The organism is Sphingobacterium pedocola (assembly GCF_015209965.1).
In the GTDB taxonomy this organism is placed as follows: Bacteria; Bacteroidota; Bacteroidia; order Sphingobacteriales; family Sphingobacteriaceae; genus Sphingobacterium; species Sphingobacterium pedocola.
In genome coordinates, this window is record NZ_MU158689.1 from 1 (window position 1) to 57,671 (window position 57,671).

Below are 57,671 nucleotides of genomic sequence, written 5' to 3' on the forward strand. Positions count from 1 at the left end.
CACAGGTTTTGAAACTGATCCTAAAACAGTGCTTTTGCAGTATGTTCAGGTATATTTTTTATTTGCCACAGTAGCTAGCGCATCCATCTATTATTGGCAAATGGCTACTGCGTAAGCAGGCATCAGGGCCGAGTGCGGGGATTAGGGGCTGATGCAACTCTAGCGACATTTGTCGGGTATGTAAGGAAAGTGCTTTGTATTGTTTTTAAACTACAGTACAAGTTAAAAGGACGACCTAGGTCGATGTAGCGTTAAGAGAGCTTTTGGATTTGCGTTAAGAACAGATCTACGAAGTGAAACGTCTAAGAGCTGTTTAGTAAATCCAAAAGCTTTTAGCGTAACATTGACCAAGTCTTGACTCTTTGCTCCTTTCTCGTCAAGGAGAAAGGAGAAGTCTTGCCACGGCCAGTGGAGAGGTAATGAAAGGGGAAGTTTCAAAAAAAGCAACATAGATATACAACTCATTTTTATTGCATATAAACAAAAGTTTATTTAAGTTTGGCTTCCCGTTAGCCGGACGGAAATTAACATAGATTTTTACTTTTAGTACTTTACACACCTTAAATTCATCATTAAGATAACGCTTTTTGCAATTAATGAAACAAACCAAGTCGTTTGCCAATACACCACCTTTGCCGGTTTTGCTGTGGTTTTTGCTGTGGTTACTACCTCTTTCGGTCGAGGCTTCGCCCTATCGTTATGCACAGGTATTAACAGGAGTCGACAAATCCCACCTGATGATCTCTGCTGCCGTCAAAGACCAGTCTGGTTTGATCTGGTTGCTGTCCGGCGGTCAGCTCTACCGGTACGACGGCGTCAATGTCGTACCCTTTGCCAAGCTTTATGAGCGATCGGTGCCCTATGCTGAAGTGCAATCCATGGCCGCAGATCCGTGGGGCCGACTCTGGCTCCATACTCGGAACGGCCTGCTCGTGTTCGATACACGCAGCTGGTCATTTGTTGAAGACGCTTCTTACGTTAAAGGACTAAAAGGCCTTGGGATTGTAGGGCTGTTCAATCGGGGAGACGCATTTTTTGTAGCCACCGAAACGGGGATGGTTTGGCAAGTTTATCAAAAGCACAGAACCTTCCTGTTTTATTTTGACCCCCAAGGCGGCAGAGGAAGAAAGACGGTGGGCCGTCTCTTTGTTGCCGATCAAGATCAGGTGTGGCTGGCGTTCAACGGCAAGCTCTACAGCATGGATTTACATCGCTACAAACGACGCCTTCAAGCCCTTCCGCCCGAGGTGTTTGACCATGTCGAAGATCTACTCCCTATTAAAGGAGGGCTGCTGATCCGCAACTACAGATACGGCTATTATATTTGCGACGGAAAGCATATCAGGCGCGCTGATTTACACGGCGGTGCCACCGATGATTTCACGAACTGGAGCCATTGGTCTTTTATCGAGAAAGATCGTGTGAAAATATTCTGTAAAAATGGGCGCTATTTCGAATACAGCAGAGATACCGCATTCGAGCTATTAACCGAGGGGCGGCATCGTTTAGAAGAAGATGTGCTTTACAAAAATGTAAACGGTTGGCAAAAAGCCGGAGACGAATGGCTGCTAGCGACAGATGACGGCCTGTATAGCGTATTCCGGGCCAAGATCATTTTTGACTATATAAAAAGCGGTAGCTCGAGGGGTATGATCCGGCAGCACAATAAGTACTATTTTGGAGGATACGGCCATTTAGACCTCATGACACTTCAGGGCGATCGGCGCGCCTATACCGAAGCACCGGAAAATAATTATTATGCCTTTCTCGAGCGGAATGCCGATACCACCTGTATCGCGTTAGAAGGCGGATTCCTCGGCTTCCTTGTCCGCGGCAAGGTCGCAAAGGCACCCCTTGTTGTACCGACAGGTTGGCGAAAGGAATTCTCTCCGATGGCGTTTTGTATAGTAGCGCGGGATGCCGACAACCTCTTGGTTGGTACCTCCAATGGCATCTGGAATTATGCTGTGGCATCGGGTACAGTGTCTCCCCTTTCGGATCCCACGATCGGATTCTTTAGCAAAGGTATGAAGATCCTGTCGATAGGACAGAAAGACAACGCCTTATCATTTACCACTGAAAACGGATACTACCTATGGCGAACAGGGCAGCTGCAAAAAGTTTACCCTGTAGACGATTCTAAACTGCATATATACGCACACCTACATCAGGGTGAGGATACCTATCTTGGCACCAAGGGGCGTGGTCTTATTATAGTCGACAAATACGATCGGGCGAAGCCCGTCGACCAGAAAAGTGGTTTAGCGAGCCAAACCGTGTACCAGATGAGCTGGGTAGATGGGGCGCTCTTTATGGGTACGCACGAAGGTCTATCGGTACGCACCCAGCGCGGGAAAGTGTACAGTTATTACCATAGCGATGGGCTCCCATTCGAAGAATTCAACCATCAGGCAATGTATTACGATAAGGATGCCGATCGGCTTTTTATGGGGGGTACAGGCGGATACATCGCATTTGACCCCTCGTCCCTATTAACCTCGGTCAATCAGCTTTATGTGCCCGCGCCGGTGCTGGTGGGTATTCATATCGGTAAGCGTTCCAACCGATATTCGCAAAGCTATGCGGCCCAGGAGCTCAGGGATACCATCCAGATTTCTGCAGATGCAGTCTGGTTTTCGATGGACTTTGCCAATTTGGACCAATACCGACGGGCCTACACCATCTACTACCAGGTCCAACCGCTGATGGATAGCTATCAGGAAATGCCACCGTCTGGACAGATCAACCTAACGGGGATGCCGACAGGAGAGTACCAGGTATCGGTGATGCTGCGATCAGGCAACCAAGAAATAGAAACCGTGCGCAATTGGGTGCTGCACAAACAACCTGTCTTCGTAGAAACGCAGGCCTTTTACGCTTTGCTGCTCCTGTTTATCGGTGGGATCACCAGTTTTGGACTCTATGCGCGTACGCGCAAGGTTAAATGGGAGAAGAGCCTACGCAGACAGATATCGCGTGATCTGCATGATGAGGTTGGAGGCTTACTAACGGGCATTTCCATGCAAGCCGACCTCCTTCGGATCGAGCGCTACGCGCAGAAAGGCAAATCGATCGAATCCATCAGTAATTACAGCCGGGAGGCCATACAGATGATGGACGACATCATATGGGCCATCGACACACGCAACAACAAAAAAGGAAGTCTCGGCGACCGGATGAAGTACCTGGCCGGACAGATGATCGAGCCGTTGGGATTACCCCTTACCTTTGATATGGATCACCAGCACGAGCGGCCCATGCCGCAGAGCGTCAGGCAGAATCTTTACCTCATCTACAAAGAAGCCCTGCATAATATTTGTAAACATGGTGGCGCATGTAGCGTATACATCAAGTTACAGGTACTGCCGCACCGTATTACCATGCAAATACACAATACATCTAACGAACGTGCAGCGATCGACCCGGTAGTCGGCCGGCAGGGACACGGGCTGCGCAATATGAAGACACGCGTGCAGCAGATTGGCGGCGATATGATATCCGAAGCCAGTCCAGCGGGTTTTCAGGTCAACGTAACCGTTCCGATTAAAAATAGATTATTATCAAACTTTTTTAAAGCGTACAAAATATAACTTATGGATACCACATTTTTGTTTGGCCTTTATACCTGTATAGCCGGGACGCTACTCTGCATTTCCGGTATAGTCGTACGCCTGTTCGATAAGCAGGCGCGCCGGGAACGCGCCGAGCAGCTGCTCTGCTTTGCTGTCGCTATTATGGTTTGGCATATCTTTATCTATGCGATGATCGTTTCCGGGAAAATTGTGCATATGCCCCATTTTTACAACAAAGGTATACCCTTTTATTACCTTGTGGCACCCTGTGCCTACTTTTATACCTTATTGAAGTTGTATCCCGGCACCAAGATCTCGCGCTACTGGTATCTGCACCTGCTGCCCGCCGTAGGGGGGCTCATTGATATCCTCCCTTACGCCTTCGCCAGCCTCGAAGAAAAAAATGCACTGTTGCAGCACGTCGTCACCGATATGCAGATGGGGTTTAAACACAGCTACGGGTACATTGATCAGAAGTGGCATTACGTCATCAAGTTTGTACTGGCCTTTATCTATGTCATGGCCCAATGGCGACTGATCTACCTCTTCGAGGCCAATGAAAGTCGTGTACCAGCCGAGCGTGTGCGACTCGTCGTACATTTCTCGATCGCATATTCCTTGCATTATGTGTTACAGGGAAGTATGGTCTTAAATGTTCTTTTTAATCAATTGCAGGGATCCTTTATCTTACGTGATATCAGTCAGATCGTGTGGGTCAGTCTGTTCTTCATGCTCTTTAGTCTATGGTTCTTCAGCAGTGGCGTATACCGACCCTTTATCGCGAATAGGCGGATACGTAAACTCGCAGATAGGCAGATAGGCAAATAAGCAGATTCGCAGATACGCAGATGCTTAATACTCAATACCCAATACCCAATACCCAATACCCAATACCCAATACCCAATACTTAATACCCAATACCCAATACTCAATACCCAATACTTAATACCCAATACCCAATACTAAAAAATGAAGCACCGCATAGCCATTATTGAAGACCGTCAGCCCGTGTTAGACTCACTGGCCAATTTTTTCAGCAGTTCCGACCATTTTGAGCTGGTATTTACCGCCAATTCCATGGAAGATCTCGTAGACGTGTGGCAACAGCAGCAGCTTGATATTGTCCTTTGCGATATAGGTCTTCCCGGAAAATCCGGAATTGAAATCACCTGGTATATTAAGAAGCGCGCTAGCAGCGTACAGGTCATTATGTTTACAGTCTTTGAAGACCGTGACAACCTGTTTCAGGCCTTATGTGCCGGTGCTTCCGGTTACCTGCTCAAGAGCACACCCCTATTCGAGTTGGAAGACCGTATGTTGGAGGTGATGCGGGGAGGCTCCGTCATGAGTCCACAGGTCGCCCGTCTCGTATTCGAGCACTTTCATCCCGCACTTGATAAGGCAGAAAGTACCCGTACCGAGCAGCTTACTCCCCGGGAGATCGAAATTGTTACCTTGCTGCAGCGCGGCGCCTCTACCAAGCAGGTCGCCCAGGATCTATTTATCTCGGTCGATACGGTGAAGTATCACGTGCGTAATATCTACGCCAAGCTGCAGGTCAATAGCCGTGCCGAGCTGATTCTGAAGTACAAATAATATTTTTTCCACCTTTTGTAGTGAATCGGCTACAAAATAGAAAATTTGACGTGGACTGCAACACTAATATCTGTAACTTTCGGGCTGAAAGACAGTGTATTAGTGTATAATCGAATGAAGCGTATTCAAATCGTCAGAGGAAAAATAAGTACCGACACCATGGCTGCGTGTAGCACATATGATTTTATCATATCGTTCCGTGAACAGGGCACGCTCCGCCGTGGCGAAGGCCAGATCAGTTTGCACAGGGGGCAGGAGGTAGACCGCTTAGCGGAAGATGCCCAAGTGTACCATGTTTTTTTCGATGCCGTGCACATTAGCGACCCCTTAGAACTGGCCTTTCTTCATCAAGAAGCCGGCCGTTTATCCTTTGCAGTCAGCCAACTTGAGAGTGCGTATCTCGCGCAGCTTATATTTACGCTGTTGCACCATATCGGTCCCGAGGAAAATCCAGTCAACACCCTTTTGGTGCACAACGTCATCGAGCAGATCGTATTAACGCTGATGGTGCGAACCGATAAACCGCAAGGCATCACGGTCGGTCGGCCATTGCAATCGGCCCACGAGACAGCACACCGTTACCTGTCGTTCATTAAGAATCACGTGCGCGAGCACAAAAACGTATCCTACTACTGCCTAAAGTTGGGGGTTCCGGCCAAAGCGCTTGCACAGGCCACCAAAATCACCTATGGCTGCACACCCAAGGAGCTCATCCACCGCGAGCTCATGCGTATAGCGACCGAGTACCTGGTGCTTACGACTATGTCGGTCAAGCAAATTGCGTATACACTCGGATTCGAAGAAAATAATAATTTTAGTGCCTTGTTCAAGCGGCATACCGGCATCACACCGCGTGCTTTCCGGGAGCGTGCCACGGCATCAGCTGTACCGGCCCCCGAGGAGCACGTCGCCAGCTAAGCCGCCTGCCTGTTTACTTCGTTCCGAAGCGTTTAATTTCCACCTTCTTCATTTTAACCTTCAGTTCAAACGACGGGATCCGCGTGTTTTCCCCGATCTGTACAGTGGCCAGTTGCAGATTCTCCGTCAGGTAAACGTTTTCCGGTAGCGAAGTTTCTTCCAACAGGAAAGAGTAATTGCCCGCCGGGAGCAGAAAGGTGAATTCGCCCGCTTCGTCGGTAAGGGCTTCTGTTAGTACGCCTTCTTCATTCTTGGCCAGTACCCGGTAGCCACGGAGACTTTGGTTCACTTCAAGGCTCAGGTTGGCATCAATCTGTAAATCAATGGCACCGGTAACCTTACTCAGCTGTTGTAACGGAACCGTCACCTGCAGATTGCCTTCCGCTAACACCACTTTTTGTGATGCCGCCTGATAATTATCGCGTGGTGGGAAAAATAACGTATAGTTGCCGTAGGGCACCTTGCGAAATTGCGCGTGTCCCTTTTTGTTGGTAATAAATACGATATTATCGACCAGCAAGGTATAATCCGCAGCTATTTCATCCCCTTTATCAAAGATGCCATTGCCGTTGTTATCATAGAAGCAAAATATATCGAGATCACCCGAGCGGGGGCGTTTTTTCGTTAAGTCACGACTTTTAAGATTCTGTCGGATGCCCAGTTGCAAATTGGCAAAATCATAGGAGAAGCCACTCACCGCCTTCGTATAGTTGTATTGCAGGAGTGATGTCAGCATCGTATTCTTACCCAGTTTGTAGCTCAAGTTTGAATTTCCGGCGTAGGTATGTCCATAATCCGATGAAATCGATGCCGACACATTTACGTTCCAGGTAAGCTTGTCCTGTAGTGCCTTACCATTAAATGCCGTGCCCATTCCATAGCGCGGTCGAAATGGAATATTAAACAACAGGCTGTTGTAGAGTTCGTAAACCTGGAAGGCGCCGTGTTGATACGAACCGTATAGGTTCAACCGTTTGTACGTGTACGTGAGATTAGACCGGAATGCGAATTGGTTCGGTATCCTGTCGGAGATCTGGATCAGCCCCATCTGGAACTGCGTAAATAAGCTATGTTTAAAGTTCGGCGATCGCAGCGTGGCCGTTGTCGCAAGCTCCCAGCCGCGTTTTGTGATGCGTGCATTTTCCGAACCCAAGAAAACGCTGCCCTTTTCCGTCGAGTAGCTCGGCTGTAAGCTCACATTCACGAAAGCCGACAGCGGCGCAGATACAAATATATCCGCTTTTGAAATCTCATTTTCAAAAGGAGCCATGCGGCTGCTTATATATTGGGGGGCGAATTTGTTAAAAATATAGCTGGCGCCCAGCTGATAGTTCTTATAGCGTCGGCTCACACGTTGCTGCACCTGTATCGATCCGCGGCGATTGCCCGTATAGTACGGGGTACTGTAGAAATTATCGCTGCTATAGCTCCACTTATCCTGCTGGCCGACCAGCCGTATTCCCAGTGCGCCAGAAGGCTGTATGCTGTCTGTTGTACCATGTTCATGACCATAATAAGTCTGTACGCCAGCACCCACGAAGCCATCCAGCCGAATCTTTTCCTGCAGGCGTTCCGGCAGCAGGCCAAACTGGTTTGTAAACAAGAGACTTTGCGTGCTATCGTAGCGGGATAAGTCGTAGTATAGCAATCCATCGTAGCTTTTGAGCTCATCTATATCCCGTCCCAGTGTGAGCTGGCCATAGGCGGTATAACCCGGGCTCCCAAGGTTGTAAGCACCCAATAGATCCGCAGACTTTTCGACGACGCCCACCGTAGCAGTAGCGCGGGAGAGCGAGTCCAAGGTATACACCTTGATACCGCGGCCAAATATGGAGACCTCCGTATTTTCCTGAATATTGCCGAGCGTAGTACCCCAGCCGTTCCCTTCGTATGCGAGGTACGTATTATTGATATTAGGTAAAAACTGCCGGCCGCCGGCCTGGTTCATATGCACTTCATAACGCAATATCCCATCCGCAGCCGCATATTCACCCCGCGACCGAAGGTAGTACATCTGCTGTTCCATCAAAAGGTTGCTCACCATGCCTTCGATGTAGTTTCGGGAGTATACATTACCCACCAGGTTCTGATCAAAGATCCGTTGGAAGTTCCGGGAAGAGGTCAGGTTTCCCGTCAAGATGGAGAGGTTTCCAAATACCTCACTCGACTCGTAGAGGCCTGCTACGTTAACCGTATACTGGGGCAGTTCCAACATGTAGCGTTCCACGGGAATGCGGAATTGGATCACCGAATCCGCACTTGCCTTCAGCAGCATCGATACCACGTTAAATTCGCGATTGCCGGTGCGGTTGGGTGAGGTAAAGACGAGTCGTACCGGCTCATCAGTTGTACCGTTATTGATGACCGCAATTTGCAGGGCGATCGAATCGCCCGTAGATTTGAAATATGTTGTGGCAGATTGGTCCTGTAGTACGACCGAGCGCCGCTCCGCGACCAAGAGCCCGATCCGGCGGTTGCCCGTCACGGTACCTTGTTGATCCGCCACCTTTATGCCGATCGACTGGCCTTTTAACCGGCCAATCGCAGACACCCGAAATTTGAGCGAGAGGAAGCGTCTTTTGCCCGCAGGCAGGTCAATGGCGATACGGTCGCCTTGCAGCGCCTGCATTCCCGAGGGTACAGTAAGCAGCAAGTGGCCTTTAAATTCCGCCAAGCTGTCCAATTGCCCCAGTTGAATATCCAGACTCACCACACCTTCCTGTACCGTTAGCGAATCGGCCACCTGCATCCGTAATCCGGCATGCTGTGCCCTCAGGGTGTACGGGAGCAGTCCGAGCAGAATCCCAAACAGCAACGCTACAAAAAAAGATTTAGAAAGAGTTTGCACAGGGTGTTATTTGGGCATGAGGAGGTAACGCAGCGAAATATGATAAGCGCCAGATTTTACTTGTTTTAACTGCTCACGCGTAAATTTCGCGCGATAGTTTAAGTTGAAAAATTGCGCTGATTTATCGCCTGCACCGTCACCCTCCAAGACAACTTGGTCTATGTTTGATAATTTGACCGATGGTAAGCTACGTACAATCTTCGTTTTCGATCCCGGGCTCAAGCTTACCGTCAAAATAGCTAAGTTCAGCGGATCGCCGTGTTCCGACGTCAATTCATTGCCCAGCGCTTTCACCTGCAATTCGTAGCCCGTCAATGCGTTGACCTTTACGGCATCCTGGTACGTGGCCGTTACGCCTTCCTCGTAATCGCGAAGCGTGTTAAACACAAGCGATGCGTTGCTCGCTTCCGCGCCGATGCTGAGGCTGTAATTCGGTTCCACATCGATTAGGTTACCATCCGTCAGGTTATTGCCGATCTGTAAGGTATAGTCCACGCGGTGCGCGCCCAATACATTACCATTACGGTCGTACAAGGTATAGAGTACCGGTATCCCGTACTGTATGGGCGAGTAGATATCGGTGTTCTTGTATTGGTCCAGGTATTTCCCGCCCTCGATCTTCATCGAAAAGCTCAATGTCGACTGGCGGTGGGTATTATTCGCTTCCTGCAAGAAAATTGGTTCCTTGGCATGTTTAATCAGCATGGCCTCATTAGCCGGGGGCAAGATCACGTAATTGCGTGTCGCCCCTGTATTCGCTAGGGTGAGCTGCTGATTATCGTCCTGCGTAAAGCGGAAGCTGATTTTTTCGACCGGAAACGATTTTCCACTTACGTTAGTAGCGTATCGCGGCACAATAGGGCTGAGCAAGCGTACCGATACCGACCATTGCGGGAAGTTGATCGACGTGCCCTGATATTGAATGTGCATGTTATTGAAGTAGTCGCCCGTCTCACGGCCTAGGTAGGAGGTAACCTCCGTATAATTCTGGCTGTACACCGCAAAGGTGAGCTGGGCCACGGCAGATTTGCCGGCAGCTAACAGACCCATCAATAAAAGAATGCTACAGCGTAGTATGTTCATGTTTAAATTCTAGTTCAGCCACTTTTATGCGGTCATGTTCGCCATAATTCGCGATGACTGAGGCAATATAGTCACCCGGTTCCAGGTCCGCTGGGATTTCAATATAGTGCTTACGTTTATCCAGCGGCAGGCAGTAGAATCCCTGCTGCTCCAGCTTCGTCTTTTTACCATTTTCCTGGTTAATAAATTCCACGATAAAGTTTCCGTCCACCCAGATGTTTCCTGGCACTTCGTATGTTATTTCGACAAAGTTGCCGACACTATCCTGTTGGTGGTAACGTAAGTTGGTTACCTCTATGTCGGCGTTGTTCCGCGCTGTAAAGCGGTGGTAGATCTTTATTCCCGAGCGCAGCGCAATGCGGATATTCGCACCATCCTTATCCAGTCCCTGTTTCGGGTTCAGCTGTGTCACGAAGAGCATCGCTGTATGCACCGGTACCGAGTCGTTGAATTGGATGTGCGGCGGCACCTGCATGTTCAGATTCAGTTGCTTCGTTTCGCCAGGACCCAAAGAAAAGAAGGGTTCCGAAACCGAAAGCCAGCTGCTGCAGCTTGTGGGCAGTGTGCCCGGAGGGTGCAAGAGGTTGTCCCCATACAGCGAATATTTCCAGTCCTCCAGGGAGACAGCCAGTTCCAGGGTATAATCTTTACTGGGGTTGGTCACGTCCACGGTCTGGCTTTGACCTACACCGGCATCCGCCACAAAATAAACCCGCGGTGGGCCTACCGTTAAACTGGTTTGCGCCCATGCTGTCAAGCAACAGGAAAGAAAAGCAAGCGAAGAAAGGAGAAATTTCATTGGAACCTTAGATATTAGATAATGTAAAAAAAAGCAAGTATTGAAAAATACCTGCTTTTTTTACCAGATGTATTACAGGTATTAAAATTACGGAGCAGTGATGGTATAAACCACGTTAACCGTGTAGCGAGCCGCGTTACCGTTTGCACCAAGGTAGTTTTGTACATCTGCAGAAGATAATGAACCTGCTGCATACGTCACATCGATAAACTCACCTACAGTAGATGCTGTGCTGTTATTGTTACCTACTACATAGCCCATATCTTGAGCGCTTTGGCCTAGATCACGGATCACTTTAGCCGCGCCGCCGCCAACTTTAACCGTTACTTTCGTTCCGTCCATCGTTGCAACACCTGCACCAGCTGTTCTCGCTAAGTGATCTAAAGATGCTGAAGCATTGATTTTGAATCCAGAACCGATTGAAGTTGCTTTTAAGTGATTTGTAATTGTTTTAGATACCCCATTGGTATAATCCGCAGCAGTCTTGTAGACTAAGTTTACCGCATCTGCTTCCTCTAAATGACCCAGTGTTCCTGAATTACCGTAGTTAGCAAGTTCTACAGATAACGTCGGGTGTAAAATGACGTTCAACTTTACGTTTGTTGGATTTTCGGTTACCGGTGTTGTTGTAGAAGGTTGACCTTGTTGTGCTTGAGCACCGATTGCAGTTGCAAATACTGTTGCGATTAAGAGCGCGATTTTTTTCATTGTAGTATGTTGTTAAGATTAAGTTGTTATTAACTATTTGTGTTCTCTAACAGAACGGCACAAAAGTACATGCGTAAATTGCATTTAGAAGTATAAAAATGGGACAAAAAAGTATAAAAATAGGATAAAACAAGACAAGTCCGAGCCAATTGACTGACTCGAAAAAAAAATGGTAATGTTAGAATCGATGTTTAAACGCGCTGGGAGGCGTTTCTTTGAATCGATCTTACCACTTTGCTAACTAAATTTGTGTTCTTAACTTAACTACAATCCAAATGTAGATTTTTCGCTACATAATTCCAAATAGTTTGTCAAAATTTTTTCATAATTTTTGTTATGTGCATATTCTTGTTACAAAAGATGTAGATTTCGCCTGCCCGTAACGCCTTTCTCCGAGGGACTTTCCGTGGTTTATTACCTAACTTGCTGTTTTCCTGCGTGTCCAGTTGCCTGGCATTAAAAATTTAAGCCAGGTCTTCCACGTGTAACGAAGGTGTAGCTATTTCCAGGATAGGAGGGATCCTGTTAGCGTGCCTCAATGCTGTACACTACTGTATTGGATAACTCCGTTACCTCCGCTCCCTGTACAAAACGCGACATTACGTTATTGCCTGGTCCTTGGTAGCGTACATCAAACACTTCAGTCATCGATGCCGAGCGATTGGAAATAATTGTTTCATTCGTAGCTCCCGCAAACTGCGGCGTGAATTCCGTTAGCGGTTGTGCGGCGACAGACTGCGCACTTATCCGTATGGCCGGCATATCGACCTGTTCTTCATTTCCAGCGATCAGCTGATGGTAGCGTGGGGCACCGAGACGTACCTTTACCACATACCCCGTGGTGCTAAATACATTTAGATGTTCCTTTTGCAGTACCTCTACGCCGTTCTGGTAGTCATCTAATGTCTTATAGGTCAGTGTTGTAGTCTGCTGTGTCGGGTTTACCGTTAAGTTTTGTACGCGGTGCAAAACCACATGTACCCGAGCCGACTGTTGCGCAGTCACTGTTAGACAGGATCCCGCAATACATAAAACCGAAAAATAACGAAACAAGTTTTTCATAGCGCACACAATTAGGTTATAGCATCTAAATTCCCCCTTTTTGTCACGTTAACCTATGCGATTACCGTGCCACAGCTAAATATAGGCAATCAAAAACTAAAAAAAGTGCTTTAGCAAAAAAATAATAATTCCTTCGCATACGGTTAAAATGAAAAACTACCCGAATGGGTGGGAAAGGGAAGCTCAGAATGCGCTACTTTTGCACCAACTTAATCTACACACTACAAGGAGATGTTTGCAGTTGGTCCCACCAGCCGTCATCTGCGCCACATTTGGTCCCATATCGTTTGCCCTGGCTTCACGATACCGGGTTACCCGCGTCCCAGGTATGTCCCATCGCGCATTCCCTACAGATCTTTTTGCAGGGCATCCGGGGTATTACCGTTTTGTCCAATCAATTACAGCACACCTTCCTGTTAAGAAGCGTCAATCAGGTCATCTGGATCAGGGCGTGTTTTCTGCTCTTGTGCATCTGGTTTTGTTGGAGTCTAGAGCCGGTAACAAATGTCAAAACTACCCATCGGGGTGGGGTTTATCCGGTGTTCACCGCTTAACTTTGTTAGCAGTTAATCTACTCGTGAAAATCAAATCAGGTTCTTCCGTCGTCCTCCAGCAAGGTGTGATGTCGGGTGGTGTTGATGTGCAAGGCGAGACCTTCGGCCGGGAAGGTAGCGTCATCGATTCGTTCGAGGTAGACAAATTATCATTAACGGATGACATTGTATGTTTAGTATTTTTAGTCGCAAGCGACGTCACACCGATCTCAGTTGGATCAGAGTCGATATGCATTCCCATCTGTTGCCCGGTCTCGACGATGGAAGTAGTTCTCCAGGTGAGAGCCTGTCCATGATGGATGCATTGCTCCGTTTGGGGATCGACCAGTTTTACGCGACCCCACATGTGTTTAAGCGGCTCTATCCCAATGATCAAGCCAGCATTGCGCAGGCTTTTCAAGAATTGCAGCCAAGCCTTCAAGGTCATGGCGTTCGTCTGGCCTGTGCCGCCGAGTACATGGTCGATGCCGATTTCGAAGCCCTGTTGGTCAGTGCCGGAAATCCCCTCATCTGTCTTCCCGGCAGTCATGTGCTCATTGAAATGTCTTACCTTGAAGAAAGCCTGCGAATCGAGCAGAATATCCATCGGCTGCACGAATTAGGCTATACACCTATTTTGGCCCACCCCGAGCGGTATGTCTTTTACCAGCAATCGCCGGAGCGTATCAAGCGGTTCAAAGATCTGGGCTGCTTGTTGCAGCTTAATATCCTTTCCCTCTACGGCTATTACGGGCAGCGGGAGCAAAAAGTTGCCGAGTACCTATTAAATAAAGGAATGATTGATCTCGTAGGTACCGATGTACGGCAGCAGCGCCACGTCAGCGCACTGGCCCATTACGTCAAGAAGGAGGATGTGTCCGGTTATTTTAAGCACAGTCCGCTTCAGAACGAAGCCCTTTTTAGTATAGCCTAGCCTCATGAATAGTTTTTCCTACACCTTAACCAATAACCTATCAGGCAGCCTGATATACTGCCGTGCTCCTTTTCCCCAGGTCCGTGGTGAAGACTTGATAACCCTTCGCCACGGTAAGGAGTTGAACATGACTTTAAAAGCACCTTGAAAGATGAAGTACGAAAGCCAGTATATATCGCCGTATAGGCGCCCTTCATATGGCATGGGGTGGCTTGTTGCATTCCTTTTGGCTATCCTGTCCATTGGTACGGCGGCGGCAGCACCTGTCGCCAATCCTGCAGTACAGCTTACCAAGTCGACCAACCGCGCCACTAGCTATAATAAGCCCGGCCAAGTCATTGAATATACCATTAGCATAACCAATACGGGCACCGTCCCACTTTATAACGTACAACTTACCGACAGCAAGGCCGATGTCGCTATCGTAGGCAACATCGCAACCTTTCCCGTAGGCGATAGGCGTACCTTTATATCCGTATACACCCTTACCCAGGAAGATATAGACCACGGAGCGGTATACGGGCAGGCCACTGCGCAGGCCCGTGATGCTGGAGGCACGCTGTTGAGCGTGCTGTCTATCGACCCCGGCCCGCTTGATCCCGCCCAGCCCGGTACACCGCCGGTCGATCCTCGTTGTCCGACCTGTACCGTCGTACCACTGGTACAGCAGCGGCAGTTGGATCTGGTGAAGACCAGCGACCGCAGTAAGGCCTATGCCACGGTGGGCGACAAGATACCGTACACGATCCGGCTCACCAATAGCGGCAATGTTACCCTGCATGATGTCGTCCTATCCGACCCGGGGGCTGATCAGCCTGCTGTCGGTACCGTCCCTACACTGGCGGTTGGCGCATCGCGGCAGTTTACCGCGACCCATACCGTTACCCAGGCAGATCTGGATCGTGGCGCCGTTTACAACCAGGCGACGGCGCAGGGGCAAGACCAAAAAGGCACGGGCGTCACCGCGCTGTCGCGGGATGGCAGTCCCCTGGCCCCCAGCGATCCGCTACGCGATCCCGCATGCCTCGATTGCACCGTAACGCGTATGCAGCGCAGCCCTGGGCTTGCCGTTGTCCATACCACCGATCGCAGCAACGCCGTTCAGCAGGCTGGCCAGGTGATAGCTTATACCATATCGGTAACCAATACCGGCAACATTACCTTATACGATGTTCGGGGATCCGGCTTGCGCACCAGTGAGGGGTCGCTGCTTGGCCTGGCCCAATTGGCCGTTGGCGAGCGTAAAACCATTTCGGCGACCTATACCGTTACGCAGGCTGATATCGACCGAGGTGTCACCTACCAACAGACCCTTATCCGGGCGAAGGATGCCAAGGGCATTGAAATCAGCGGGCGTTCCGTGGATGTCGACCCCGTAGGTCCGTCTCATCCGTACTACGATCCCGGCTGTACCGGCTGTACCGTTGTAGCAAGCCTGCAGCGCCCTGCGCTGCAGCTGCGGTTAACCACCGATCGCAGCGCCACATACCGTGCCGTAGGCGAAGTGGTTCAGTACAGCCTGGTGCTGCGCAATACCGGCAATGTCAGCCTGTACCAGGTCGGTGTTACCGGTCAGCAGACCGATGTCGTCGCCATTGGCAGCACCCCCACACTTGCTGTGGGCCAAGAGATATCCTTTACCACCTGGCACACCCTTACGCAGGCCGATGTCGATCGGGGTGCCGTATACGTACTGGCGCGTGCATTGGCCAAAGACCTGCAGGGACGCGATCTACAGGCCACTTCCAAAGACGATCCTGCCGCACCGCCCCCCGGTATTCCGGTCGATCCCATTTGCGTCGATTGCACCATTGTTCCCGTCATCCAGCAGGCCGCGATGCGGGTGGTCAAGCGTACCGATCGAGACCAGGTCTATACCCATGCCGGCGAGGTCGTGGAGTACAGCATCACCGTTACCAATACCGGTACCGTGACGCTATTCGATATTAATTTATTAGATGCCAATGCCGATCAGGCACAGGTGGGTACCATACCGCAGCTTGGCGTCGGTCAGGTGCGCACGTTTCGGGCTGCCCATACCATTACGCAGGGCGACATGGACGCAGGTATCATATACAACCAGGCGATGGCACAGGGCAAAGATACCAAAGGGCAAACGGTGCGGGCCAGTTCGACCGATCCCGACCCGGGCAGTGATCCCGACCCCTTTTGTACGGGCTGTACCATTATCACCACCGTACAGCGCGGCGCCGTCGAGCTGCTGTTGCGGGGCGATCGCAGCAAAGTCTTTACGCAAGTAGGAGAGAAGGTTAGCTACACCCTTACCGTTCAAAATACCGGTAACGTTACCCTCACCGATGTAAGGCTCGATCTGGGTACAGCAGATGGCGTATCTGCTACGGCCTTTCCGCAGCTTTCGGTGGGCCTCACCGAGACCGTTACGTTTAGCCAGGTCATCACACAAGAAGATATCGACCGTGGTGCCGTGTACAAGCGTGTTTCCGCCACGGCAAAGGATGCCAAAGGCATAGCCATGAGCGCCACTTCCAGTGACCCTAATCCGCTTGGTCCCCTCGATCCACATGTCGATCCCGCCTGTCCGGCCTGTACCGTCGTCCCCGTTCAGCAACGGGCCCTCCTTGATTTTCGGATGTCGGGCAACCGCAGCAGCAGCTACGATGCCGTGGGCGACGAACTGCATTTTAGCGTTACCCTTACCAACAGCGGTAACGTTACCCTTACCGACGTCGTATTGCAGGATGCTGTGGGGCAACAAGCCGTTCCGCTGGCCGTGCCGACCCTGTTAGCGGGCGATACCTACACCGCTAGCCTTACCCATCTCCTTTCGCAGGCCGATCTCGATCGGGGCGCTGTGTACAAGCAACTTCGGGCCACCGCCTTAGATCCAAAAGCAAAAGCCATACAGGCGCTGTCCAGAGATAGCGATCCGCTATTGCCCAACGATCCGCTGATCGATCCCAACTGTTTAGCCTGTGTCGTCGTTCCCGTCTCGCAGATCCGGCAGCTCGAAGTGTTCAAGACACCCGACCGGAGCCAGTATTATAGCAAAGAAGGCGAGCAGATTACCTATACCATCACCGTTAAGAATACGGGCAACGTCAGCCTACATCAAGTCAATGTGCGGGATACCAATGCCGATCAGCCTGCCGTCGGCGCCTTTGCCAACCTCGCCGTCGGGCAGACGGAAACCCTTCAAGCCATACATAGCATCACCCAAGCCGATGTAAACCGGGGGGTGGTGTACAATATTGCCGCCGTCACCGCTTTGGATCCGCAAAGCCGGAGCGTGCAGGCCAGTTCCACCGATCCCGCACCGCTCGATCCGGCCGATCCCAATACACCCATTGCCGATGCCAGCTGTCCGGCCTGTACCATCACCCCCATTGGGCGCATGGTGCAGTTAGATGTCCGTAAGACAGCCAACCGCAGTAAGATTTATCGCCAAGAAGGGGATGTCATCGAGTATACCCTCACCGTTACCAATACCGGTAAGGTCACCCTGTCCAACCTTATCCTCAGCGATCCCAATGCCGACCAGACCACTGTCGGTACGGTAGCGACGTTAGCCGTGGGACAGACCCGTACCTTTATGCCTACCCATACCGTTACGCAGGCCGATCTCGATCGCGGCGTGGTGTACAACCAGGCCCACGTTACGGGCTTGGAACCCAAGGGTACGCAGATAGCCGCTTCGTCAGTCGATGGCGCACCGCTGGACAGCAGCGATCCGTTATACGATCCCGCCTGCCCAGACTGTACCATCAGCCCCATGCTGCAGCAGGCCCGTGTCCACGTCGTCCAGACAGCCGACCGTACACCGGTGTACAAGCAGGTAGGCGATGTAATTCCATATGCCATCACCGTGACCAATAACGGTAACGTTACGCTACACGATGTCCAGTTGCGGGATGTAGCTACCGGTCAAGAGATCGGTACACCAATAGCACAATTAGCCGTGGGCCAAAGCGAGGTACGCAACAGTACCCATACCGTTACCCAGGCTGATCTCGACCGGGGTGCTGTTTATAAGCAGGCTGTAGCCCAAGGGTATACCCCTCAAGACGCGCTTGCAGAAGGCCTTTCTCGTGATGGCGATCCGCTCAGCGCGCTGCATCCCTTGCTCGATCCAGGCTGTCTCGACTGTACCGTATCCCCGTTGCAGCAGCTTCCCGGCATGTCGCTGCGCAAAACGGTTGATCGTGCCATCGACTACCATCAAGTCGGTCAGCCCATCACCTATACCCTTACCCTTACCAATACTGGCAACGTTACACTCCATAACCTACAGCTCAGCGATCCCAATGCCGACCAGCAAGCCGTAGCCGATATCACGACCCTTGCCGTTGGCGAAGCGCGTACGTTTACCGCTGTGCATACGATTACCCAGGCAGATATTGACCGCGGTGTGGTATACAACCAGGCGCAGGCTATTGGCCAGGATGCTAACCAGCAAGCACTGCGGCAGCTATCATACGATGGCGATCCCCTTGACGCTAGCCATCCGCTGTTCGATCCAGCTTGCCCGTATTGCACGGTGACCCCTATTCAGCAAGTCGACCAGCTGCAGCTTATCAAGGTAAGCGACCGCAGTAAACGATACAGCCAAGTAGGTCATGTCATTCCCTACACCATTACCGTTACCAATAGCGGCAACCGCGCGGTGGACTATATCCTCGTTACCGATGCCAACGCCGATCAGACCCATGTAGGTTCCGTCGCCCAGTTGGCGGTGGGGCAGAGCCAGTCGTTCACGGCCATGCATACCGTTACCCAGGCCGATCTCGATCGGGGTGCCGTGTACAACCAAGCCGTGGCACGCGGCCGGAATCCGGATGCCCAGCAGATCGAAGGCTATTCCAAAGACGCCAATCCCCTGGATCCTTCCGATCCCCTTTTCGATACCAACTGTCCCGACTGTACCGTTACCCCTATGGAGCAACTGGCACAGCTCACGCTGCTCAAACGGGCCGATCGTACCCGTATCTATAAGGTGGTAGGCGATGTCATTGAGTACCGCATCACCATTGCCAATACCGGCACCGTCAGTCTGCGCGATGTCGTCCTTACGGATGATAACGCCGATCAGCCCGCTGTAGGTACAGTAGCCAGCCTTGCCGTAGGGCAGACGCGTACCTTTTTTGCCCGTCACACCATTGATCAGGCCGATGTAGACCGCGGTGCGGTATACAATATTGCCGAAGGGCGCGGTATCGATCCCCGCGGCAGGGAAGTGGAGGCCGTTTCCAGCGATGCCGATCCGTTAGATCCCAGCGATCCCGATACACCCGATCCCGATCCCGACTGTCCATCGTGTACCGTTACCCCCATTCAACAGGATGGAGCCATGGACCTCCTTAAGACGGCCGATCTGACCCAAAAATACCGGTACGTCGGCGAGAAAATACGTTACGAGATCCGCATCCGCAATATCGGTAATGTCACGCTTCAAGGGGTGGTCATTACCGACGACAACGCCGATGTACCCCGTGTTGGGCAGATCGATGCGTTCGAAGTAGGCGCCTCGCATACCTTTTATGCCGAGCATACTATTACACGCGAAGATATGATGCGGGGTTATGTGGCCAATTTGGCCAAGGCTGTGGGTAGCGATCCCATAGGTCGCCCCGTATATGCCGAGTCCAGTAGTGGTAATCCGGTAGATCCGGACGGGCCACGAGATCCTGACTGTCCGTCATGTACCATTACTCCCTTACCCTGGAAAACGATTGAGGCCGTCGACGACGCCTTTGCGACCATCAACGGTGGCGCAGGTGGCACCACAGCTAGCGTACTGCAAAACGATTTGCTCCAAGGTGTTGCCGTTGTCGCTTCGGATGTTGACCTGCAGTGGAGCGACGCCGCACCGGCAAGGTTTATCCTACATGCGGATGGTACGATCACCGTTCCTGCCAATACGCCAATGGGCGATTATACCATCCAGTACACCGTCTGCGAAAGGCAGAATCCCGACAATTGTGCTACAGCTACAGCGTGTTTGACCGTCGAAGCGGCCATTAGAGCCGAAGACGATTATTTTTCCATAACAGGACAGCGCGAGGGTACCAGTACGGCCAGCGTATTGGACAACGATAGCTATGACGGTCGTGCAATCGATCTACAGCATGTTACGCTACATCCGGGTGATGCCAGTGATCCTGCACTCCGAATGGAAGCAGATGGAACCTTATTTGTAGCGGCCGGTACCAAGACCGGTACGTATACCTATAGCTACCGCATCTGCGAAGTGCTTAATCCCCTTAATTGCGACGAAGCCATCGCCACGATCGTACTCGATGCGTCGGAACTGTTCATACCGAATATCGTAACCCCGAATGATGACGGGAAAAACGATTATTTCGAGGTTATTGGGCACGAAGCTTACGACCGGATGACGTTGGTGGTTACCAACCGATGGGGTAATGATGTATACCGCAATGAAAACTACGACAACCGCTGGGGAGGTTCGGCATTGAGCAATGGTACCTATTTCTATATACTCGAACTTATTAAAGACGGGCAGATACAACGGTATACCGGTTGGGTAATCATTAAAAAATACTAAAAACGGAAATGGTAAGTTATAAATTAAGGACATTATATCTGGTTATCATCATACTGCTCGCCTGTTTGCAGCAGCTGTTTGCACAGCAGAATATTCAGTTTACACAGTATGTATTCAACTCCATCAGTGTTAATCCCGCCTATGCGGGATACAAAGAGGAGTGGTTTGGGCAGCTTGCGCTTCGCAGCCAATGGATGGGTATGAATGGTGGGGTCAAAACAGGCTCCCTCTCGCTCGATGGGGTACTCGATGAACGTAGCCGCCGGCACGGTGTGGGCATACAGCTGGTCGCCGACGCCATTGGCGCGCAGTCGGCCAACAGTCTCTACGCCAATTATGCCTTGCGCGTGCAGCTCGATCGCGCCGACCGCCACCGCCTCAGCTTTGGCATCGCGGGCGGAATTACGCAATACAGCCTCGATGGGGATAAGCTGCGGTACCGTGATGAAGGCGACGGCGCTATTGCCGACGGATTGCAGGCTACCTGGCATCCCGATATCCGGCTGGGTGTATTGTACAGTAGTCAGAAATGGTATGCCGGTGCAGCAGTTCAGGATCTGTTTGCCGGTTCGGATGCACGGGATGTTCTGGAGTTTAGCGGTAATACCGTCCAGAGTCTGTATCGAAGGCTACATGCCTATTACATCGCGGGCATCCTGTTCCAGCTGGATCCCGGTTTGAAGCTGCGTCCCAGTATCCTGGTTAAGGATGATTTCAAGGGACCCACCTCGATCGATCTCAACGCGCTCTTCATCTTTCAGGACCGGTTTTGGGTCGGTGGCGGGTGGCGTAGCCGGGCAAAGCTGCTGCGCAGGGAATACCAGATGGCTTCGGCCGATAAACTTAGTGGACAGAGCGCGCTGACCGGTATTGCACAGTTTCAGGTGAGTTCACGATTGCGGATCGGCTATTCGTACGACCATATGCTGGGCACGATGAGTAGCCTACAGCAGGGAACCCACGAAATCACGATGGGCATTACATTCCAGCACAAACATGACCGAATCCGTAACCCCCGTTATTTTTAGCGATCTATACCGCATGAAGCATATCGATTACACCTCCGCTATCCGTACGTTCCTGTTTGCCTGCACGTTGCTGTTTAATCAGTTCAGCATCCAGGCGCAGGAGTTGCCCAGCCGGCGATCCCGCGCGCAGTTGCGCTATGACAAGATGGAGTATGCCCAGGCCGCCATCCTGTTGGAGCCGCTTGTCGATGTACGAAAGCCCAAGACGGCCGACATGGAACTGCTGGCCAAAAGCCAGTTGCAGATCAACCGCTACGACCGGGCACTCAACTGGTATACGCGTGTTGCCCAGCAGCCGGATGCCGGCCGTACCGCCCGGCACGAGTTTGCCCGGGTGCTTAAGCTTCAGGGCCGGCATGAAGAGGCTAAGATCCAGTATCGGGATATCCTGCAGTACTGGGGGCCCGACGCAGCCGTCTCGAAAGCCATAGCCGGCGTAGATTCGGCCATGGTATGGATGAAGCAGCCTACCGGCCATCAGCTGGTCAACCTCCGCGCGCTGAACAGTGCATCGTCCGATTTTGGATTGCAGGCCAACGATTATGGGTTTATCTTCGTGAGTGAAGAAGATCTTTCGCAGTCGCGCCGTGCCGGTATGACCGACAAGCCGTACCTGCGGCTCTTTTCTGCACAAGAGACTTCAAACGGGGACTGGTCGGCCCCCCACCTCATGCACGGGCCCTTTAACCGGGGCGACTATCACATCGGACCGGTGTCGGTACAACCAGATGGCGAGGCCCTGTACGTAACGCGCACTTACGGTGGCAATGCGTCACAACGACGCCGGTCTGCTGGCAACACCTGGCTCACGCAGCACCTCGAACTGAAGATCTACGATCGGGCAGACGGGGCATGGCTGGAGCGCGATTTTCCATACAATAAGGTCGATAGCTATTCGGTGGGCCATGCTGCATTTAGCCGCGACGGGCAGCTGCTGTATTTTGTGTCCGATATGCCCGGCGGCCATGGGGGTGCCGATATCTGGTGTTGTGAGCGCCGGGCCGACGGCAGCTGGGGATTGCCCTATAATGCCGGCGCGCAGATCAATAGCCCGGGAGATGAGCTGTTTCCCTACGTATATGGTAATGATAGCCTCTTTTTCGCCAGCGACGGGCATGTTGGTATGGGCGGATTAGACCTATTCCGGGCCGTAGGTCAGCGGGCCAGCTTCAGCAAGCCTGTAAATCTTGGTTTCCCCCTCAATTCATCAGCGGATGATTTTGGCTTTATGCTGGAGGCAGATGATGCAACAGGTAGCAAGGGTTTTCTTTCGTCCAACCGGATTGGTGGAATGGGATCCGATGATATCTATCAGTTTAGTTACCGTAAGCCGCAGGTCCATATCTGGCTGGACGTATCGGCGCAGGATAAAAAAAGCGGGGCGGCCCTGCCGGGTACGGCTGTCGTGCTTCTCGATAAGCAGGATCGGGTCCACGCCCAGACGACGACCGACGCGCAAGGCAGGGTGAAGTTCACCCTGGAGAAAAATACCGCTTACGTTGTAAAGGGAGAGCAGAAAGGGTACCATCTGGATACCGCACCTGTTGCGGCTGTAGATCCCGCCCGCGACACGACGTTGTACCTGCACTTAATGTTGCAGCCCATTTCGACGGTAGGCGAGCGGTTTGTGCTCGAAGACATCTACTATGATTTTGATAAGTATGCGATCCGGCCCGACGCGGCGTTGGTGCTCGATCAATTGGTGTCCACCCTGCGGAGTAATCCCAGTCTGTCCATTGAACTTTCGAGCCATACCGATAGCCGGGGTACGGCAGCGTACAATGCACTGCTCTCGCAACGACGGGCACAGGCGGCTGTAGATTACCTCGTGCAAAGTGGTATCGCGCGAGGGCGGATGCGGGCCAAAGGCTATGGTGAGACCAAACCGGTGAACCACTGTGTCGATGGTATGGCCTGTAGCGAAGAGGCCCATCAGGCTAACCGGCGTACCGAGATCGAAGTGTTAACGTATTAAAAAATACCCCGAAAGGGGTATTGCTGAAGAGGTCGATTCGTGTTACCTTGGCCGTCAACTTTGTGCGAAAATAATGATATATATCACCATTTTTGAACGTATGAATGTCGTACATTTGCAACTTGTTACCTATGAATAACATGCCTTTAAGATTGTTGAACCGTGTATTGATCTACTGCAGTATAATATGGAGTGTGAGTTGCTCTACGCCGTCTGGGGATCTGGATCTACAGGCCGTGCAAACTGCCCTTGAGACACCGATCGATTATGGCAAGGATACAGCTGCGCTGGAGCAGCAGGTTGGCACATTATGCCGGCAAGCTGAAGAAGAAAACGATGCGCTCTTGCTGTGGGCCTACTACCTCCGTATGGCGGATGGGTATTCCATTGCGCATGACGGCGTGAATGATCGGAGCGACGCATTTTTTCAAGAAGCACAGGCCCTTGCAGCAGAAATCAACCGGCCCGCGCTGTTATTGGTTACCAATATCCGCAATGGGTACTATCTGTTTACGTACCGTAAGATCTCAGAAGCCATTCCCTATTTCATGTATGCGTCGACGCTGTTAGATGAGTCCGATCTGAGGCAGGTGCCGCAGCTCGTGAGGCATATGGATTACCTCGCCCGGTTTTTCAGCTACATTGGCGATCATAAGAGGGCCGTTGCCGCTGTGGAGCGGGGGTTACAATTTACGTCCGCATCCAGTCGGCAGGAAGCCGAGATGTACAATGCGATGGCCGTTTATCTGAAACGGGATAATAAACCAGAGGAGGCTGTGGGTTATTTTTCCAAGGCCCTTGAAGTGGCCCGGCAGGCAAAAGATACCGTATGGGTCGGAATCGTGCTGGGCAACCTGGCCGATATGAAATACCAGAATGGCGAAGTCGAAGAAGCAATTACCGATCTTAAACAGAATATCGCCTATTCGATACAATACGGCGAACACCTGGATGCCATGCGTGCGCTGATCAATCTTTCGGAGATGTATGTCAATGAAAATCGGTATGTGCAGGCCAAGGATGCAGTACAGCAAGCTATTCCCTACATAGAAGAAAAGCCCTATTTTTTGGTTTATAAGCTCAAGGTATCTAAGTTGTTGGCTAAGATAGCCCAGTACGAAGGCGATTGGGAAGTGGAGTTGGCGCAGCTCAACCGTGTCGTTAGGCTGCAGGAGGCGATTGCAAAGCGGGAAGATGCCGAACATCTGCAGCGGAGCTACTGGCGCTGGAAGCAGGAGCGTGATCAAAATGCCCTGGCTGCTGTGGCCGATCTGAAGAGGCGAAATCAGATTTATTTGCGTGTGGGCCTTTTCATCCTTTTCTTGATGACCGTTATCGGTGGACTTCTTATCGGGCGGTATCGCCAGCGGCTGCGAACGAGAACCCTCCTTTTAGAAAAGAAGCGTATGGAAGAAACGTTAGAAAGGCAGCAAATGGGGGAAGAGATTGCAGTGCTTCGCAGTTCGTTAGATGAATTTACCAATACCCTCCGCATCAATGATCTTGTTATACAGAAGTTAAAAGAGGAAAACAGTACGGAAAAAGACAATAACTTCTCCGAATCATTGGAGAATCTGCTCGATTCGCATCTGATGACAGACACGCGCTGGCTCAAATTCAAAGCCATCTTTGATCGGGTGCATCACGGGTATCTGGCCGAGCTAAAGCGGCAGCATCCGCAGCTAACGGAAAACGACCTGCGGATCATCGCCTTGCAGAAGTTAGAGCTCAGTAACCGGAGCATGGGGGATATCCTGGGGATATCCGTCGACGGGGTCAAAAAAGCAAAACAACGGCTGAAGAAGAAACTAGACGTCGATATTTATCAAGATGCCGATGTGCTGGAGCGGAAATAATTTTTGGGTAGTGTCTTTTGTAAGATACTTATAAACAGTGATTTGATGCATTGTCCCCCTTTTGTCCCCTGTCTAGATGTGATAACATTAACTCATTTTTGCGATGTTTGTAAAGGAATCGCTACAATAGTGCGAAACCGATATACAGTAAAAATAAAAATAGCAGTAAATGCAAACTAAGCGAAGTAAAATAAGTAATGAATACGTAAATTGATGAATACCGTTTTTATCCTAGGCAGTGGCATCCTCTCTTTTGCTGCATTTTCCTTTATCCAACAGCTCATGCTCAGTAAACGTTTGCAGCAATTTGCAAGTCTGCGTATGCGTGTGATAAAGAAGGGTGACGACAAAGAAGGTAATACCACCACGGGAACCTTTTTGTTTCAGATGGAAGCGACGGATAGAAGGCTTCGTGAGGTCGTCATCGCAGGCATCCATTTACCGGGGACAAACCTTCAGGTGCATATAGCAAATCAGCTTTCCTTTGAAGTGCAAGATATATACGAACCTCTTCCTGTGCGTTCCGTGGGATTTCGTTGCGACAGCGACAAGCTTGTAGGCATGCGTGCTCGGCAGCGGGTTGTGGAAGTAGAAGGGTATATGCGCTTGGAAAAGAATCAGCGCGTACCGTTTACGTATAAAGTACATATGGAGATGCGGGGCGCGAAGCAATTTGAGGGGAAAGAAGCGATGGCCTGAGCCTACACCTGCGGCGTGCAATTAACTGTACAGATTTAAGAAGGATCTGTGTATTCTGCAGTGTGTGTATGTAATTTAGTAAATTTTTCTTCTTTTTTGGAAAAAAAGTGTTTTTACGTTTTTTTTGTTGTAAAAATACGCAGTTTATCATCATAAAGTTAATATTATATTAATACTGGTGGTTTATTGATTGTTTATCGTTAATATAAATTGTAATTGTTTATACATTTTTGAGTTAAAAATGAAATTGTCAGAATAAAATGAAAGGTTTTATGTTTATTTCATAAAAAATTAATGATTTGTTTACAAATATTAGTTATATTTGTCAATAATTATTGTGAAGACATTTTTTATCAGGATTATTAGCCGGAATATTAAAGAAGTTTAGAAAGATTGATCAGGTAGCCCTACACTATTAAAGCGATCCAACTATTTTCTCACTTGGTAGAATGTAAAAATTAAGCGATGACACGTGTGGTGTTTTCGTTATAAGATATTTGTTTTATAGTATTAAATTTTTGCATGATGCATAAGTACGTTCAAACCCGTATGGTCATTTGTTTAAAGATGCTGTTGATATCCATGGATGTCGCGTTTTTAAATCTTTTGTTCTTTTTGAGTTGCGGTTTAGCGACCTCTTATCCGGTATTAGATCCGCATGGCGCCCTGGAGGCTAATCAGCAGGCCATTTGGCTTCTGTTTAATATCACAGGTGTACTTGCTGCCCTGATGTTTAGGGTGTACAGCGATCAGAGTATCGAGCGCCTGGAGAATATGTTCCGTACCACCTGGAAAGGCGGTGTAGCCCATATTCTTATCTTTTCGATTGCTTTGGAGCTGGATCAGCGTGTACCCAATGTACTGCTTTTTTTACTGGGCCTGGCAATCCTGATGGTGGTCTATTATATTGCGGCCCGTATGTTCATGACTTACGTTTATACCGTATTTCCAAAGCGGTTCAACTGGTATAAACAAGTGGTTATCATTGGTAATGGGGCTTATCTGGCTCCGGTTGCGAGTTTTTTCGAGCGTCAGCGTCCGTTTTACCATGTCAATACCATCCAGTACAAAGATGAGGAAATGTTGGCCAGTAAGGAGGAGAATCTGGCCCGTTTTACGCGCTACTTTAAGGAAGTATCCACGGCAGGGATTCACGATGTATTCATTGTTACCTCGCCGGATATGTACAGCTATAGCAAGGAATTGGTGCAGGCTGCAGATCATCAGTGCGTACAGGTTAATTTTGTGCCCGCGATGACGGCCAATATCAGTTATTCGGGTTCCGCGATGCCTTCTGTCAGCATGGAACTGCCCGTTATACAGTCGCATGGCGAGCGCATGTCGAATATGGAAAACCGGGTGAAGAAACGCCTTATTGATCTCTTGATCTCGGGACTTGTGCTTGTTTTTATCCTCAGCTGGATGGTACCCTTGATCGGGTTATTGATCAAGTTGCAAAGTCCGGGGCCTATCTTCTTTAAGCAATTGCGTTCAGGACGTAACAATAAACCTTTTTACTGTTACAAGTTCCGGAGCATGGTGGTCAACAAAGATTCCAATGCCAAGCAGGCGACCAAAGACGATAAGCGTGTTACGGCTATTGGTAAGTTTTTACGCCAGAGCAGCTTGGATGAGTTTCCGCAGTTTATCAATGTGTTCCTCGGGCAGATGTCGGTGGTCGGGCCACGCCCCCACATGCTGGCACATACCGAGCATTACAGCCAATTGATTCAGCATTACATGGTGCGTCAGTTTGTAAAGCCCGGGATTACCGGATGGGCGCAGGTTAATGGCTACCGGGGTGAGACAAAGGACCCGGAATTGATGGCTCGGCGTGTAGAGCACGATATCGACTACATGCAAAACTGGTCGGCCATGCTCGATTTTAAGATTGTGTGTATGACGGCGATCAATGTAGCCGGGAAAGAAAAAGATGTGTATTAATAGAACAAAAAACGACTTAACTATATGAACAGATTATACATGAATAAACCAATTACAATACGTAAGGCGGCAATCAGATTGTTGCTGACGGTATTTGCCGCTCTGGGCTTTTCTACCCTACAGGCAAATACAGGAGAGAACCTGCAGGATAGCAGTTATAACGATACGACATTTCCGTTAAATCTGGGTGTACACGTCGGAACGACGGGCTTCGGGCTTCATTTGTCTACGCCACTGGGTGCGCAATTTGGCGTACGTTTGGGCGCTAGCTTTATGCCGTTCAACACCAATATCCAAGGGAGCTACAGCAACCGCGAAACCGAGTCTGATGTAAAAATTAAGGCACACAATATTTCGGCTTTGTTTTCCTGGACACCGTTTTACCAAAGTGCAGGTTTCTTCCGCTCCTTTGCGGTGAATGCGGGCGGTGCCTTCTTCTATAACCTGGATGCAGAATTGACAACGAAGCTTGCCGAGCCATATCGCCACGGCGATATCATGATCGACGAAGATGAGGTGGGCGAGATCCGTACCGATATCAACTACAAGAAAACAATCTCTCCCTATTTAGGTGTTGGTCTAAACGATATCCGCTTGGGTGATGGTTTCTCTTTACAGGTCGATTTGGGGTCTTATTATTTACCGAAGCCATCCGTGTCGATCACAGGAACAGGTTTATTACAGGGTAATGCAGGCAATGCCGCTACCGTGGAGAACAACATCAAGAACTACCGTTTTCTACCGCGTGTAGAAGTAGGTGTAAGCTACCGGATTAGATAAGTCATTCCTAACGCAATTAAAGAAATAAAGACATGAATTTTAAAAAATTACCCCTATACGCCATGACCTGTTTCCTACTTTGGGGAGCAGCTTCATGCGAAAGTCCATTGAAGGATTTTAACCTCGTCATCAGCAGTGATGTTATTAAACATTCTGCCACATTGCAGGTGCGCGATGCCGAAAATCAACCGGTGAATAACGTAACTATCAAATTGCTTTCAGGCGATACCGAAGATATTTACAACCTAAGCGGTTACAAAGATTTTAAGCTAGTTGGCGATCTGGTTACTTTTGGCGTTGATCCAAAGCGTACACCTACAGTAGAGAACCCGATTAACTTTCGCGTGGAGATCAGCGGTGCAGGCTTTTTAACAAAAGTTGTTCCGGTTACGATTGCTGATATTTCAACAGGTATCATCCCTGTTCAGCTGGTGAAACCGACAGAGATACCCGATGGGGTCGAAGTGGTTGAAGAGGTCGTCGACCTGGGATCTAACGGTACATTACCTGTAGCTACTACCATAACCTTAGATGCTCCTGCTGGGCAAAGCGAAAGTATAAAAGTTGATATCGCGCTACCGGCCGGACTGCAGTTTCAAGATGAAAATGGTGCCGTTATTACGGGTGGTGCGCTTACCGCCAATGTGTCTTCGATGGATGTCAATGATCCAGCCGCAGTGGCTTCCTTTCCTGGCGGAACGTTAACCGCGGAAGGTGTTGTAGGACCTAACGGAGAAACACAGGCGGGTGCCTTTAATCCGGCAGCGACTACCGTGATCAAAATGTCGGTTGGCGGCAAGTCGGTTCGTCGTTTCAGTAGCCCAATACAGGTAGCTATGACGGTAAGTCCTAACTTTGTAGATGCTTCCACGGGCCAACCGGTTACTGCAGGTACAGAGTTGTCGATTTATAGTTATGATGAGACGGATCCCAATGCGGTATGGCAATACGAAAAAAATGCCGTCGTTACAGGTTCCGCACAGACAGGATATAGCCTATCGTTTGCTGTTGATCACTTAACCACTTTTGTGGCCGGTAACTTTGTGGCATCTTGCGAGCCAGTGAGCCGCGTCACATTTAGTGCAGATTGGATGGAAGAAGGTTTCACGCTCCCAGTGATTATATCTGTAGTGCAATACGGCAAGATTTTGACAGCAGGTGTTTACTCAATTAACAAAGATACCAAAACAATCGGGTTGACACACGTACCGCAGGGTGGAGGCGTAGAGATTGCAGTTTATACCAATGTGGGTATACTTATTGACCAAGTACCATTAGCTGCCTGCGGGTCTGCGACTATGATCAATATTCCGGATCCAAATCCAGAACCCGCTGTGACCCTACAGTTGTATGTACGTTGCCCTGGGCAGACCAATGTCATTACGGTGGTGCCTACCTTCCAGTTGCAATATCGCATATCCGGTACCAGTACCTGGGAATATCTTGGTGTAGTGACAGACGGTTACATTCGTACGAGTTTGTTGAAATCTGATGGTACACTTTATGATTTCCGTGCGGTATGGAACGAACGCGTGAAAGTAGTTGGTAATCATACGGTGCAGGAAGATAACAGAGGTACTGTTGGTGTAGGATCTGGCGATATTATCGGGGAGCATGCTGGTGATACGAACTTGGCGATCCTGACCGAAGAGTGTAATGAATTATAGTAAGTAGTCGATTGGGTTTCTGTTGCAATATGCGACAGAAACACCAATCATAAAAAACATACCAAGAAAGCTCCGTCATCACGAGAAAGCAGCTCTTCCCGTCATTGAGAGAAGGTAACCCTTCCCGTCATCGCGAGGAGAAACGACGAAGCGATCTTAAGACATAACAAGAAAGCTCCGTCATTGAGAGAAGGTAACCCTTCCCGTCATCGCGAGAAGGAACGACGAAGCGATCTTAAGACTTAACAGGTGTATACTTGTTATTGTAGGGGAATATTCCGGCCGACCGGCTTCGGCCGGATATTTCAATACAATTGCAAATTACCTAAAATTTACAAATAGGCAAATAGGCAAACTCGCAGATTCGCGAATTCGCAATAACAAAATACGCAAATCAGCAACAAAGAAAATGTTCTCCATCTTCAACCGAACACGTCAATACACCGATCTCCGCTGGATACAGGTAGATATGCATTCGCATATTTTGCCCGGATTAGACGACGGTTGCCAAGAGCTAGCGCAGAGCTTGATGCTATTGGATCGCTTACATGCGGTAGGTTTATCCGAATTTCATTTTACCCCACATATCTTCCGGGAATTATATCCCAATAGCCCGGCGACCATCGCTCCGGCTTTCGAGCAGGTGCAATCCGCACGTTCGGCAGCTATCAAGGTTGGCTATGCCGCCGAGTATATGGTCGATTCGGCTTTTGATCAGCTATTGCTTGATCCAGATGTCGAACTCCTTACCTTACCCGGAAAGCATATTCTGATCGAGATGTCGTATATGCAGGAGAGCAAGCAGATCGAGAAGACCGTGTTTGATCTACAAATAGCAGGCTACAAACCCATTTTGGCTCATCCCGAGCGTTATATTTTTTACCACCAGCAACCCGAGCGCATCAAGCATTTACGGGATATGGGCTGCCTTTTACAGGTTAACCTTTTATCGGTTTACGGGTACTATGGGCTTAATGAGAAACGCATGGCAAAATATCTGATCGACAAGGGTTGGATCGACTTAATCGGTACCGATGTGCATCATGAGCGCCATGTACGCGCCATAGAGCAGGGACTTAAAAAAGAAGATATTTCAACGTACTTTAAAAAATGCAACATACAGAATGAGCGTTTATTTTCTAACAACTAAAAAAAATACAAGTCACCAGTCACAAATCACGAAAAACAAAACCCCCGCCCCTACAATAATGAACAAGTATAACATGAAAAAAAATATTTTAATATTTCGGCTCAAATTTCTAATACCGTTTTTACTTCTGCTTTTTTTTAGTAGCTGTTCCGTAAAAAAAATGGGATATTTCGCTGATCTTCCGATAGATTCCACTCGAATTATACAGCAGTCGGCAGCTTTCACCGAACCAGTGATCCAATCTGATGATATTTTAAGTATTACCATTCAAACCATTGACCCGATGAGTGCTACTGCTACAAATCAAGCGATTACCGAAAGCACTACCTATGGAGCGGGTGCGCAGTCAATAGAGGGTTTTTTGGTTGATAAACATGGTTTTGTTAATATTCCCATGATCGGCAAAATAGAAGTTAAGGGTTTAACCACGTACAAAGCTCAGGAACGTATTACATCATCTGCTAGGCAATATTATACAGATCCTACCGTTCAGGTACGTTTTGCAAACTACAAGATTACGGTATTAGGAGAAGTTGCCCGACCAGCTACCTATACCGTACCAAATGAGAAAGTATCCGTATTAGATGCTCTTGGCTTAGCGGGTGATTTAACAATTTACGGTCGCCGTGAAAACGTACTTCTCATCCGTGAACAAGGTGGGACGAAGGAAATGATACGTCTAAATCTGTATTCCAGTGAGATCTTTCAGTCTCCTTACTTTTATTTAAAGCAAAATGATGTTCTCTATGTGGAGCCAGGAAAGGCTAAAGCAGCAGCTAATAATGCTGCCCGCACACAGACCTTTGCTTTGATTACATCTTTTGCGACGATAATTACTCTTGTTATTACTCGTTTTTTCTAAGATCAGTATCTTATTTTTATTGATAGCAAGAATTTGAATTTTAAAGATATTTATGAAAGATAGATACATAGATCGGGAAGACGAAATTGAAGTAGAAAGTAAGTCTTCTGATAATAAAGCGTTACATCAATTTATTGGACGTATATTAGCCAACTGGTATTGGTTTATGCTTTTTGGCTTATTGGGACTAAGTGTTGCCTATTTCAAGGCACGTTACAGTATTCCGTCTTATAACATACGGGCCAAATTATTAGTATCTGATGACAAAAAGGGTGGAGGTCCGACAGGTGGATCTGCACTTGGTGAATTATCAGGCTTAATGGGAACTAAATCTTCTGTAGATAATGAGGTGGAAGTTTTAAAAACTAGGGATCTAATGCGTGAGATGGTATTAGTCGAAAAGGCATATATCAGCTATTTTCACGTGGGCAAAGTACATAATGTACCTGTCCTTGAAAGTCCTTATAGGCTGGAATTGCTGAGCTCCGCAGATTCTATTTTTAGCGCAATTGAAATTAAGATTAAGGTTTTAGATGCCCAAAGAATATTGTTGAGTCATGGAACGCAATCGAAAGAGGTGGCAATCAATCAAGCTTTTACTTGGAATGGTGTGGGTGTAATGTTGCTTACTCTAGCTCATAAGAATGTCGAATTAGAAGAGGAGTATGGTGTTCGAATTGTTCCCTTACGAACGGCAATTGCTGATTTAATGGGAAGACTATCGGTATCCGTAACAAATTCGAATGTTTCAACTATTGATTTGACACTAATTCATCAAGTTCCTGAACGCGGTGAGGCATTGATGCATAGTTTAATTAGTAGATACGTGGAGCGCAATCTGCATGATAAAAATGTAGTAGCAGATTCGACACTTTCTTTTATCAATGCCCGTTTGACAAAGATAACGGAGGAGTTATCGGGGGTCGAAGATCGCATTTCGGGCTACAAACAAAGTACGAAATTGGCGGACATAACGGAACAAAGCCGAATCCTATTGGAAAATTCTGCTGGTTATACGAAGAGTATAGCGGAAGTTGAGACTCAACTAACTTCATTAGAAGCAATCACGTCTTATTTATCAGATACCAGCAATCCTCGGGTAGTGCCATCTACTGTTTTGTCGCAAGATGGTACTTTTGCCGCATTGACAACAAAGTATAATGAATTGGTCTTACAACGGGAACGGTTATTATTGGCAAATACCGAGGCTAATCCGCTGGTACAAAATATCACGATGCAGATTGCAGGTCTTCGCAAGGATATGATAGATAACGTGGCGAGTACGCGTCGGCAACTAGAACTTACGAAGAATAATCAGGTAGAATTGTCAAATCGTGTAACATCTCAAATCCAACAGGTGCCAACCATCGAACGTGGATACATCGATCTGGCACGGTTGCAACAGATTAAACAGGCCCAATATGTATTTTTGCAAGAGAAGTGGGAGGAAACCGCCATTAGCCGTACAGCTAATGTTTCGAACTCAAAAGTTATCGATTCACCCAAGGCAGATGCATCACCTTTTGCACCTAGAGCCACCACGATGTATGCAGTAGGGTTAATTTTGGGATTGGCATTCCCTATGTTTGTTCTGTGGCTTCGCGAATTGTTGAATGTACGTATTCGAAATGTTGATGATATCGAACGGTATAATGAGTTAACTGTGCTAGGCATGATTGCCCATTCGGAAGAGCAGGGGCAAGTGGTCGTTACGAAGACGTCCCGCTCGCCTATAGCCGAGCAATTTCGAGCTATGCGTACCAATTTAGAATTTGCGCTAAATGGAGGTAAAACCATATTGTTTACCTCATCTATGTCAGGCGAGGGAAAATCCTACGTGGCTTTAAATTTAGCTGTAGCTTTAGCTTTATTAGATAAGAAAGTCTTGATTATGGAGTTGGATTTACGCAAGCCTTCCATTACGGCCAAGTTGGGCCTACCATCTGGAAAGGGATTTTCGCACTATATCGTCCGCCCTGACATGCGTGTTGATGAAATTATTATGCCATCAGGTACACATGAAAATGTTGACTTGGTGCAAGCCGGAGCTATTCCGCCTAATCCGGCGGAGTTATTGATCCATCCACGCACACAGCAATTGATGAATGAGCTTGCAGAGCGGTACGATTATATTCTTATGGATGCCCCGCCTGTCGGTATGGTTACAGACGCACAGTTATTAGGACGGTACGCCGACCTATGCTTGTATCTCGTACGTCAAGGCTATACCTATAAAGAACAGCTGCGGATTCCAAACGATCTCGTTCGCAATGATAAGATCAAGCCTATACAATTAGTAGTTAATGATATTCAGGCCAAAGGCGGTTATTACAGCAACTACGGGTATGGTTATGGATACGGCTATGGCTACGGTTATGGTGATTATGGGCAGATGGGAAAAAAGAAAAAATGGTGGCAGTTTTATAAACGCGGTTAGATAAAAGAACAATGGATAAGCAGACTAAAATCTTTATTGCAGGCCATCGGGGTATGGTGGGTGGTGCGATCAAAAGAGTCTTGGAAAGACAGGGGTTTACGAATTTACTGTACCGTGCATCTTCGGAGCTTGATCTTCGGAATCAGGCTGCGGTCAATGAATTCTTCGAGACAGAAAAACCAGAAGTTGTTGTTGATGCAGCGGCTAGGGTTGGGGGAATCTTAGCCAACAACAACTACCCTTATCCCTTTTTGATGGAGAACATGCAGATCCAGAATAACCTGATTGACGCCGCTTTACAGACCGGTGTGGATAAGTTTATCTTTCTCGGATCCTCATGCATCTATCCCAAGTTGGCACCACAGCCCTTGAAGGAAGAATACTTGCTCACCGATTCTTTAGAACCCACCAACGAGTGGTATGCCATTGCAAAGATCTCGGGTGTAAAAGCCTGTGAAGCCATCCGCAAGCAGTTTGGAAAAGATTATGTGAGTTTAATGCCCACCAATCTGTATGGCACGCACGATAATTTTGATCTCCAAAGCTCACATGTACTACCGGCGATGATTCGCAAATTTCACGAAGCCAAGGAAAATGGCCATGTTCCGGTTACTCTTTGGGGATCAGGTACACCGATGCGTGAGTTTTTGTTTGTCGATGATTTGGCAGAAGCGGTGTTATTTGCTTTAGACAACGTCTTACCCGAACACCTGTATAACGTAGGTACAGGAACAGATTTAACCATAAAAGAACTGGCTGAAACCATACAAGTAGCAGTCGGCCATCAAGGGGATATCATTTGGGACAGCAGTAAACCCGACGGTACACCACGTAAGTTAATGGATATATCCAAAATGCACGAACTGGGCTGGAAACATAAAGTCGAACTAAAAGAAGGAATCGAAAAAACATACGGTTGGTTTCTAGAAAACCAAAACAACTACAAAGAAGTAAAATTATAAGATTATCCACTGTATAGGTATTTAGTCTCAATACTTAATACTCAATACTTAATACTACCAAAAATGAAAACAGCATTAATCACCGGCGTAACAGGTCAAGACGGTTCATACCTAGCAGAATTACTTCTAGAAAAGGGCTACATGGTCCACGGTATCAAACGTAGAGCATCTTCTTTTAATACGCAGCGTATCGATCATTTATATATCGATCAGCACGAGCAGCATGTCCGTTTTAAGCTCCACTACGGTGATTTAACAGATTCTACTAATCTAATTCGTATTATCCAAGAAGTACAGCCCGATGAGATTTACAATCTCGGAGCGATGTCGCATGTAAAGGTGTCTTTCGATTCGCCTGAATATGTAGGAAATGTTGATGGGTTAGGTACGCTACGAATCTTAGAAGCAGTTCGTATACTAGGTTTAGAAAAAAAGACCCGAATTTATCAAGCGTCCACATCAGAACTATACGGAGGCTTGGCAGATAATAAAAATGCAAAGGGGTTTTACGATGAGAATTCTCCGTTTTATCCGCGCTCGCCCTATGGAGTAGCAAAGATTTACGGTTTCTGGATTACGAAGAACTACCGCGAAGCCTATAATATATATGCCTGCAACGGAATTTTGTTTAATCATGAATCACCGAGACGCGGAGAAACCTTTGTGACACGTAAGATTACGATGGCCACAGCAGCCATCGCCTTGGGTAAACAGGAGTGTTTGTTTCTAGGCAATCTCAACTCGCTTCGCGACTGGGGACATGCGAAAGATTATGTAGAGGCGATGTGGCGTATCTTGCAACAAGATGTTGCGGAGGATTATGTAATTGCTACAGGAGTGACTACATCCGTTCGTGACTTCGTGAAAATTGCTTTTGCAGAATTAGGGATTACCCTTCGATTTGAAGGAGAAAACGAGCAAGAAGTAGGAATCGTTGATACCATTGACGAGATGATATTTAGCGATAGCGTAGGTTCGGAGATCGCAGACATGCAGATCAGCAAATTACCAAACCAGCAAATTGTTAAAATTGACCCCGCTTATTATCGCCCTACGGAAGTGGATCTATTGATTGGTGATCCAACGAAATCAAAAACAAAATTAGGCTGGAATCCTCAGTATGATCTCTCAGCTTTAGTAAAGGAAATGGTGAAAAGTGACCTGGAACTATTAAAAGAAGACGATAAATTGCAGTATAATAGGCGATATTCTAATATTAAATATAGTGTCGGTTTATAGATCTATAGCAAAAAACTATGCTGCCAACATGTTTGGTATGGGTTTGAGTTTTCTTAACCAAATAGCTATGGTGCCATTTCTTATATTGATTTGGGGTGTGGAGAAATATGCCGATTGGATCCTTATAACTGCGTTATCGTCTTTTTTTACTATGAGTAATATGGGGTTAAACCAAGCTACAAATAATGAATTTGTTCTTAAATATCAACAAAAGGATGTAGCTGCGTGTTCGAAATTGCTCTCAAATTCGCTGTTTTTTATTCTGTTGATGTGCAGCATATGTCTTTCCCTTTCTTCTATTATAAGCTTTTTTTTCGGATTTAAAAATATCCTAAATACAACGGTTTTTGATGGTACAGAGACTAATGTTTTGTTTATTTTATTATTGCTTAACATTTTTTTGAAAATGTATGGCGGCGTTTATAATGGCATTTATCGCGTTCAATCTTACTCTCATTTAAGTGCGATGATTGATAATGTAGTTCAATTGTCAGGAATATTCATATTATTTTTCGGAATTTGGTTGCAAATAAATGTCATATTGATAATGATTGCTTACAATATTCCCGCATTTCTTGCAATTCTTTACCGCCACTATCATTCACAAAAATGGTTCAAATTTTCTTTCAGTTTTCAGGAACTAGATTGGAGCGTATTTAAGAGCTTAATTAGACCGTCTATAGCTTTTATGCTTGTACCTTTGGGGTTAGCAGTTTCGAATCAAGGTTTAGTCTTCGTCGTGAATGCATTATTTGGATCTACAATTCTTGTAGCATTTACAACGACCCGTACATTAGTCAACTTTTTACGATCTCTTATAAACGTATTTGGAAATTCGGTTTATCCAGAAATATCGAATTCTTACAGTCGAAAGGACACGAATACTATGAATAAAGTATATTATCGTTCATTAATTATAACCTTCTTGGTGAGTATAATAGCTGTTATTGTATTGATGTTTGCCGGAAAGCCAATTTATTTGGAGTGGACTAAACACGCTTTGGTATTTCACGAGGTGTTTTTTAAAGGAATGTTATTAGTTTTATTTATTTCATGCTCATGGAATTTGTCTAGTACTGTTTTATTGGCTACGAATAATCATTTTTCTTTTACTGTGGTGTTTCTCGTGACACAAATTTTGGGTGTAGGATTCGTTTATATTTTTTTGTTAATTTATCCCTATATTGAAGTTATTCCTCTGGTTTTATTCCTAACCGAATTTTCACTTCTTATATTCACAATTTTCAAAGTCAATCAATTAGTAGGATCTAATTTCAAAACCTTTGCTAAGCAAGTCCTACTCGAAACAAAATATATATTAAAAATAAGCACAAAAAAAATCTATGAAAAAAATAGCAGTAGCGACATTAGGTAATGCTCAAGAAAATTATGGACAATTATTGCAGGCATATGCATTACAGACTTTTTTAAAAAAATCAGGTTATGATGCTTTTTTAATTCGATACAAGAGAGAATTTACATTGCATGATGAGAAGGGGGTAAGAAAAGTAGCAAAGGCAATTTATTTGCTTTTTCGAAAGTTTTTTTTTCAAGATGTTGGAAATCGAGAGGTATCCAGCTCATCTATACAACAGAGAGATTTCAAAAATTTCTATAAGGAACATTTTAAGTTTTCTGAAAAATTATATACAAACATCGAACAATTAAAGAATGCACCACCTATTGCAGATGCTTACATCGCAGGTAGCGATCAGATCTGGAATTGGGGTGGTCGATATGGCTACGATAAGGTGTATTTTCTGCAGTTTGGAGACATGAATGTTAAACGTATTTCTTACGCTGCCGGTATGTCAAAAATTGTAGATAACCCGCAGTTAAAAAAAGAATTGAAAAGCTATTTGCGAAGGTTTGACAGTGTCTCTCTTAGAGAACCAACAGGAATTCATCTATTAAAAGAAGCAGGATTTATAACTCCGCAAGTCGTTTTGGATCCAACACTATTATTGCAAAAGGAAGATTATAAAGATCTAACGAGATCTATTCCAACTCCATCTAAAGAGTTTATTTTAGGATATCTTATCAATTTCAAGACAGCAGACGATATTGATTGGAACACCATTGAAGATTATTTGTCATCAACTGGGATAGACTTTAGATATGTCTCAGCTGAAGGTTATACTGGCGCTACTGATAAATTAGGAACTTATGAAACCCAATATTATACAACGCCCGAATGGCTTGCTTCTATGGAAAATGCTAAATCTGTATTGACGTCGAGTTATCATGGTCTTTTGTTTTCTATTATAATGAATAAGCCATTTCTCTTCTTTTTTATTGAGGATAAGGAACATTCTTATGGACGAAATAGAGCCATGCATATTCTCAGTGAACTAGGTTTAGAATCAAGGGTATATCAGAAAAAAAACTCGCTGACATTTGAGGAGCAATTAAATCGTCCGATAGCTTGGAAAGATGTTGTGAATAAACTCGAAAAGTTGAAGCAAAAATCAATCGATTTTCTAATCAATGCGATTGAAAATTAGTGCACTTACCACACATACTAGGTCTTTATAAGTTTTTAGACCAAATATGAGACCGCTAAATGAAAAAGCAATGAGAGAGGCTGGTATTTCTAACAGATTGAGTTCTATACACCAAGTTTGGTTGGATTCGGTCTGTACTATTCTGTCCGTCATAGCCTAGCGACGTGCTAAACTATTTTACAACTAAGATTTAGTAAAAGATATAATTTATATTTAAATATGATTCCGAAAATAATCCACTATTCTTGGTTTAGTGAAGAACCTATCCCAAGTCACATCCAGGAACTAATGATGACCTGGAAAAAACTTATGCCGGATTATGAATATGTTTTATGGGATGGAAAAAAGTTAGCCGATATTAATAACACTTTTGCAAACGAAGCTGTGAGTGTTCGTAAATGGGCTTTTGCCTCTGATTTTTTGCGTCTTTACGCAGTATATCATTATGGTGGTATTTGGTTTGATACAGATATACAAGTTTTTAAGTCGTTTGATTCTGTATTGGACAACCGCGTGTTCATTGCTAATGAAGCAGGTGCTAAAGGTTATGGGAAGAAATATCATTGGTTAACCGCTCACTGCTTCGGTGCTGAAAAAGGACATCCGTTTATAAAAGACTGTTTGGATTTTTACACAGAACGACATTTTATTCGTACAACAAGTAAAAAATTTCCTCCTAATTTTCAATTTGATTTAACAATATGTCCTGAGATTATGGCGACTGTAGCCGATAATTACGGTTATGATAATTATGGTTTTCGTGATGACGAGCAATTATTAAAGGAGGGTATACATGTATATCCTTCTGATTATTTTGATTCTCCACAGTATAAATCGATGAAACGCGTGTATAGTATTCACCGAGAGGCGGGTAGCTGGCGCGAAGGCAATGAGGGTAAAATGCTTAATTATAAGGGGACAAATCCGAAAAAAGGCAGGATTTTGCAGTTTTTTAAAATTTTATTCCAAAAGCTTTTGGCAAGTGTTAGTATTGCTGTAGTTCGTATAAGATAAATCAAATTATGAGAATACTATCTATAGGAGGATTTAACGGTGTTAGTAATACTTGTTTGCATCGGCATTGGGCGCTTACAGCAATAGCAACCGAAATTGATAAAATTAACGTTTATGAAAAACCTATCAATTTGAGGTATAAGATTGCTAATCGTTTTTTTTTACTTAATCTTCCTATTCGATTACCTGACATATCTAACATTAATTCAAAAATAAAAAGCTTCGTATCAGAGAAGAATTACGATATCGTCTGGATTGATAAAGGTTTAATGATAAACAAAAAGACTTTGGAGTATATCAAACAAATGAGTCCTAACACCAAAATTGTAAGTTATTCTCCAGATAATATGGCTATTCGTCATAATCAGAGTCAGAATTACTTAAGTTCCATTTCTTCATATGATTTTATTTTCACAAATAAGTCATACATTTTAAATCAAATGCTGAAAATGGGGGCTAAAAATGTTCAATTTGTGAATAATAGTTATGAAGATACGTTTCATTATCCACGATTTTTAGAAGCGGATGATTATGATCGCTTGGGAGGCGATATTGGGTTTGTAGGAGCTTGGGAAGATGAGAGGTGTAAAACCATTCTTTATTTGGTGGAAAATGGCCTGAAGGTTCGAGTATTCGGGGGTGGCAAATGGTTAGAATTTAGAGGTTTATATCCAAATCTTACTATTGAAGCCGAAGGTTTGTATTCTGATGATTATGCTAAATCTTTTCAGGCTTTTAAAATCTGTCTTTGTTTTCTAAGAAAAATGAATTTTGACTTACAGACGACTCGATCAATAGAAATACCCGCCTGCGGTGGATTTATGCTAGCTGAACGGACATATGAACATACTGCTTTATTTGAAGAAGCGAAGGAAGCTGATTTTTTCTCATCCAATGAGGAGTTGTTTCAAAAATGTCAATATTATCTTACTCATGCAGAAAAGCGAAAGAAAATCGCGCTAGCCGGTAGATTGCGATGCGTGTCCTCTGGATATTCTAATGTAAGTACTATAAAAAGACTCATAAATTCGGTGTTCAATACTGTATAAATCTTACTTATGTTAAATAATATTCGTTTGTATGAGAAATAGCGAGGCATTGAGAGCAAGAGTATCACCACTGAAAAATACATATAAGGAAGACAAACTCTCAGGTATAAAAAAGATAGTTGATGTTATTTTGTATGTTGCTGTATTTTTTGAGGTATTATTTTTTCCAGAAATTGGAAATTTGATAGGTTGTGTTATGACCTTGTTTTGCTGGTGGATATTCCGATATTTTTTTCTGTTCAAAAAAATAATATTGTTACATCCCTTTTCATTCTTGATGTTTTTGTCAATGTTTATGTATAGGTTCGTGCCTTTTATTGCTACCCTGGTAGAAGGGAAGCCTATAACATACGGTTTTGAAAATGCATATGAAACCTTTTTTTATGAAACTTTGCTTTTTGTTGTTTCAGCATTAGCTTTTTACTTCGCCTCGGTACAAGTTGTCAAACCTGCCAGCAATTTCGTTCAAGAAAAACTGTGTAAATTGAATTTCTATAAGTCGGACATTGTTGTTTTATGGGTAATGGGGTTTATTGGTTTAATAGCTCAATTATATAGTTTAATGATCGGAGGAAGATCTGAGTACGGAGATGTCTTATCAAAATCTATAGCGGGTATCCAATATATGATTTACGCGCCGAGCATTTTGCTGTTTCCTAGTCTTACATCACAACGCTACACAGTAAATAGAGCTCACGTGTTAATTTATTTGGGTGTTGTGTTTACTCTTTCTTTGGCTACGAATAGTAGACAAACCATGCTCATGCCGGTAGCAACTTTAACTTTGCTTTTCTGTCTTGATATACTTAGACGAAATTTATCTATAAGGCAGTTTGTTTCCCCAATGAAATTAGCAGGTTTCGTTGTTTTTTTTGTGTTTGGTATGAGTTTAATATCTGATATTTCCATTGCAATGCTTGCCAATCGTGGAATAAGAGCTCACGTGAGTCGTGAAGAGCTGTTTATTCAAACCTGGAATACTTTGCAAAATAGGGAGCAGATGGATCAACTGAGAAAGATCAGTAGTCAATACGAAATCATAACAAATGAGTCATATATGATTAATGGTTGGACGGAGACATATATTGATAATTTTATGCTAAACCGATACGGAAACATGCGCATTTCTGATCAAACGATTTATTACGCTAACGTTGTAGGATGGGAGAACTTAAAAATGCGAGACGATCTTATTACCAAAATATGGGCGATCTTACCAACTCCAATTTTGAATAATTTGGGCGTAAAAATTAATAAAGAAGATTTAGAGTATTCTCGGGGTGACTATCTATATAACTTGGCTACTGGTTCTGGGGGGTTGGGAGGATACCGAGTCACTAGCCATATTGGTGATGGATTGGCTACTTGGGGGATGTGGTATTTCCCCATTCAGTTTGTGATTTTTTATTTAGTATTCAAGCTGTTGGATTGTTTTGTGTTGTATACAAAAAGAGGATTTATTTATTCCCCCTACGGCTTAATGAGTATTTTCCTGTTCTTAGGTATGTTTAGAAACGCAAATGGCCACTTTCAAGATATCAGTTATTTAATGAGAGGTTTTTGGCAGGATTGCTTTACCTATTTGGTCGTTTACTGGTTGATTAAAACGTTGACTAAAAGTTTAGTAAACAGGTAGTAATTGAATTTTATATGACAGCGCCTAATATTCTTTCAGAACATTTATATTTTAAGTTTACGCTATGAAGGTTTGTTATATATTTAGAGAAAAGGAACGAAATGCACATAGCATTGAAAATTTATTTGATGCAATATCTACAGCCGGTGCAAAAAAGGGTATACAAGTTGAGAAATGGTATAAGCCTTTGTCCAAATTAAAAGCTATATTTTCGGTTCGAAAACTGAATGCAGATGTATATCATATTACTGGCGATTGCTATTATCTAGCACTTTTTTTGCCATGGAGGAAAACTATTATGACCATACATGATATTGGAATGTATAAAAATCATTCGAAAACTCCTAAACGAAGATTATTTGCTTTTCTCTCATTTGTGTTACCTCTAAGAGTTTTAACTGTATCGACAGTGATATCTGACCTAACCAAAAATGATTTAGTGAAGTTACTAAATGCTGATGAGCGAAAGTTGAAAGTAATTCCTAATCCATTAGTGCTACCGGTCAGATATAGAGAGACGCCTTTTAATAGTGTGAAACCTACCATTTTGCAAATTGGAACTGGTGACCATAAGAATCTAATTGGATTGATTGAAGCTGCAAAGGGCCTTAACTGCCATTTAGATATAATAGGCCGACCCTCTGAAATGCTCAAAGAAAGGATGAAATCTTATCAAGTGGATTACACGATATCGGTTAATTTGACTCAAGAAGAAATGATCGATAAATATTATAAATGTGATATTTTATATTTTGCATCCTTATCGGAAGGTTTTGGGCTTCCGATTTTGGAAGCCCAAGCAACGGGGAAACCTGTTGTTACCAGCAATACCGAGCCCACAAAAACGGTGTGTGGCGGAGGGGCGGTATTAGTTGATCCAAATGATCATGATAGTATTCGTGATGCATTAATAAAAATACAGACAGATCACAAATTTCGAAACAAACTAGTTCAAAATGGTCTCGATAATATCCTAAAATACGATTTGGAAAATATAACAGACCAGTATATTTCTCTTTATTATGAGTACTTTCTATATAAAGGTGATAACAAATGATACAGCATAATTTATTTTTTTGGCAGAATACTAATAGTATACATCAATCGGCTTTTCTCAATTCGTTGGCTAGTATCAAGTTTTGTAAAGTTACGCTTATAGTAACCGAGAAGTTAGCGCCAAATAGAATCAATATGGGATGGAAGGAGCCTATTTTAAAGGATGTCACCATTCTCCGTATGCATGAGGAAAATTGTAAATGGCAGGAACTCCTTGAAATAAATAATGGAGGAAACTGCTTCCATATTTTTTCTGGTCTTCATGCTTTTCCAAAAGTTCAACAAGCCTTCGAATACGCAATAAAAAATAAATGTAGAGCAGGTATTTTTACTGAACCCTTAGATTTGAGGGGAGTGAAGGGATGTCTAAGGTGGATGAGAGGGTTTTATCATAGGCTTCTATATGAGAAGCATATTGAACTTATACTTACAACGGGAAGCAAGGGGGTGTCCCAATTTAAAAATTGGAGATATGAGGTAGATAAAATATTTGAGTGGGCGTATACGGTTGAGGAATCAAAAAATAAAAGTCCTGAATTAGATGACTGCCATGAGTATAAGGTGTTATTTGTCGGTTCTCTTGCGATTTGGAAAGGTTACGACATTTTGATAAGGGCTCTAAAAACCATAAAGCGGGAAAAGATAATAGCAGATTTATATTGTGTAGGTCCTAGCGATCTGGAGTTTTCGAGACAGATAAAAGAGCGATTTAAATTGAGTGATAATATTCGATTGTTACCTTTTCAATCCAACGAAGCTATTCGAACTTGTATGAATAGTTATGACTTGCTCGTTTTACCAAGTAGATATGATGGATGGGGTGCTGTAATCAGTGAAAGCATTATGGAAGGTACACCGGTTTTAGTAAGTAAAAGATGCGGTGCAAGTACTTTGATATCAAGTGTCAAAGTAGGTAAGGTAATAAATCAACTTACGACATATGAGGTTTCAAAACAATTAAAATTATTTATGAATATAGGTAAAGTAAATCTAGAAAAACGCAATAATCTAAAAGAGTGGGCTAATGAACATATATCAGGGGCAGCAATGGCTAGTTACTTCATAGATATTATAAATCATGTTGAAGGGGAGATTAAAATAAAACCTGAAGCACCCTGGAATTAAAAACTATTCTTTATCATGAAAATTCTTCGTGTTATATCTTCTATGCATCCTAAAAATGGAGGTCCATGTCAAGGGATTCGAAATTCTATTCCCGCCATGGAAAAACTTGGCGTAGTAAATGAGGTCGTTTGTTTGGATGCACCCACAGAGCAATTTATTGCAAACGATCCCTTTGTAGTTCATGCCTTAGGGAAAGCTAAAGGGGGCTGGGCTTATAACAGTAATTTCCAAGCCTGGCTTCGTGATCATCTAAGAGAGTATGACGTAGTTATTATGCATGGTTTGTGGCTCTATCCAAGTTACGCAGCTTCAAATGCAATAAAAAAATTTAGAAAAGACAATCCACGAACTGAGCTGAAGTTTTACGTTATGCCACATGGAATGTTAGACCCTTGGTTTCAAAGGGATAAGAGCAGAAGACTAAAAGCCTTACGCAACGAAATTTATTGGAAGTGGTTGGAAAAAAATGTGGTGAACAGTGCTGACGGTTTATTGTTTACCTGTGAGCAGGAATTGTTACTAGCACGCGGAACTTTCAAAGGCTATAGCCCAAAACTAGAGTTAAATATCGGCTATGGAATACAAGCTCCTCCTAATTTATTAGGTCAAGTACTACCGTCAAAAGTGAACAAACCATACTGGTTATTTCTTAGTCGCATCCATCCAAAAAAGGGAGTTGATCAATTGTTGAACGCTTACTTTCAGCTCAAGAAGGAGCACGTCAATGTGCCAGATTTGGTAATTGCTGGCCCTTTAGAATCAGCTTATGCAGAATCAATGCGGGTAAAAGCGGCAGCCTGTGGCGACATTCATTTTGTCGGAATGTTACAGGGAGATGCAAAGTGGAAAGCTTTTTACGGTTGCGAAGCGTTTGTTTTACCCAGTCATCAGGAAAATTTTGGTATATCTGTAGTCGAAGCCATGGCCTGCAATAAACCTGTTCTTATTACTAATCAAGTAAATATTTGGAGAGAGATCGAAGAAGGACAAGGAGGTCTAATTGATACGGATACAAATGAAGGGACCTATCAAATTCTTAAAAAATTTGCCTTAATGGACGAAACTCAAAAGAAAGAGATGGGGCATAATGCTGGGAGAGTATATCAAAAGAATTTCACAATAGAAGAGGCTGCAAAAAAAATGTTGGATGCCTTTATTCGTTGATCATGGCATCTCAGATATTTACTAGTATATAAATCAATTAGAAATATGGAAATACCAAAATATATAGATACCATACCAAAATCGGATAAAATAAAACGCCTTATTTGGCGTGTGGTTTCATTGTTTTTGTTTAAACCATTTTCTCTTCCGGTTTTTAATGTGTGGAGGATATATTTATTAAAGCTATTTGGAGCAAAACTGCAAAAAGGTGTAAATATATATGCGTCCGCCTACATTCCTGCTCCATGGAACTTAGAGATGGGAGAACAGTCGACACTCGGTCCTGAAGTTAAACTGCATATAGGTAAAACTGTTATTGGGAGAAAGGTCACGGTGTCGCAACGCACATATCTATGTAGTGCAACGCATGAAATCGATTCTATAAATACACCCTTTATTGCGGGAACCATAACCATCGGAGATTTTGCATGGGTAGCGGCTGAAACATTTATAATGACAAATGTAAACATCGGAGAAGGTGCGGTCGTAGGAGCGCGAGCAGCGGTTTTTAAAGATGTAGCTCCTTGGAATGTCGTAGGGGGCAATCCCGCTAAGTTTATTAAGGAACGTAAGGTAAAGGACTGGATATGCTAGATATTTCTACAATAATTTTAACCTATAACGAAGAAAAACACATCGCTCGATGTATTCAAAACGCTAAGCGGTTCTCGAAAGAGGTTTTTTTAGTTGACTCGTTTTCTTCCGATCGAACAAAGGAAATTGCAGAGTCAATGGGTGCAATTGTTTATCAAAATAAATGGGAAAATAATCATGCTAAGCAATTTAATTGGGGGTTGGCAAATCTCCCAATCACTACCGACTGGATATTCCGTTTAGACGCTGACGAATACCTATCGGAAGATCTGATAACGGAAATTAGTGATAAATTTTCAGTTATTCCTGCTAATGTTTCTGGAATAGTTATGGAAAGAAAGATGATCTTTCTAGGACGAGCTATCACCAGAGGTAATGTACAATGGAATATGCTTCGTTTATTCCGTTATGGTAAGGGACTGTGTGAAAACCGTTGGATGGATGAACACATCGTGCTAACGGAAGGTGAGACACTACAACTGCAACACTGTTTTTATGATGATAATTTAAATCCTCTGGGTTGGTGGATTGCGAAGCACAACAGTTATAGTATTAAAGAAGCTATAGAACTACTAAATTGTGAAGTTCCCTTAATGTATACTGGGGAAAGTATCGGAATGTTGTCCGAAGATGCAAACGACAAACGTAACAAAAAATCTCAATATGCTAGAATGCCCTTGTTTTGGCGCAGCTTTATTTACTTTATTTATCGCTATATTTTTAAACTCGGTTTTCTGGAGGGTAAGGAAGGTTTTTTATGGCATTTTATGCAAGGCTGGTGGTATCGTACACTCGTTGACGCAAAAGTATATGAAATCAAAAAGTACTGTGGCAGTGACCCTGCAAAGATAAAAGCATTTGTGAAAGAGAACTACCAAATTGATCTAGGATAAAATATTGTATGAGGATTTTAATACACGGTATAAACTACGCACCGGAGCTGACGGGGATTGGCAAATACACTGGGGAGATGGCGATCTGGCTTGCCGCGCAGGGGCGTGATGTTCACGTATTAACTGCTTTGCCCTATTATCCTGAATGGGAGATTCATTCGGCATATAAAAACAAGAGCTGGTTTACGGAGACGTTAAACGGTGTAAAGGTGCACCGTGTACCCTTGTATGTTCCTAAGGAAGTTACTTCCTTAAAACGAATATTACATGAATTCTCATTTTTAGCGGCTACTATACCGTTTTGGATAAAAGCCATCTTTTCTAAAAAGTATGATGTCGTGTTTTGTATTGCTCCTCCTTTTCATTTGTCTTTGTTTCCGTGGTTGTATAAAAGCACTAGGGGCGGCGTATGGATAAACCATATACAAGACTTACAGGTGGATGCGGCAAAAGATCTGGGGATGATTAAAAATAAGACATTTTTGGATATTATGTTTGGCTTGGAACGATTCTTCTTAAATCGAGGTTTGCGTGTGTCGACAATCTCGGAAGGGATGCAGCACAAGATTTTAAGCAAGGGGATAGCCAGTACCAAAATTATGTTCTTTCCCAATTGGGTGGATAGTAATGTGATCTTTCCCTTGCCAAAAGAGAAGTCGTTGCGACAGGAAATGGGTTTTAACTTAGCGGACAAGATTGTATTATACAGTGGTAACTTGGGTGAGAAGCAAGGCTTAGACGCTATACTAAGAGCTGCGGCTGCATTCAAGGCCGATAGCTCTGTTAAGTTTGTGATATGCGGATCAGGCGGGGGTAAAGACAAGCTTATCCGGTTAGCAGAAGAGAGCCTATTGTCGAACGTTTTCTTTTTTCCTTTGCAGCCCTATGAGAAACTTTCTGCTTTATTAGCGATGGCAGATTTACACCTGGTCTTGCAGAAATCTTCTGCAGCAGATCTAGTCATGCCCAGTAAATTAACAGGTATTTTAGCAGCGGGTGGTTGCGCTTTGGTTACGGCCACGGAGGGCACGACCTTATATGATGTGGTCTATAAATTCCAGATGGGAATTCTTGTGCAGCCTGAAAATGAAGAAGATCTTCTAAGGGGTATACGGTTAGGCTTATTTGGTGATACTTCAGCCTATAGGCAAAATGCCCGCAATTATGCCGAGCAGTATTTAGAAAAAGAACAGATTTTAAGGAAGTTTGAAGCAGATTTAAATGATTTAATGGTATTACCAAAAGCATAGGAATTATGAGAAGCATCGCGCTATTAGTAATAATATTATTTATGACCTCCCAAGGAGTGGCTCAGAATAAATTTGCGGATTCACTACGACTACAAGTCGGTTCGCAAGTACAGGTCGCTTCCGAAGGCTTTCAGCCCTTATGGTCCAAAGCCAATCGCTTTGGGATGGCCAGTAATAAGCAGTTCGATCAAATCACATGGATGGAGGTTTCCAATTCCCATCATTTAGGTACGATGCGCTTGTTAAGCGATAGTGCTTCACCGCTTCAACTCAGTTACGGAGCAACCGTATTTAATGCGGAACATTACGATCGTGTGGTATTACAGCAGGGCTTCGCACAATTAAAATACAAAGAGTGGTTTATTCGGGGGGGGCGCCATCGGGATTTATGGGATGATCTTGACCCAGAACTTTCTATGGGTTCTTTAGGCACAAGCGGTAATGCATTGCCAATCCCTAAAATCACTCTGGGCATAGATGATTACATCAACATTCCATTTACGAAAGGAACACTTCAGTTTAAGGGAATGATAGGGCATGGCTGGTTAGGCGATAATCGATTTATGGAGTCGTGGTTGCATGAGAAGTCTTTTTATGGGAGGATTAATTTAGGGAAATGGAAACCTTATGGTGGCGTTCAACACTATACGGAATGGGGCGGACAGCGACCTTCTGAAAATATCTATTTAGATCGATCTTTTAAAGGTTTTTTGGACGTTCTGTTTGTTCAGGAGGCAAATGACGGATCTTTGCCTACAGAGGAGGAGCTAGCTGGACGTAGACCCAATCGGGCCGGAGATCAACGTGGCGTTGCGGAGCTCGGTGTCTACTACGAAAATGAAAAAGCCAAGGTTCACGTGTACAACCAAACTCCTTTTGAGAGCGGTAAAGGGGTTGATATAAGGAATATGGACCGTTTTGTAGGACTTCATATCGTGAATAAAAATGAACATAGCATTTTGCGGGACATCGTTGCTGAATTTATCTATACCAAACAAATGGAAGATTTCGGAGGAAGCGAGATGCAAAGCTACTATAATAACGGACCTATGAAAACTGGATGGGAATATGAACAGCTAGTAATTGGAAATCCGCTGTTTACAAATCGCGAGGGAGCATCTAATTACCTTCCGACACAACCATATAATTGGAACGGCACAGAACAAATACCAGGTAATGCTAATATCATTAATAACCGTTTGGTAGGTGGTAATATCGCTACTAGAGTGAAATTAAATGAGACTTGGCGTTTACGTGCGAAACTTACCGGTGTTATGAATTATGGCGCGCGCAATTTTGAAGGATTTTATGGAAATGGAGAAGGCTTGTTTCAGACGCACGCATTGCTTGAAGTGAATTACAGACGCGGGCAATGGCTATTTAGAGGGAACGTTGCGGGAGATTTTGGTGAGCTATATGAGAACGTTGGTGGTTCCTTAGGCGTACAATATTCATTAGAACGAATAAGTAACCCTGAGAAGATAAATAGATAAGTATCGGATCAAACTTTTATTTAAACAAAAAAATATTCTACCTAAAATGAAAAATGAATTCGTAACATCTGAGAAAAAAGAAAGGGTAGGAGATCTCAAAATAGGCATAACCTTTTCTGCCTTTGATCTACTGCATGCCGGCCACATTAAAATGCTGGAAGAAGCCAAAACGCAGTGTGATTACTTAATCTGTGGATTGCAAACCGATCCAACTTTGGATCGGCCCGAAAAAAACAAACCCGTGCAGACCGTGGTGGAACGTTATATACAGCTCAAAGGCTGCAAGTACGTAGACGAGATTGTACCATACGCTACAGAGCAAGATTTGGAGGATATATTACGTTCCTATAAGCTGGATGTACGCATCGTAGGGGATGAGTACATGAGCAAGAATTTTACAGGAAGGCAATACTGTGAAGAGAAGGGCATCGAGCTTTATTTTAATGGACGCGATCACCGCTTTTCGAGCTCTGGTCTGCGTAAATCAGTAGCTGAAAAAGAAGGTTCAAATGGACATTCGCAAATCGGCAAATCGGCAAATTCGCAAATTCGCAAAAAACAGAAATAAAAAATGAACCATATCATACATGTAATTTTAACAGGTGGCGTAGGAAGCCGCTTGTGGCCATTATCAAGGAAACGCTTTCCAAAGCAATACCTGAATCTATTTAAAGGCGGCTCCCTATTTGGGATGACCGTTGCTCGGAACCACGCACTTTGTGATAAAGTGACCGTAGTAGGGAATTGCGACAATTACTTGCTCAGCAAGGAGATTATGGAGGCCCAGGGTGTAGACTATACCGATATCGTGGAAGCAACGCCACGTAATACAGCCGCAGCAATTGCCTTTGCTGCCTTTGCTGCGCAACCTGAAGATATCTTGATCGTAACACCTTCGGATCACGTCATCGTCGGTGATGAAGCCTATGAACATGCCATGCAGGAAGGCATTGAGAAGGCCTCCAAGGGATATATTGTGACCTTTGGTATTCAAGCGACTCGGCCTGAAACGGGTTATGGCTATATCGAATATGAGGGGGATCAAGTGTTGTCCTTCCGTGAAAAGCCCAACCAGGATACGGCAGAGGACTTTATTGAGCAGGGGAACTTTCTATGGAACTCGGGTATGTTCTGCTTTCGGGCGGATACCTTTCTTGCAGAACTGCAACAATTCGAACCAAAGGTGTATGCCACGGCATGGGCCGCTTGGCAAAACCGCAATGGCGATATGCTCGATGAAGCACTTTCTGCAGAAATTCCTTCAATCAGTATTGATTACGCCGTAATGGAGCGTTCTAAAAAGATACGTGTAGTAGCCACACGCTTTGAGTGGTCTGATTTGGGCTCTTTTGAATCCTTGTATGAATACCTCAAAGAAACAGGTCATAATGTGGATGAGAATGGAAATATGGTGATCGGCACGGAACTTTTTACAGCTTTTGTTGGATTACGCAACACGATTTTAGTATATACAAAAGATGCGTTGTTGGTCGTGCAGAAAGAACGGTCGCAGGATGTAAAGAAGATATATAATACCTTAGAGCGCCATCAATCCAAATTAATTGATTAATTGGGCAAATGCGCCTATTTGCAAATTTTACTTTTTACATTTACCATTCCTACGGGAGACGAGCATTTTGACGTTGAAATATGAGAGCAATAAAAAAAATTACCTGTATTGGAGCTGGCTACGTTGGTGGGCCTACGATGTCCGTGGTGGCACAGCGCTGTCCAGAGATAGAAGTGACGATAGTCGATATGAATACGGCACGCATAGCCGCGTGGAATGATAGCGATCTGGCTAATCTACCGGTATATGAGCCTGGTTTGGACGAAGTTGTCGCTGCCGCACGCGGCCGTAATCTCTTCTTTTCAACGGATGTAGATAAAGCGATTGAAGAAGCGGATATGATCTTTATCTCCGTGAACACACCAACCAAGACCTACGGAAAAGGAAAAGGGCAGGCGGCAGACTTAAAGTTTATCGAACTTTGCGCGCGGCAAATTGCTGCGGTTGCTACGTCGGATAAGATCGTGGTGGAAAAATCGACCTTACCGGTACGTACTGCCGAGGCATTAAAATCTATTCTAGATAATACAGGTAGCGGTGTAAATTTCCATATTCTCTCTAATCCTGAGTTTTTAGCGGAGGGTACTGCTGTACAAGATCTGCAAAATCCAGACCGCGTATTGATCGGCGGTGAAGATGCGGAAGCAATACAGGCTTTGGTTGATATCTACGCCCACTGGGTTCCGCGTGAAAAAATTATTACAACCAACCTTTGGTCTTCGGAGCTATCCAAACTGGTTGCGAATGCATTCCTCGCGCAACGGGTATCATCCATCAATGCGATCTCTGAACTATGTGAAGTGACGGGAGCAGATGTGAATGAAGTGTCTAGAGCGATAGGAATGGATAGCCGTATCGGACCAAAATTCCTGAAGGCTTCAGTCGGTTTTGGCGGCTCTTGTTTTCAAAAGGATATCCTCAACCTGGTCTATATTGCCCGCACCTATAATTTGCATGCCGTAGCGGATTATTGGGAACAAGTGATATTGCTCAATGATCACCAAAAGGTGCGTTTTGCAGAGAACATTATTAAGACCTTATATAACACGGTTAACGGAAAGAAAATAGCTTTCTTGGGTTGGGCGTTTAAAAAGGATACCAATGATACCCGCGAGTCGGCAGCGATCTACGTGGCGGATCATTTGCTTGATGAGGAGGCCGAGGTGATCGTGTACGATCCGAAGGTATCGGCAGAGCAGGTATATAAAGATCTGGATTACCTAGGTACACGTAGCCCGGAAGCTAATCGCCGCTTGGTCACAGTAGTGGAAGATCCTTATGAAGCGGTGAACGATGCGCATGCAATCGCCGTGCTAACGGAGTGGGACGAATTTAAAAACTACGACTGGTCTAAAATAAAAGCGGGCATGAAAAAGCCTTCTTTCGTATTTGATGGGCGTAAGTTGTTGGATCGCAAACAGCTGGAAGAACTTGGTTTTGTGTATTACGCGATAGGGGAATAGGTTTTTAGGGATTAGGGGTTAGGAGTTAGAGATTAGGGGTTAGAGAATAGGGGTTAGGTGTTAGAGAGGTGGTGATTTGTAGGGACTTTCTTCGTCCTTTCTTCGGACGTTCTTCGCCCGTTGTTGCACCGGTGCGTTACCGCTGCCTTACCTTTGTCTTAGGGCTGCCTTACCTTTTCTTGGATAGCCCTAAGATACAACTAAGCCAATCCTAAGGTAGCCCTAATATAATGGGCGAAGATGGTTGCCTATTGGTTAGGAGAAAAGCAGAAGGAAACCAGTTTAGTCTGGTCGTAAATAGGATAGATTTTATGGATATTAGGTATAGACCCTGTGTAATTCGACCTCTAGATTCGTTTTTTTGTTTTGTGCATGGCTAAATTGGAGAATTCAACGAAATTAAATTTATCGAGAAGGGGTAACTTTTACAATGATTAACCAAAACCCTACCGTACCCTCAAACTCACAACATCGCTCCAGTCCCCGGTTCCGTAGCTGTTTATAGCACGTACCTTAATGAAAACTGTTGATCGGGACGGTATATCCTTAAGCACGTTATTCCGGGATCGGGTAGTAAAAAGTGAATGCTCCCACTGAAGTTCTGGCGAATGGGGTTCAACTTCATCATATGACGTCCATAACGCATACTTGCACTCATAGGTAAGATCTCTGCCCAACGGATTGAAATCGAAACGGACTTCGTCGAATAGCTGCCCATCGGAAAGCCGACCGCCGGTAGGTGCCCCGGGAACTGTTCCCTTCTTCCGTCCTGTAAATACGGGAAACCCCGATGTATATAGGATAGACAATTTTCCTTTGGCCACGAAATTGACATAAGCCGCCAGCTCGCCTAATAGAGTAGCTAAGCGTGCCTTACTCTCCCGTTTGAGCTCCCTGTCGACGCGTCCGTGCGTCCAGTTAACTTGTGCCAAGTTCCTCAAATACGCGTTATAGGCACTTTCCACTTCTGAAAGCGATGGAGTGGGATCGGGGAAGTGGGGATTTCCTTCCATTGAAGTAAGTATAACATCCGCTTCTACTAATAGCACGCTATCTCTATGCTGACCGAAGCCTCCTAATACACGTATATAGCTCATAATTAATGTTTTTAGATTTACTTATTTGTATGTTAGATCAGATAATGAGACTCATTTCTAGACAATACAATGTAATTGTATACTAATATGCCGTTAATATAACTAATATCTACGTTATTTTAAAATACAATAGCGTAGATTTATTTAAGAGCAACGTTAAAGTCTTTTCATAGTACGGTATTATGAAATATTAATACGTTGTAGTATTTGATATAAACGTTAATATAAATTAAAGTAACTTAAAAATAACTCTACTTAACGTAGTTATTTAATAAAATAACGGAATATTGTTTTGGAAGAGCGTTAATCTATTATATAACAACGTTAGATTGAACTGAAATTACGTATGTGTTGTTTAAAGTACCGTTATTTTGCTGTCTTCTTAGCACTGGTTACAATTAAATCTTATTTACACACTTTAAGGGATACCGCCGACAATATGCCTATGGGAACCTTTCCCTTACGCCATGCAAGATTTATTTTTGAAATCAGTCATTGATAATGGATGTTATGTACTACGGTAGTCTATAGTATTTTTTGTGAACCGACTTGAACCATACTGCTCAGTGGTACGGCGTATATGGTCTTTGTCGACCAAAAGCTTTATCATCTGCAATAGTATACTTTTTCCACTCGCGTGCGGGCCTACGAATAAGGTGAGGTCACCAAAATTGATATTTCTAGTTCCCTCAACAGCTCCCTCAATATTGACAATTTTGCGTTTCATCATGTCCTGTTATTTCGAAGTGATCCTTTAAAGGTTTTCCGTGAGCCGTTATTCCATACAATAGAAGTGCTTTGGTCTCGGTGAATGACAATGAATTGCCTTCGATGCTATTGGAATGATAGTTCCATTCGAATCTGAATTTTTGCCAAAGTACGTCTGCTATATCTGCGAGTAACGGGGGAGAGGCATTCAGGTCTTTTTTTAGCAGCTCTGCTTTTTCTACGTAATTCAAGATCCTTCCCTCCAATACTTCAAAATTCCATCAATAGAATCTTTTTCCAGCAGCTTGTGGCGACTACTACAAAGGATTTTTAAGCATTTCTCCAATTCACTTACTGTGAAAGAGATGTTGCTTTCGGTCTTTATCTTTTTATAGATTTCAAGGCCATCTCTTTTCTTATTAAAAAACTTCTTTTCGATCCATCGTTTTAAGAGATCGAGCAGACCTTTGTTGGTTTTTCGGGTGCTGCCTTTCGGCGCATTTTTCTTCTTCCAGATGATGCGTATACCTTCGCCGCTAGGGAAGTAGACGATATGGGAGAATCCTTTGTACCCGTGGTCCGGTATCCCGCCGGTATGATAGAGCTGTATATTACCCGGTTGGGTGCCATTAGGAATGATTTTAGAAAACGGACATCCTAAGATATAGGGTAGTAGATCGATCTGATCTTCGTTAAACCGGTTCTTATCCCCAGGTTTGATAATGAAGCCGAAGACATAATTATTGGCTTTTCCCAGTAGAAAGGAAAGCTCATCATCAGTCATGCCGATCTCATTTAGCTGCTCAATAACCTGGCAGATAATGGCATAGTCCATCCGGGACATAATGACGTCTGGCTTATCTGCTTTTCTTACGGATGGTCTTTGGATAACTTCGATCAATGGAATAATATTGAATGAAGGTAAAGAATATTATCCTCTGATTTTGTATCCAGGGATATATAGTGGTTCAAATTGTACCAAATTTTCGGACATGCCCTTAAATCTGTTCTCCTTCTTCTCGGCCGGAACAGCAGGCTGAGCCTTGGCAGCTTTATAAGCTTCCTTAGGGCTTTCACACTTAGTTTGTTTCTGCAAAGATTTCTTCATATCGTTTTACTATATCCTCAGTACTCTTGCTAAGTATGTTAGGTATTACAAAGATAACAGAATTTTTTGAGTTTCCGAAAACTTTGTAACCGTCCTGAAACGAACGTCTTAGGATTTCAGAATAGGTTTTGTGCCGCTTATTATTATCATTGGAAAAACTCCTTCCACACCTTTTTGATGACGGTTTTTTCGGTATCGTCTTTTGGATATCCCCCGCATGAATGCCTTTACTTAAGAGTCTTTGGGTTAAGATACTTCAATGACGGGATTTTTAAGAAATCTTTGTCATTGTCAGCTACTAAGGTAAGTTTATAAACCATAGCCGTAGCAGCTATTAATGCATCTGGCAATTTCAGTTTATAGCTTTTTCTTATCCGAACGGTTTCTTTGATAATAGATTCTTCAATGCCTAATATAGTGGAACCAAGTATAAATTGTAGGTAGATTTCAATATCTAGAGGATTAGTGGGACTCCATACCTTCAATTCTATCTCGGTAATGAATGAGACAATACTTTCCTTATCCAAAATCTTGTCCAGCAACTCAAGACCTTTGTTAGGAAAGGTACCATTTAGATACTTGATTACAGCTGAAGTATCTATCAGATATCCCTTTGCCATTCTTCCCTTAGTTTTTGCAACTGTTCATCTATCTGGGAATCACTCATCTTATCCTGAACTTTTTTACGTAGAGAGGATAGGTTTGTGGAAGGTGTTTTTATCATCTTTATAAGGTTCAATTCTTCAAGCT

The 57,671-nt window shown here is 44.9% G+C and carries 47 protein-coding genes (1 of these 47 running past the window's edge); 34 read left to right on the plus strand and 13 right to left on the minus strand.

Annotated features, from left to right (window positions below):
* Positions 1-770 precede the first annotated feature (770 nt).
* Positions 771-3,590, plus strand: coding sequence for a sensor histidine kinase (locus tag C4F40_RS00005; protein WP_196937317.1), 2,820 nt, complete (start codon positions 771-773; stop codon positions 3,588-3,590).
* A 51-nt stretch (positions 3,591-3,641) separates the two neighbouring features.
* On the opposite strand, the gene C4F40_RS00010 is transcribed toward C4F40_RS00005, so the two are convergent.
* Positions 3,642-3,788 carry a hypothetical protein gene (locus C4F40_RS00010; RefSeq protein WP_196937318.1) on the minus strand — a complete coding sequence of 49 codons (147 nt, stop codon included), beginning with the start codon at positions 3,786-3,788 and terminating at the stop codon, positions 3,642-3,644.
* Here C4F40_RS00010 and C4F40_RS00015 point away from each other — a divergent pair, their 5' ends adjacent.
* The 3 genes from C4F40_RS00015 (at position 3,789) to C4F40_RS00025 (ending at position 6,087) form a co-directional block, all read left to right on the plus strand.
* A complete protein-coding gene (locus C4F40_RS00015) occupies positions 3,789-4,400 on the plus strand; it encodes a hypothetical protein (RefSeq protein WP_196937319.1) in 612 nt (203 codons plus the stop codon).
* Positions 4,401-4,542: 142 nt separating this feature from the next.
* Positions 4,543-5,169 (plus strand): response regulator, encoded by a 627-nt coding sequence (locus C4F40_RS00020; RefSeq protein ID WP_196937320.1) that lies wholly within the window; start codon positions 4,543-4,545, stop codon positions 5,167-5,169.
* Between the two features lie 114 nt (positions 5,170-5,283).
* Complete coding sequence (locus C4F40_RS00025) at positions 5,284-6,087, plus strand: helix-turn-helix domain-containing protein (protein ID WP_196937321.1); 804 nt, start codon at positions 5,284-5,286, stop codon at positions 6,085-6,087.
* 13 nt (positions 6,088-6,100) lie between these two features.
* Here C4F40_RS00025 and C4F40_RS00030 read toward each other — a convergent pair whose 3' ends face one another.
* From C4F40_RS00030 to C4F40_RS00050, 5 genes are all read right to left on the minus strand, one after another.
* Positions 6,101-8,572, minus strand: a complete 2,472-nt coding sequence (locus C4F40_RS00030; protein ID WP_196937322.1) for an MSCRAMM family protein — start codon at positions 8,570-8,572, stop codon at positions 6,101-6,103.
* Positions 8,573-8,941: 369 nt separating this feature from the next.
* Entirely contained in the window at positions 8,942-10,018 is a 1,077-nt protein-coding gene (locus C4F40_RS00035; RefSeq protein ID WP_196937323.1) for a hypothetical protein, read from the minus strand.
* Positions 9,999-10,817 (minus strand): fimbrial biogenesis chaperone, encoded by an 819-nt coding sequence (locus C4F40_RS00040; protein WP_196937324.1) that lies wholly within the window; start codon positions 10,815-10,817, stop codon positions 9,999-10,001. The genes C4F40_RS00035 and C4F40_RS00040 overlap by 20 nt, the downstream gene beginning before the upstream one ends.
* An 87-nt stretch (positions 10,818-10,904) precedes the next feature.
* On the minus strand, positions 10,905-11,525 hold the full coding sequence (locus C4F40_RS00045) for a hypothetical protein (protein WP_196937325.1): 621 nt from the start codon (positions 11,523-11,525) through the stop codon (positions 10,905-10,907).
* Between the two features lie 525 nt (positions 11,526-12,050).
* Complete coding sequence (locus tag C4F40_RS00050) at positions 12,051-12,587, minus strand: hypothetical protein (protein WP_196937326.1); 537 nt, start codon at positions 12,585-12,587, stop codon at positions 12,051-12,053.
* Positions 12,588-12,915: 328 nt separating this feature from the next.
* Here C4F40_RS00050 and C4F40_RS00055 point away from each other — a divergent pair, with 328 nt between their 5' ends.
* The 30 genes from C4F40_RS00055 to C4F40_RS00200 all read left to right on the plus strand — a co-directional run bounded on the left by C4F40_RS00055 (position 12,916) and on the right by C4F40_RS00200 (position 54,008).
* Positions 12,916-13,437, plus strand: coding sequence for a hypothetical protein (locus C4F40_RS00055; RefSeq protein ID WP_196937327.1), 522 nt, complete (start codon positions 12,916-12,918; stop codon positions 13,435-13,437).
* On the plus strand, positions 13,371-14,054 hold the full coding sequence (locus tag C4F40_RS00060; RefSeq protein ID WP_231389870.1) for a tyrosine-protein phosphatase: 684 nt from the start codon (positions 13,371-13,373) through the stop codon (positions 14,052-14,054). Before C4F40_RS00055 ends, C4F40_RS00060 begins: the two co-directional genes overlap by 67 nt.
* Before the next feature lie 151 nt (positions 14,055-14,205).
* Positions 14,206-20,598, plus strand: coding sequence for a DUF7507 domain-containing protein (locus tag C4F40_RS00065; protein ID WP_196937329.1), 6,393 nt, complete (start codon positions 14,206-14,208; stop codon positions 20,596-20,598).
* An 8-nt stretch (positions 20,599-20,606) separates the two neighbouring features.
* On the plus strand, positions 20,607-21,626 hold the full coding sequence (locus C4F40_RS00070) for a PorP/SprF family type IX secretion system membrane protein (protein ID WP_196937330.1): 1,020 nt from the start codon (positions 20,607-20,609) through the stop codon (positions 21,624-21,626).
* A gap of 13 nt (positions 21,627-21,639) precedes the next feature.
* Positions 21,640-23,601 (plus strand): OmpA family protein, encoded by a 1,962-nt coding sequence (locus tag C4F40_RS00075; RefSeq protein WP_196937331.1) that lies wholly within the window; start codon positions 21,640-21,642, stop codon positions 23,599-23,601.
* 104 nt (positions 23,602-23,705) lie between these two features.
* Positions 23,706-25,457 carry a tetratricopeptide repeat protein gene (locus tag C4F40_RS00080; protein ID WP_196937332.1) on the plus strand — a complete coding sequence of 584 codons (1,752 nt, stop codon included), beginning with the start codon at positions 23,706-23,708 and terminating at the stop codon, positions 25,455-25,457.
* Positions 25,458-25,670: 213 nt separating this feature from the next.
* Entirely contained in the window at positions 25,671-26,156 is a 486-nt protein-coding gene (locus tag C4F40_RS00085) for a hypothetical protein (protein WP_196937333.1), read from the plus strand.
* A 522-nt stretch (positions 26,157-26,678) separates the two neighbouring features.
* Positions 26,679-28,100 carry an exopolysaccharide biosynthesis polyprenyl glycosylphosphotransferase gene (locus C4F40_RS00090; protein ID WP_196937334.1) on the plus strand — a complete coding sequence of 474 codons (1,422 nt, stop codon included), beginning with the start codon at positions 26,679-26,681 and terminating at the stop codon, positions 28,098-28,100.
* Between the two features lie 24 nt (positions 28,101-28,124).
* Complete coding sequence (locus C4F40_RS00095; protein ID WP_196937335.1) at positions 28,125-28,880, plus strand: hypothetical protein; 756 nt, start codon at positions 28,125-28,127, stop codon at positions 28,878-28,880.
* Between the two features lie 32 nt (positions 28,881-28,912).
* On the plus strand, positions 28,913-30,547 hold the full coding sequence (locus tag C4F40_RS00100) for a hypothetical protein (RefSeq protein WP_196937336.1): 1,635 nt from the start codon (positions 28,913-28,915) through the stop codon (positions 30,545-30,547).
* A gap of 409 nt (positions 30,548-30,956) precedes the next feature.
* Positions 30,957-31,697, plus strand: coding sequence for a tyrosine-protein phosphatase (locus C4F40_RS00105; RefSeq protein ID WP_196937337.1), 741 nt, complete (start codon positions 30,957-30,959; stop codon positions 31,695-31,697).
* Between the two features lie 160 nt (positions 31,698-31,857).
* A complete protein-coding gene (locus C4F40_RS00110) occupies positions 31,858-32,559 on the plus strand; it encodes a polysaccharide biosynthesis/export family protein (RefSeq protein ID WP_231389871.1) in 702 nt (233 codons plus the stop codon).
* A 52-nt stretch (positions 32,560-32,611) separates the two neighbouring features.
* Complete coding sequence (locus C4F40_RS00115; protein ID WP_196937339.1) at positions 32,612-34,996, plus strand: GumC family protein; 2,385 nt, start codon at positions 32,612-32,614, stop codon at positions 34,994-34,996.
* Positions 34,997-35,007: 11 nt separating this feature from the next.
* Positions 35,008-35,958 (plus strand): GDP-L-fucose synthase family protein, encoded by a 951-nt coding sequence (locus tag C4F40_RS00120; RefSeq protein ID WP_196937340.1) that lies wholly within the window; start codon positions 35,008-35,010, stop codon positions 35,956-35,958.
* 63 nt (positions 35,959-36,021) lie between these two features.
* On the plus strand, positions 36,022-37,197 hold the full coding sequence (gene gmd / locus C4F40_RS00125) for a GDP-mannose 4,6-dehydratase (RefSeq protein ID WP_196937341.1): 1,176 nt from the start codon (positions 36,022-36,024) through the stop codon (positions 37,195-37,197).
* On the plus strand, positions 37,184-38,572 hold the full coding sequence (locus C4F40_RS00130) for a lipopolysaccharide biosynthesis protein (protein WP_196937342.1): 1,389 nt from the start codon (positions 37,184-37,186) through the stop codon (positions 38,570-38,572). The genes gmd and C4F40_RS00130 overlap by 14 nt, the downstream gene beginning before the upstream one ends.
* The gene (locus C4F40_RS00135) at positions 38,541-39,701 is read left to right on the plus strand and encodes a polysaccharide pyruvyl transferase family protein (protein WP_196937343.1); all 1,161 of its coding nucleotides are present in this window, start codon (positions 38,541-38,543) and stop codon (positions 39,699-39,701) included. The genes C4F40_RS00130 and C4F40_RS00135 overlap by 32 nt, the downstream gene beginning before the upstream one ends.
* A gap of 219 nt (positions 39,702-39,920) precedes the next feature.
* Positions 39,921-40,715 (plus strand): glycosyltransferase family 32 protein, encoded by a 795-nt coding sequence (locus C4F40_RS00140; RefSeq protein ID WP_196937344.1) that lies wholly within the window; start codon positions 39,921-39,923, stop codon positions 40,713-40,715.
* An 8-nt stretch (positions 40,716-40,723) separates the two neighbouring features.
* Positions 40,724-41,764, plus strand: coding sequence for a CgeB family protein (locus C4F40_RS00145; protein ID WP_196937345.1), 1,041 nt, complete (start codon positions 40,724-40,726; stop codon positions 41,762-41,764).
* A 31-nt stretch (positions 41,765-41,795) separates the two neighbouring features.
* Positions 41,796-43,400 (plus strand): hypothetical protein, encoded by a 1,605-nt coding sequence (locus tag C4F40_RS00150; protein WP_196937346.1) that lies wholly within the window; start codon positions 41,796-41,798, stop codon positions 43,398-43,400.
* Positions 43,401-43,464: 64 nt separating this feature from the next.
* Positions 43,465-44,457, plus strand: coding sequence for a glycosyltransferase family 4 protein (locus tag C4F40_RS00155; protein ID WP_196937347.1), 993 nt, complete (start codon positions 43,465-43,467; stop codon positions 44,455-44,457).
* 134 nt (positions 44,458-44,591) lie between these two features.
* Positions 44,592-45,581 carry a glycosyltransferase family 4 protein gene (locus C4F40_RS00160; protein ID WP_196937348.1) on the plus strand — a complete coding sequence of 330 codons (990 nt, stop codon included), beginning with the start codon at positions 44,592-44,594 and terminating at the stop codon, positions 45,579-45,581.
* Between the two features lie 15 nt (positions 45,582-45,596).
* A complete protein-coding gene (locus tag C4F40_RS00165) occupies positions 45,597-46,745 on the plus strand; it encodes a glycosyltransferase (protein ID WP_196937349.1) in 1,149 nt (382 codons plus the stop codon).
* 45 nt (positions 46,746-46,790) lie between these two features.
* Positions 46,791-47,339 carry an LbetaH domain-containing protein gene (locus C4F40_RS00170; protein ID WP_196937350.1) on the plus strand — a complete coding sequence of 183 codons (549 nt, stop codon included), beginning with the start codon at positions 46,791-46,793 and terminating at the stop codon, positions 47,337-47,339.
* Entirely contained in the window at positions 47,333-48,232 is a 900-nt protein-coding gene (locus C4F40_RS00175) for a glycosyltransferase family 2 protein (protein WP_196937351.1), read from the plus strand. The genes C4F40_RS00170 and C4F40_RS00175 overlap by 7 nt, the downstream gene beginning before the upstream one ends.
* Before the next feature lie 8 nt (positions 48,233-48,240).
* Positions 48,241-49,482: a WcaI family glycosyltransferase gene (locus tag C4F40_RS00180; RefSeq protein ID WP_196937352.1), complete on the plus strand. Its 1,242-nt coding sequence runs from the start codon at positions 48,241-48,243 to the stop codon at positions 49,480-49,482.
* Between the two features lie 5 nt (positions 49,483-49,487).
* Positions 49,488-50,975 (plus strand): hypothetical protein, encoded by a 1,488-nt coding sequence (locus C4F40_RS00185; protein WP_196937353.1) that lies wholly within the window; start codon positions 49,488-49,490, stop codon positions 50,973-50,975.
* 46 nt (positions 50,976-51,021) lie between these two features.
* The gene (locus C4F40_RS00190) at positions 51,022-51,543 is read left to right on the plus strand and encodes an adenylyltransferase/cytidyltransferase family protein (RefSeq protein WP_196937354.1); all 522 of its coding nucleotides are present in this window, start codon (positions 51,022-51,024) and stop codon (positions 51,541-51,543) included.
* Between the two features lie 3 nt (positions 51,544-51,546).
* The gene (locus tag C4F40_RS00195; RefSeq protein WP_196937355.1) at positions 51,547-52,545 is read left to right on the plus strand and encodes a mannose-1-phosphate guanylyltransferase; all 999 of its coding nucleotides are present in this window, start codon (positions 51,547-51,549) and stop codon (positions 52,543-52,545) included.
* A gap of 80 nt (positions 52,546-52,625) precedes the next feature.
* Positions 52,626-54,008 carry a nucleotide sugar dehydrogenase gene (locus C4F40_RS00200; protein WP_196937356.1) on the plus strand — a complete coding sequence of 461 codons (1,383 nt, stop codon included), beginning with the start codon at positions 52,626-52,628 and terminating at the stop codon, positions 54,006-54,008.
* A 446-nt stretch (positions 54,009-54,454) separates the two neighbouring features.
* On the opposite strand, the gene C4F40_RS00205 is transcribed toward C4F40_RS00200, so the two are convergent.
* The 7 genes from C4F40_RS00205 to C4F40_RS00235 form a co-directional block, all read right to left on the minus strand.
* Entirely contained in the window at positions 54,455-55,105 is a 651-nt protein-coding gene (locus C4F40_RS00205; RefSeq protein WP_196937357.1) for a hypothetical protein, read from the minus strand.
* 508 nt (positions 55,106-55,613) lie between these two features.
* A complete protein-coding gene (locus tag C4F40_RS00210) occupies positions 55,614-55,835 on the minus strand; it encodes a hypothetical protein (protein ID WP_196937358.1) in 222 nt (73 codons plus the stop codon).
* Positions 55,807-56,064: a Fic family protein gene (locus tag C4F40_RS00215; protein WP_196937359.1), complete on the minus strand. Its 258-nt coding sequence runs from the start codon at positions 56,062-56,064 to the stop codon at positions 55,807-55,809. The genes C4F40_RS00210 and C4F40_RS00215 overlap by 29 nt, the downstream gene beginning before the upstream one ends.
* On the minus strand, positions 56,061-56,714 hold the full coding sequence (locus C4F40_RS00220) for a hypothetical protein (RefSeq protein WP_196937360.1): 654 nt from the start codon (positions 56,712-56,714) through the stop codon (positions 56,061-56,063). The genes C4F40_RS00215 and C4F40_RS00220 overlap by 4 nt, the downstream gene beginning before the upstream one ends.
* Before the next feature lie 30 nt (positions 56,715-56,744).
* A complete protein-coding gene (locus tag C4F40_RS00225) occupies positions 56,745-56,921 on the minus strand; it encodes a hypothetical protein (protein ID WP_196937361.1) in 177 nt (58 codons plus the stop codon).
* 227 nt (positions 56,922-57,148) lie between these two features.
* Entirely contained in the window at positions 57,149-57,541 is a 393-nt protein-coding gene (locus tag C4F40_RS00230) for a type II toxin-antitoxin system VapC family toxin (RefSeq protein ID WP_196937362.1), read from the minus strand.
* Positions 57,523-57,671, minus strand: the 3' portion of a protein-coding gene (locus tag C4F40_RS00235; protein WP_196937363.1) for a hypothetical protein. 55 nt of this gene lie beyond the right edge of the window; only the last 149 of its 204 coding nucleotides appear in the window; its start codon lies off the right edge, out of view — the gene reads right to left on this strand; it ends in the stop codon at positions 57,523-57,525. Before C4F40_RS00235 ends, C4F40_RS00230 begins: the two co-directional genes overlap by 19 nt.

Excerpts from the sequence above, each read along its gene's own strand:
- C4F40_RS00185 (WP_196937353.1), top strand. The coding sequence starts at position 49,488 with ATGAGAAGCATCGCGCTATTAGTAATAATATTATTTATGACCTCCCAA.
- C4F40_RS00040 (WP_196937324.1), bottom strand. The coding sequence starts at position 10,817 with ATGAAATTTCTCCTTTCTTCGCTTGCTTTTCTTTCCTGTTGCTTGACA.
- C4F40_RS00225 (WP_196937361.1), bottom strand. The coding sequence starts at position 56,921 with ATGAAGAAATCTTTGCAGAAACAAACTAAGTGTGAAAGCCCTAAGGAA.
- C4F40_RS00050 (WP_196937326.1), bottom strand. The coding sequence starts at position 12,587 with ATGAAAAACTTGTTTCGTTATTTTTCGGTTTTATGTATTGCGGGATCC.
- C4F40_RS00200 (WP_196937356.1), top strand. The coding sequence starts at position 52,626 with ATGAGAGCAATAAAAAAAATTACCTGTATTGGAGCTGGCTACGTTGGT.
- C4F40_RS00085 (WP_196937333.1), top strand. The coding sequence starts at position 25,671 with ATGAATACCGTTTTTATCCTAGGCAGTGGCATCCTCTCTTTTGCTGCA.
- C4F40_RS00070 (WP_196937330.1), top strand. The coding sequence starts at position 20,607 with ATGGTAAGTTATAAATTAAGGACATTATATCTGGTTATCATCATACTG.
- C4F40_RS00170 (WP_196937350.1), top strand. The coding sequence starts at position 46,791 with ATGGAAATACCAAAATATATAGATACCATACCAAAATCGGATAAAATA.
- C4F40_RS00135 (WP_196937343.1), top strand. The coding sequence starts at position 38,541 with ATGAAAAAAATAGCAGTAGCGACATTAGGTAATGCTCAAGAAAATTAT.
- C4F40_RS00195 (WP_196937355.1), top strand. The coding sequence starts at position 51,547 with ATGAACCATATCATACATGTAATTTTAACAGGTGGCGTAGGAAGCCGC.
- C4F40_RS00095 (WP_196937335.1), top strand. The coding sequence starts at position 28,125 with ATGAACAGATTATACATGAATAAACCAATTACAATACGTAAGGCGGCA.
- C4F40_RS00120 (WP_196937340.1), top strand. The coding sequence starts at position 35,008 with ATGGATAAGCAGACTAAAATCTTTATTGCAGGCCATCGGGGTATGGTG.
- C4F40_RS00115 (WP_196937339.1), top strand. The coding sequence starts at position 32,612 with ATGAAAGATAGATACATAGATCGGGAAGACGAAATTGAAGTAGAAAGT.
- C4F40_RS00100 (WP_196937336.1), top strand. The coding sequence starts at position 28,913 with ATGAATTTTAAAAAATTACCCCTATACGCCATGACCTGTTTCCTACTT.
- C4F40_RS00140 (WP_196937344.1), top strand. The coding sequence starts at position 39,921 with ATGATTCCGAAAATAATCCACTATTCTTGGTTTAGTGAAGAACCTATC.
- C4F40_RS00025 (WP_196937321.1), top strand. The coding sequence starts at position 5,284 with ATGAAGCGTATTCAAATCGTCAGAGGAAAAATAAGTACCGACACCATG.
- C4F40_RS00045 (WP_196937325.1), bottom strand. The coding sequence starts at position 11,525 with ATGAAAAAAATCGCGCTCTTAATCGCAACAGTATTTGCAACTGCAATC.
- C4F40_RS00080 (WP_196937332.1), top strand. The coding sequence starts at position 23,706 with ATGTCGTACATTTGCAACTTGTTACCTATGAATAACATGCCTTTAAGA.
- C4F40_RS00065 (WP_196937329.1), top strand. The coding sequence starts at position 14,206 with ATGAAGTACGAAAGCCAGTATATATCGCCGTATAGGCGCCCTTCATAT.
- C4F40_RS00020 (WP_196937320.1), top strand. The coding sequence starts at position 4,543 with ATGAAGCACCGCATAGCCATTATTGAAGACCGTCAGCCCGTGTTAGAC.
- C4F40_RS00060 (WP_231389870.1), top strand. The coding sequence starts at position 13,371 with ATGCATTCCCATCTGTTGCCCGGTCTCGACGATGGAAGTAGTTCTCCA.
- C4F40_RS00110 (WP_231389871.1), top strand. The coding sequence starts at position 31,858 with ATGGGATATTTCGCTGATCTTCCGATAGATTCCACTCGAATTATACAG.
- C4F40_RS00160 (WP_196937348.1), top strand. The coding sequence starts at position 44,592 with ATGGGATGGAAGGAGCCTATTTTAAAGGATGTCACCATTCTCCGTATG.
- C4F40_RS00230 (WP_196937362.1), bottom strand. The coding sequence starts at position 57,541 with ATGGCAAAGGGATATCTGATAGATACTTCAGCTGTAATCAAGTATCTA.
- C4F40_RS00175 (WP_196937351.1), top strand. The coding sequence starts at position 47,333 with ATGCTAGATATTTCTACAATAATTTTAACCTATAACGAAGAAAAACAC.
- C4F40_RS00055 (WP_196937327.1), top strand. The coding sequence starts at position 12,916 with ATGTCCCATCGCGCATTCCCTACAGATCTTTTTGCAGGGCATCCGGGG.
- C4F40_RS00180 (WP_196937352.1), top strand. The coding sequence starts at position 48,241 with ATGAGGATTTTAATACACGGTATAAACTACGCACCGGAGCTGACGGGG.
- C4F40_RS00075 (WP_196937331.1), top strand. The coding sequence starts at position 21,640 with ATGAAGCATATCGATTACACCTCCGCTATCCGTACGTTCCTGTTTGCC.
- C4F40_RS00155 (WP_196937347.1), top strand. The coding sequence starts at position 43,465 with ATGAAGGTTTGTTATATATTTAGAGAAAAGGAACGAAATGCACATAGC.
- C4F40_RS00165 (WP_196937349.1), top strand. The coding sequence starts at position 45,597 with ATGAAAATTCTTCGTGTTATATCTTCTATGCATCCTAAAAATGGAGGT.
- C4F40_RS00010 (WP_196937318.1), bottom strand. The coding sequence starts at position 3,788 with ATGCACAATTTTCCCGGAAACGATCATCGCATAGATAAAGATATGCCA.
- C4F40_RS00035 (WP_196937323.1), bottom strand. The coding sequence starts at position 10,018 with ATGAACATACTACGCTGTAGCATTCTTTTATTGATGGGTCTGTTAGCT.
- C4F40_RS00145 (WP_196937345.1), top strand. The coding sequence starts at position 40,724 with ATGAGAATACTATCTATAGGAGGATTTAACGGTGTTAGTAATACTTGT.
- C4F40_RS00105 (WP_196937337.1), top strand. The coding sequence starts at position 30,957 with ATGTTCTCCATCTTCAACCGAACACGTCAATACACCGATCTCCGCTGG.
- C4F40_RS00190 (WP_196937354.1), top strand. The coding sequence starts at position 51,022 with ATGAAAAATGAATTCGTAACATCTGAGAAAAAAGAAAGGGTAGGAGAT.
- C4F40_RS00015 (WP_196937319.1), top strand. The coding sequence starts at position 3,789 with ATGCCCCATTTTTACAACAAAGGTATACCCTTTTATTACCTTGTGGCA.
- C4F40_RS00090 (WP_196937334.1), top strand. The coding sequence starts at position 26,679 with ATGATGCATAAGTACGTTCAAACCCGTATGGTCATTTGTTTAAAGATG.
- C4F40_RS00205 (WP_196937357.1), bottom strand. The coding sequence starts at position 55,105 with ATGAGCTATATACGTGTATTAGGAGGCTTCGGTCAGCATAGAGATAGC.
- C4F40_RS00150 (WP_196937346.1), top strand. The coding sequence starts at position 41,796 with ATGAGAAATAGCGAGGCATTGAGAGCAAGAGTATCACCACTGAAAAAT.
- gmd (WP_196937341.1), top strand. The coding sequence starts at position 36,022 with ATGAAAACAGCATTAATCACCGGCGTAACAGGTCAAGACGGTTCATAC.
- C4F40_RS00210 (WP_196937358.1), bottom strand. The coding sequence starts at position 55,835 with ATGATGAAACGCAAAATTGTCAATATTGAGGGAGCTGTTGAGGGAACT.